This window comes from Enhydrobacter sp., assembly GCF_030246845.1.
Taxonomy (GTDB): Bacteria; Pseudomonadota; Alphaproteobacteria; order Reyranellales; family Reyranellaceae; genus Reyranella.
On the sequence record NZ_CP126889.1, the window covers coordinates 440,355 to 494,891 of the forward strand.

Annotated in this window: 60 protein-coding genes and 4 pseudogenes (2 of these 64 running past the window's edge); 22 read left to right on the forward strand and 42 right to left on the reverse strand. The window is 63.7% G+C overall.

The genetic code is table 11. The features are described 5' to 3' along the window. Positions 1–628, reverse strand: partial view of a DJ-1/PfpI family protein gene (locus tag OJF58_RS02315; RefSeq protein ID WP_300781458.1) — the 5' portion only. It extends 539 nt beyond the left edge of the window; 628 of the gene's 1,167 nt are visible here — the first part of the coding sequence; the start codon lies at positions 626–628; its stop codon lies off the left edge, out of view. A gap of 97 nt (positions 629–725) precedes the next feature. On the opposite strand from OJF58_RS02315, the gene OJF58_RS02320 reads away from it, so the two are divergent. Further along, positions 726–1,658, forward strand: coding sequence for a GlxA family transcriptional regulator (locus OJF58_RS02320; RefSeq protein WP_300781459.1), 933 nt, complete (start codon positions 726–728; stop codon positions 1,656–1,658). Positions 1,659–1,667: 9 nt separating this feature from the next. Here OJF58_RS02320 and OJF58_RS02325 read toward each other — a convergent pair whose 3' ends face one another. From OJF58_RS02325 to OJF58_RS02345, 5 genes are all read right to left on the reverse strand, one after another. After that, entirely contained in the window at positions 1,668–2,492 is an 825-nt protein-coding gene (locus OJF58_RS02325) for an alpha/beta hydrolase (RefSeq protein WP_300781460.1), read from the reverse strand. Positions 2,493–2,557: 65 nt separating this feature from the next. Beyond that, positions 2,558–2,890, reverse strand: coding sequence for a hypothetical protein (locus OJF58_RS02330; protein ID WP_300781461.1), 333 nt, complete (start codon positions 2,888–2,890; stop codon positions 2,558–2,560). Between the two features lie 22 nt (positions 2,891–2,912). Next, positions 2,913–3,461, reverse strand: a complete 549-nt coding sequence (locus OJF58_RS02335) for a hypothetical protein (RefSeq protein WP_300781462.1) — start codon at positions 3,459–3,461, stop codon at positions 2,913–2,915. A 92-nt stretch (positions 3,462–3,553) separates the two neighbouring features. Continuing rightward, complete coding sequence (locus tag OJF58_RS02340; protein ID WP_300781463.1) at positions 3,554–4,582, reverse strand: SWIM zinc finger family protein; 1,029 nt, start codon at positions 4,580–4,582, stop codon at positions 3,554–3,556. Positions 4,583–4,752: 170 nt separating this feature from the next. Then, positions 4,753–5,628, reverse strand: coding sequence for a class I SAM-dependent methyltransferase (locus OJF58_RS02345; RefSeq protein ID WP_300781464.1), 876 nt, complete (start codon positions 5,626–5,628; stop codon positions 4,753–4,755). Between the two features lie 180 nt (positions 5,629–5,808). On the opposite strand from OJF58_RS02345, the gene OJF58_RS02350 reads away from it, so the two are divergent. The 4 genes from OJF58_RS02350 (at position 5,809) to OJF58_RS02365 (ending at position 11,116) form a co-directional block, all read left to right on the forward strand. After that, entirely contained in the window at positions 5,809–7,701 is a 1,893-nt protein-coding gene (locus OJF58_RS02350; RefSeq protein WP_300781465.1) for a serine/threonine-protein kinase, read from the forward strand. 96 nt (positions 7,702–7,797) lie between these two features. Continuing rightward, complete coding sequence (locus OJF58_RS02355) at positions 7,798–9,189, forward strand: amidase (protein WP_300781466.1); 1,392 nt, start codon at positions 7,798–7,800, stop codon at positions 9,187–9,189. A gap of 93 nt (positions 9,190–9,282) precedes the next feature. After that, positions 9,283–10,317 carry a Dyp-type peroxidase gene (locus OJF58_RS02360; protein ID WP_300781467.1) on the forward strand — a complete coding sequence of 345 codons (1,035 nt, stop codon included), beginning with the start codon at positions 9,283–9,285 and terminating at the stop codon, positions 10,315–10,317. Further along, the gene (locus tag OJF58_RS02365; protein WP_300781468.1) at positions 10,310–11,116 is read left to right on the forward strand and encodes a family 1 encapsulin nanocompartment shell protein; all 807 of its coding nucleotides are present in this window, start codon (positions 10,310–10,312) and stop codon (positions 11,114–11,116) included. Before OJF58_RS02360 ends, OJF58_RS02365 begins: the two co-directional genes overlap by 8 nt. 32 nt (positions 11,117–11,148) lie before the next feature. Here OJF58_RS02365 and OJF58_RS02370 read toward each other — a convergent pair whose 3' ends face one another. From OJF58_RS02370 to OJF58_RS02385, 4 genes are all read right to left on the reverse strand, one after another. Further along, positions 11,149–11,361, reverse strand: coding sequence for a DUF2945 domain-containing protein (locus OJF58_RS02370; RefSeq protein WP_300781469.1), 213 nt, complete (start codon positions 11,359–11,361; stop codon positions 11,149–11,151). 23 nt (positions 11,362–11,384) lie between these two features. Next, positions 11,385–14,228: a nitrate reductase gene (locus OJF58_RS02375; protein ID WP_300781470.1), complete on the reverse strand. Its 2,844-nt coding sequence runs from the start codon at positions 14,226–14,228 to the stop codon at positions 11,385–11,387. A gap of 92 nt (positions 14,229–14,320) precedes the next feature. Then, positions 14,321–14,716, reverse strand: a complete 396-nt coding sequence (locus OJF58_RS02380; RefSeq protein ID WP_300781471.1) for a DUF1801 domain-containing protein — start codon at positions 14,714–14,716, stop codon at positions 14,321–14,323. A 14-nt stretch (positions 14,717–14,730) separates the two neighbouring features. Next, positions 14,731–15,354, reverse strand: a complete 624-nt coding sequence (locus OJF58_RS02385; RefSeq protein ID WP_300781472.1) for a TetR/AcrR family transcriptional regulator — start codon at positions 15,352–15,354, stop codon at positions 14,731–14,733. A gap of 28 nt (positions 15,355–15,382) precedes the next feature. Between OJF58_RS02385 and OJF58_RS02390 the strand changes: the two genes are divergently transcribed. From OJF58_RS02390 to OJF58_RS02405, 4 genes are all read left to right on the forward strand, one after another. After that, positions 15,383–16,069 (forward strand): DinB family protein, encoded by a 687-nt coding sequence (locus tag OJF58_RS02390; protein WP_300781473.1) that lies wholly within the window; start codon positions 15,383–15,385, stop codon positions 16,067–16,069. Then, the gene (locus tag OJF58_RS02395; protein WP_300781474.1) at positions 16,066–16,467 is read left to right on the forward strand and encodes a cupin domain-containing protein; all 402 of its coding nucleotides are present in this window, start codon (positions 16,066–16,068) and stop codon (positions 16,465–16,467) included. The genes OJF58_RS02390 and OJF58_RS02395 overlap by 4 nt, the downstream gene beginning before the upstream one ends. A gap of 165 nt (positions 16,468–16,632) precedes the next feature. Then, on the forward strand, positions 16,633–17,703 hold the full coding sequence (locus tag OJF58_RS02400; RefSeq protein ID WP_300781475.1) for a permease: 1,071 nt from the start codon (positions 16,633–16,635) through the stop codon (positions 17,701–17,703). Between the two features lie 16 nt (positions 17,704–17,719). After that, on the forward strand, positions 17,720–18,163 hold the full coding sequence (locus OJF58_RS02405) for an SRPBCC family protein (RefSeq protein WP_300781476.1): 444 nt from the start codon (positions 17,720–17,722) through the stop codon (positions 18,161–18,163). A 7-nt stretch (positions 18,164–18,170) separates the two neighbouring features. Here OJF58_RS02405 and OJF58_RS02410 read toward each other — a convergent pair whose 3' ends face one another. Further along, a complete protein-coding gene (locus OJF58_RS02410) occupies positions 18,171–19,178 on the reverse strand; it encodes a C-terminal binding protein (protein WP_300781477.1) in 1,008 nt (335 codons plus the stop codon). A gap of 73 nt (positions 19,179–19,251) precedes the next feature. After that, complete coding sequence (locus OJF58_RS02415) at positions 19,252–20,199, reverse strand: LysR family transcriptional regulator (protein WP_300781478.1); 948 nt, start codon at positions 20,197–20,199, stop codon at positions 19,252–19,254. A 40-nt stretch (positions 20,200–20,239) separates the two neighbouring features. On the opposite strand from OJF58_RS02415, the gene OJF58_RS02420 reads away from it, so the two are divergent. Next, a complete protein-coding gene (locus OJF58_RS02420; RefSeq protein WP_300781479.1) occupies positions 20,240–20,713 on the forward strand; it encodes a DUF1330 domain-containing protein in 474 nt (157 codons plus the stop codon). A gap of 94 nt (positions 20,714–20,807) precedes the next feature. Here the strand turns inward: OJF58_RS02420 and OJF58_RS27060 are convergent. Continuing rightward, positions 20,808–21,050: pseudogene (locus OJF58_RS27060) on the reverse strand (DoxX family protein); the annotation flags it as partial. 99 nt (positions 21,051–21,149) lie between these two features. Continuing rightward, the gene (locus tag OJF58_RS02425) at positions 21,150–21,605 is read right to left on the reverse strand and encodes an ester cyclase (RefSeq protein WP_300781480.1); all 456 of its coding nucleotides are present in this window, start codon (positions 21,603–21,605) and stop codon (positions 21,150–21,152) included. Between the two features lie 81 nt (positions 21,606–21,686). Here OJF58_RS02425 and OJF58_RS02430 point away from each other — a divergent pair, with 81 nt between their 5' ends. Continuing rightward, positions 21,687–22,298, forward strand: coding sequence for a TetR/AcrR family transcriptional regulator (locus OJF58_RS02430; protein WP_300781481.1), 612 nt, complete (start codon positions 21,687–21,689; stop codon positions 22,296–22,298). Positions 22,299–22,452: 154 nt separating this feature from the next. Here the strand turns inward: OJF58_RS02430 and OJF58_RS02435 are convergent, their stop codons facing one another. Next, positions 22,453–22,869 (reverse strand): hypothetical protein, encoded by a 417-nt coding sequence (locus OJF58_RS02435; protein WP_300781482.1) that lies wholly within the window; start codon positions 22,867–22,869, stop codon positions 22,453–22,455. Continuing rightward, positions 22,826–23,176 (reverse strand): hypothetical protein, encoded by a 351-nt coding sequence (locus OJF58_RS02440; RefSeq protein WP_300781483.1) that lies wholly within the window; start codon positions 23,174–23,176, stop codon positions 22,826–22,828. Before OJF58_RS02440 ends, OJF58_RS02435 begins: the two co-directional genes overlap by 44 nt. 163 nt (positions 23,177–23,339) lie before the next feature. On the opposite strand from OJF58_RS02440, the gene OJF58_RS02445 reads away from it, so the two are divergent. Beyond that, positions 23,340–23,558 carry an addiction module protein gene (locus OJF58_RS02445; RefSeq protein WP_300781484.1) on the forward strand — a complete coding sequence of 73 codons (219 nt, stop codon included), beginning with the start codon at positions 23,340–23,342 and terminating at the stop codon, positions 23,556–23,558. An 87-nt stretch (positions 23,559–23,645) separates the two neighbouring features. Then, positions 23,646–23,849 carry a type II toxin-antitoxin system RelE/ParE family toxin gene (locus tag OJF58_RS02450; protein WP_300781485.1) on the forward strand — a complete coding sequence of 68 codons (204 nt, stop codon included), beginning with the start codon at positions 23,646–23,648 and terminating at the stop codon, positions 23,847–23,849. 33 nt (positions 23,850–23,882) lie between these two features. Here the strand turns inward: OJF58_RS02450 and OJF58_RS02455 are convergent, their stop codons facing one another. The 8 genes from OJF58_RS02455 to OJF58_RS02490 form a co-directional block, all read right to left on the reverse strand. Beyond that, the gene (locus OJF58_RS02455) at positions 23,883–24,269 is read right to left on the reverse strand and encodes a PIN domain-containing protein (protein WP_300781486.1); all 387 of its coding nucleotides are present in this window, start codon (positions 24,267–24,269) and stop codon (positions 23,883–23,885) included. 3 nt (positions 24,270–24,272) lie between these two features. Then, the gene (locus OJF58_RS02460) at positions 24,273–24,512 is read right to left on the reverse strand and encodes an AbrB family transcriptional regulator (protein WP_300781487.1); all 240 of its coding nucleotides are present in this window, start codon (positions 24,510–24,512) and stop codon (positions 24,273–24,275) included. Positions 24,513–24,576: 64 nt separating this feature from the next. Continuing rightward, positions 24,577–24,753, reverse strand: a complete 177-nt coding sequence (locus tag OJF58_RS02465; protein WP_300781488.1) for a hypothetical protein — start codon at positions 24,751–24,753, stop codon at positions 24,577–24,579. A gap of 186 nt (positions 24,754–24,939) precedes the next feature. Next, the gene (locus OJF58_RS02470; RefSeq protein WP_300781489.1) at positions 24,940–25,323 is read right to left on the reverse strand and encodes a VOC family protein; all 384 of its coding nucleotides are present in this window, start codon (positions 25,321–25,323) and stop codon (positions 24,940–24,942) included. Positions 25,324–25,752: 429 nt separating this feature from the next. Next, positions 25,753–26,931: a hypothetical protein gene (locus tag OJF58_RS02475; protein ID WP_300781490.1), complete on the reverse strand. Its 1,179-nt coding sequence runs from the start codon at positions 26,929–26,931 to the stop codon at positions 25,753–25,755. Further along, complete coding sequence (locus OJF58_RS02480) at positions 26,928–28,574, reverse strand: DEAD/DEAH box helicase (protein ID WP_300781491.1); 1,647 nt, start codon at positions 28,572–28,574, stop codon at positions 26,928–26,930. Before OJF58_RS02480 ends, OJF58_RS02475 begins: the two co-directional genes overlap by 4 nt. Then, positions 28,561–29,337 (reverse strand): Hachiman antiphage defense system protein HamA, encoded by a 777-nt coding sequence (locus tag OJF58_RS02485; protein WP_300781492.1) that lies wholly within the window; start codon positions 29,335–29,337, stop codon positions 28,561–28,563. Before OJF58_RS02485 ends, OJF58_RS02480 begins: the two co-directional genes overlap by 14 nt. 95 nt (positions 29,338–29,432) lie before the next feature. Beyond that, positions 29,433–30,203: an HNH endonuclease signature motif containing protein gene (locus tag OJF58_RS02490; RefSeq protein WP_300781493.1), complete on the reverse strand. Its 771-nt coding sequence runs from the start codon at positions 30,201–30,203 to the stop codon at positions 29,433–29,435. A gap of 393 nt (positions 30,204–30,596) precedes the next feature. On the opposite strand from OJF58_RS02490, the pseudogene OJF58_RS02495 reads away from it, so the two are divergent. Next, a pseudogene (locus OJF58_RS02495) lies at positions 30,597–31,235 on the forward strand (TrbI/VirB10 family protein); the annotation flags it as partial. A gap of 6 nt (positions 31,236–31,241) precedes the next feature. Further along, positions 31,242–31,478 (forward strand): DUF2274 domain-containing protein, encoded by a 237-nt coding sequence (locus tag OJF58_RS02500; protein ID WP_300781494.1) that lies wholly within the window; start codon positions 31,242–31,244, stop codon positions 31,476–31,478. A gap of 89 nt (positions 31,479–31,567) precedes the next feature. On the opposite strand, the gene OJF58_RS02505 is transcribed toward OJF58_RS02500, so the two are convergent. The 7 genes and pseudogenes from OJF58_RS02505 to OJF58_RS02530 all read right to left on the reverse strand — a co-directional run bounded on the left by OJF58_RS02505 (position 31,568) and on the right by OJF58_RS02530 (position 37,155). Then, on the reverse strand, positions 31,568–32,557 hold the full coding sequence (locus tag OJF58_RS02505) for a LysR family transcriptional regulator (RefSeq protein WP_300781495.1): 990 nt from the start codon (positions 32,555–32,557) through the stop codon (positions 31,568–31,570). Between the two features lie 222 nt (positions 32,558–32,779). After that, positions 32,780–33,541: an enoyl-CoA hydratase-related protein gene (locus OJF58_RS02510; RefSeq protein WP_300781496.1), complete on the reverse strand. Its 762-nt coding sequence runs from the start codon at positions 33,539–33,541 to the stop codon at positions 32,780–32,782. Between the two features lie 38 nt (positions 33,542–33,579). Beyond that, positions 33,580–34,830 carry an epoxide hydrolase family protein gene (locus OJF58_RS02515; RefSeq protein ID WP_300785145.1) on the reverse strand — a complete coding sequence of 417 codons (1,251 nt, stop codon included), beginning with the start codon at positions 34,828–34,830 and terminating at the stop codon, positions 33,580–33,582. Between the two features lie 294 nt (positions 34,831–35,124). Then, the gene (locus tag OJF58_RS02520) at positions 35,125–35,265 is read right to left on the reverse strand and encodes a transposase domain-containing protein (RefSeq protein ID WP_300785146.1); all 141 of its coding nucleotides are present in this window, start codon (positions 35,263–35,265) and stop codon (positions 35,125–35,127) included. A 33-nt stretch (positions 35,266–35,298) separates the two neighbouring features. Beyond that, a pseudogene (locus tag OJF58_RS02525) lies at positions 35,299–35,688 on the reverse strand (transposase); the annotation flags it as partial. Positions 35,689–35,726: 38 nt separating this feature from the next. Then, positions 35,727–35,912 (reverse strand): annotated as a pseudogene (locus OJF58_RS27065) (transposase); the annotation flags it as partial. Then, positions 35,899–37,155 (reverse strand): MFS transporter, encoded by a 1,257-nt coding sequence (locus tag OJF58_RS02530; RefSeq protein ID WP_300781497.1) that lies wholly within the window; start codon positions 37,153–37,155, stop codon positions 35,899–35,901. The pseudogene OJF58_RS27065 and the gene OJF58_RS02530, both read right to left, overlap by 14 nt. Before the next feature lie 134 nt (positions 37,156–37,289). On the opposite strand from OJF58_RS02530, the gene OJF58_RS02535 reads away from it, so the two are divergent. Beyond that, complete coding sequence (locus OJF58_RS02535) at positions 37,290–37,820, forward strand: helix-turn-helix domain-containing protein (RefSeq protein WP_366526810.1); 531 nt, start codon at positions 37,290–37,292, stop codon at positions 37,818–37,820. 228 nt (positions 37,821–38,048) lie between these two features. Here the strand turns inward: OJF58_RS02535 and OJF58_RS02540 are convergent, their stop codons facing one another. Beyond that, positions 38,049–38,402 carry an antibiotic biosynthesis monooxygenase gene (locus OJF58_RS02540; protein ID WP_300781499.1) on the reverse strand — a complete coding sequence of 118 codons (354 nt, stop codon included), beginning with the start codon at positions 38,400–38,402 and terminating at the stop codon, positions 38,049–38,051. A 155-nt stretch (positions 38,403–38,557) separates the two neighbouring features. Here OJF58_RS02540 and OJF58_RS02545 point away from each other — a divergent pair, with 155 nt between their 5' ends. Then, positions 38,558–39,592, forward strand: coding sequence for a LysR family transcriptional regulator (locus OJF58_RS02545; protein ID WP_300781500.1), 1,035 nt, complete (start codon positions 38,558–38,560; stop codon positions 39,590–39,592). Positions 39,593–40,111: 519 nt separating this feature from the next. On the opposite strand, the gene cysE is transcribed toward OJF58_RS02545, so the two are convergent. The 5 genes from cysE to OJF58_RS02570 form a co-directional block, all read right to left on the reverse strand. Next, complete coding sequence (cysE, locus tag OJF58_RS02550) at positions 40,112–40,918, reverse strand: serine O-acetyltransferase (protein WP_300781501.1); 807 nt, start codon at positions 40,916–40,918, stop codon at positions 40,112–40,114. 72 nt (positions 40,919–40,990) lie between these two features. After that, positions 40,991–41,494 (reverse strand): cupin domain-containing protein, encoded by a 504-nt coding sequence (locus OJF58_RS02555; RefSeq protein ID WP_300781502.1) that lies wholly within the window; start codon positions 41,492–41,494, stop codon positions 40,991–40,993. Next, a complete protein-coding gene (locus OJF58_RS02560; RefSeq protein ID WP_366526811.1) occupies positions 41,439–42,152 on the reverse strand; it encodes a GNAT family N-acetyltransferase in 714 nt (237 codons plus the stop codon). Before OJF58_RS02560 ends, OJF58_RS02555 begins: the two co-directional genes overlap by 56 nt. Then, positions 42,037–42,837 carry an enoyl-CoA hydratase-related protein gene (locus OJF58_RS02565; RefSeq protein ID WP_300781504.1) on the reverse strand — a complete coding sequence of 267 codons (801 nt, stop codon included), beginning with the start codon at positions 42,835–42,837 and terminating at the stop codon, positions 42,037–42,039. The genes OJF58_RS02560 and OJF58_RS02565 overlap by 116 nt, the downstream gene beginning before the upstream one ends. A gap of 307 nt (positions 42,838–43,144) precedes the next feature. Next, positions 43,145–43,723 carry a TetR/AcrR family transcriptional regulator gene (locus OJF58_RS02570; protein WP_300781505.1) on the reverse strand — a complete coding sequence of 193 codons (579 nt, stop codon included), beginning with the start codon at positions 43,721–43,723 and terminating at the stop codon, positions 43,145–43,147. A 445-nt stretch (positions 43,724–44,168) separates the two neighbouring features. On the opposite strand from OJF58_RS02570, the gene OJF58_RS02575 reads away from it, so the two are divergent. Then, positions 44,169–45,113 (forward strand): YbfB/YjiJ family MFS transporter, encoded by a 945-nt coding sequence (locus OJF58_RS02575; protein WP_300781506.1) that lies wholly within the window; start codon positions 44,169–44,171, stop codon positions 45,111–45,113. A gap of 74 nt (positions 45,114–45,187) precedes the next feature. Here the strand turns inward: OJF58_RS02575 and OJF58_RS02580 are convergent, their stop codons facing one another. Beyond that, positions 45,188–46,561, reverse strand: a complete 1,374-nt coding sequence (locus tag OJF58_RS02580; protein WP_300778536.1) for an IS1380 family transposase — start codon at positions 46,559–46,561, stop codon at positions 45,188–45,190. On the opposite strand from OJF58_RS02580, the gene OJF58_RS27070 reads away from it, so the two are divergent. The 3 genes from OJF58_RS27070 to OJF58_RS02590 all read left to right on the forward strand — a co-directional run bounded on the left by OJF58_RS27070 (position 46,522) and on the right by OJF58_RS02590 (position 48,875). After that, positions 46,522–47,073 carry a YbfB/YjiJ family MFS transporter gene (locus tag OJF58_RS27070; protein ID WP_366526812.1) on the forward strand — a complete coding sequence of 184 codons (552 nt, stop codon included), beginning with the start codon at positions 46,522–46,524 and terminating at the stop codon, positions 47,071–47,073. The genes OJF58_RS02580 and OJF58_RS27070 overlap by 40 nt on opposite strands. Positions 47,074–47,432: 359 nt before the next feature. Further along, on the forward strand, positions 47,433–48,185 hold the full coding sequence (locus OJF58_RS02585) for a sulfite exporter TauE/SafE family protein (protein WP_300781507.1): 753 nt from the start codon (positions 47,433–47,435) through the stop codon (positions 48,183–48,185). Between the two features lie 393 nt (positions 48,186–48,578). Then, a complete protein-coding gene (locus tag OJF58_RS02590) occupies positions 48,579–48,875 on the forward strand; it encodes an AlpA family phage regulatory protein (protein ID WP_300781508.1) in 297 nt (98 codons plus the stop codon). Here the strand turns inward: OJF58_RS02590 and OJF58_RS02595 are convergent. The 4 genes from OJF58_RS02595 to OJF58_RS02610 form a co-directional block, all read right to left on the reverse strand. After that, entirely contained in the window at positions 48,829–50,085 is a 1,257-nt protein-coding gene (locus OJF58_RS02595; RefSeq protein ID WP_300781509.1) for a site-specific integrase, read from the reverse strand. The two genes, OJF58_RS02590 and OJF58_RS02595, sit on opposite strands and share 47 nt — an antisense overlap. A gap of 296 nt (positions 50,086–50,381) precedes the next feature. Then, positions 50,382–51,932, reverse strand: coding sequence for a glutamine-hydrolyzing GMP synthase (gene guaA, locus OJF58_RS02600; RefSeq protein WP_300781510.1), 1,551 nt, complete (start codon positions 51,930–51,932; stop codon positions 50,382–50,384). 40 nt (positions 51,933–51,972) lie between these two features. Next, positions 51,973–52,533, reverse strand: a complete 561-nt coding sequence (locus tag OJF58_RS02605; protein WP_300781511.1) for an N-acetyltransferase — start codon at positions 52,531–52,533, stop codon at positions 51,973–51,975. Then, on the reverse strand, positions 52,530–53,870 hold the full coding sequence (locus tag OJF58_RS02610; RefSeq protein WP_300781512.1) for an RsmB/NOP family class I SAM-dependent RNA methyltransferase: 1,341 nt from the start codon (positions 53,868–53,870) through the stop codon (positions 52,530–52,532). The genes OJF58_RS02605 and OJF58_RS02610 overlap by 4 nt, the downstream gene beginning before the upstream one ends. Positions 53,871–53,937: 67 nt before the next feature. On the opposite strand from OJF58_RS02610, the gene OJF58_RS02615 reads away from it, so the two are divergent. Next, positions 53,938–54,537, forward strand: the 5' portion of a protein-coding gene (locus tag OJF58_RS02615) for a GDSL-type esterase/lipase family protein (RefSeq protein ID WP_300781513.1). 486 nt of this gene lie beyond the right edge of the window; the window shows 600 of its 1,086 coding nt (coding positions 1–600); its start codon is at positions 53,938–53,940; the stop codon falls past the right edge of the window.

Consider the following 54,537-nt stretch of genomic DNA (forward strand, 5'->3'; position numbering starts at 1 on the left):
CGACCACGAATCGACGGTCCGCCACGTAGCGGATCGTCGGATGCTCCTCGCGCAGCTCGTCGAGATAGTACCAATGGGTGGTCGCCCGCCGGCCTTCGAGCAGGCCGGCATTGCCGACGATTTTGGCGCCGGCGCAGACGCCGATCACGATCGCGCCCTTGTCCGCCTGGCTCCTGATCCAGGCGAGCGCCGCCGGATCGTCGTCGCGGCTCATCGCGGGCACGATCACGAAATCGGCGCCGTCCGGATGCCGGAGGTCGAATTCCGCGATCGTCGCCTGCGGCTCGACCTCGAGCGCCGGATAGAGCGTCACCGGCCCCGGCTTCGTCGCCAGCGCCACGACATCGGCCACATCGGCGCGGCGCAGGATGCCGTACGGCATCAGGTAGTCGGTGGTCTCCGTGGCGTCGTTGATGCCGACGATTGCGATCAGAGGCCGCCGGCGCCAGCCCGATCCACGCTCGGGTGGCGCCAGTGCCGCGATCGCGGCATCGGTCTCGGACTGGGCGATCGGTCGGGTGGCGACCGCCGCGGCCGCTGGAGGCAGCGAAAGGAGCCAGCCTGCGCCCGCCGCCAGGCAAAGGACGACGGCAGCCAGCCCGCTCCACAAGAGAAGCCTGTTGCGCATTGTCGGTGGGCTCGGTTCCCGATTTCAAGGACGGCTCGAGGCCCACCCTACTGACCGCCAGCTTGTCTCAAATGACGTAAATCAGGCAAAATCTGCCATGGTCCGAACCGTCGCCCTCGTCATTCATCCGGGCTTCCAGCTTCTCGATGCGGCCGGGCCCACGGCGGCATTCGAGCTCGCCGAGCAGTACTGTCCGGACAGCTACGATCTCGCGCTGCTGGCGCCCGGCGGCGGCGCGGTGCAGAGCTCGGCCGGACTGGCGCTTTCCGCCAGGCCGCTCGAGGAAGCCGCCTTCGACTCCGTCATCGTGTCGGGTGGGGAGATCGTGCGCTCGGTGGCGGCGGCGGAGGAGATCGTCGCCTGGCTGCGGCGCACCCGGGCGCGCCGCGTCGCCAGCGTCTGCACGGGCTCGTTCCTGCTGGCGGCGGCCGGGCTGCTCGACGGCCGCCGTGCGACGACCCACTGGGCCCATACCGACCATTTCAGCCGCCGCTATCCCAAGGTGAAGGTCGATCCCGACCGCATCTTCATCCGCGACGGCGACGTCTGGACCTCGGCCGGCATTTCCGCCGGCATCGATCTCGCGCTTGCCCTGATCGAGGACGACCTTGGCCCGGAGATTTCCCGCCGGACGGCGCATCAACTCGTCGTCCATCAGCGTCGGCCCGGCGGCCAGTTGCAGTTCTCGGCGCTGGTCGAGCTGGGCGGCCGCACGGGCCGGTTCGAGCAGCTCATCGAGTGGATGCGCGCGCATCTCTCGGAGTCGCTCACCGTCGAGCGCCTTGCCGACCGCGCCGCCATGAGCCCGCGCCATTTCGCCCGTGCCTTCGTCGCCGAGACGGGAACCACTCCCGCCAAGGCGGTGGAACGTCTGCGCCTGGAGACGGCCCGCACGGCGCTGGAGACCGGCCACGCGCCGCTCGAGCGTATCGCCGAGGCGACCGGCTTCGGCGATGCCGGCCGCATGCGGCGCGCCTTTGTCCGCAGCTTCGGCCTGCCGCCGCAGGCGCTGCGACGGGCAGCCCGATGAGACGGACCGTCAGCTCCTGATGAACGCGAGCAGATCGGCGTTGATGGTGTCGGCCTGGGTCGTGGGCATGCCGTGCGGGAAGCCCTTGTAGGTCTTCAGGGTGCCGTTCCTCAGGAGCTTGGCCGAGAGCGGCGCCGAATCGGCGTAGGGCACGATCTGGTCGTCGTCGCCGTGCATCACCAGCACCGGCACGGTGATCTTCCTCAGGTCCTCGGTGAAGTCGGTCTGGGAAAAGGCAACGATCCCGTCATAGTGCGCCTTGGCGCTGCCCATCATCCCCTGGCGCCACCAGTTCCAGATCACGCCTTGCGAGGCTTTGGCGCCGGGACGGTTGTAGCCGTAGAACGGTCCGGCCGGCACGTCGTAGTAGAACTGCGCGCGATTGGTGGCGACCTGCGCCTGGAAGCCGTCGAAGACCTCCTTCGGCAACCCGGCCGGATTGCCCGCCGTCTTCACCATCAGGGGCGGCACGGCGGCAACGATCGCCGCCTTCGCCACGCGGCTTTCGCCGTGGCGGGCGAGGTAGCGCACGACCTCGCCGCCGCCCGTGGAATGACCGACATGCACGGCGTTCCTGAGGTCGAGATGCTCGGTCACGGCGGCGAGATCGTCGGCGTAGTGATCCATGTCGTGGCCGGTGCCGGGCTGGGCGGAGCGGCCATGGCCGCGCCGGTCATGGGCGACGACGCGAAAGCCGTGATGCAGGAAGAACACCATCTGGGCGTCCCAGTCGTCGGCCGAGAGCGGCCAGCCGTGGCTGAACACGATCGGCTGTCCCGATCCCCAATCCTTGTAGAAAATCTCGGTGCCGTCCTTGCTGACGATCGTGGGCATGCGCTTGATCCTTCCTGTGTCTCATTCGTGCGGCGGCCAGTCCGTTCGACGCGCCGGATCTTTCTTCATTCGCGCATGTACGCGAGATGAGTGCGGACGATCTCCAGCTTGTCCTCCGCCAGCCCGGCGAGCTGCGCTTCCTCCAGATAGCCTTCGGAGATGAGCCGGGCCAGGACCAAAGGAAGCTGCGAGTAGCGATAGTCGAACAGCTCGTCGATCTCGCGGCGCCGCTCGCGCAGGTAGTGCTCCATGGCCCACATCTCGGCAGGAGCCGCCGCCGCCGCGGCCTTCGCTTTGAACTCGGCCAGGATCCCCGCCAAAGCCGACTCGAGCGCGGCTTCGTAAGCGCGGCGTGCAATTTTCTTCTCGGAGGCGGACCATTTGAGTTCGCGCATCATGTTCGTCACCCTTGCGACGCCCTCACAGCAGCTTCATGAAATTGCGCTTGCGCCGGTGCCGGCCCTTGAGTTCCGCGAGGTAGGCGGCCTGCTGCGCGGCCCCGCGCAGTCTGGCCATGCGGTCGATCAGCCGGCGCGCCTCTTCGTACTGGCCGAGCTGGATGTGCCGCTCGACCAACGTGGCGTAAACCACGAGGGCCTTGTCAGGATGGCTCGCGGCGCTGGCATCGGCCAGCGCCTGCTGGAGCTGCGGCATACCGCCATGCTTCTCCAAGGCCGACCAGGCCGCATCGAACATCCTTTCCTGAATCAGCACCCCGATCATGAGATCGGACGCTCCGTGCCAGCGCACGCCCTCACCCGTACCCAGTCCCGCCTCGAGCAGCGTCAGAGCCCGCTCGCGCGCGGCCGTGCCGCCGAGCTTGCGCAGCCGCGTGTACAGCTCGAGGCTGGGCGCCTTTCCAAAGGCTCGCCACAGATGGGTCTCGGCGTCCGCCTTGCGCCCCGCCTTCGACAGGAGCCCGACCGCGAACAGGACCAGCTCTTCGTCCCGCCGGTCATCCTCGAACACCCACAGTCCTTCCTCGGCGTGACGCAACGCCTCGTCTTTGCGGCCGTTCTGCAGGCAGAACTCGGCCAGCCGCAGGTAGCTCTGCGGCGAACTCAGATCCTTGGCGCGCAGCGCAATGCGTTCGTCCAGATTGCCCTCGCGCTCGGCGAAGAAATCGAGGATGCCCTCGAGTCGCCCATAGTAGCCAACGGCCTCGTCGACCTTCGTACGCCGAGGCAGCTTCTGCCAGGCTTCGACGGCAAGACGCCGATACTCGGCCAATCCGCTGTCGCCAGCACGTCGGCGTAGGTCTCGGCGGCGCGCAAGAACGTATCGTATTGGCCTTTCATCTCTCGCGAGAAGAGGTCGCGCGCCAGCGCCACAGGATCGGGCCGTATGGCGCAGCACGCCGCGAGGTGGATGTCGCGCGCCTGCTCGAGCAGCGCGCCACCCTCGCCGTCGGAATCATCGATGCTCTCGATGGCCGCCTCGACACGGTCGATGGCATGCTCCGCGAGCCTCAACGCCAGACCGGCATGTTTTCCGCCGGCGAGCTCCGCCACAGTGTCCAGGGCGTTCCCTACCGCCGCCGCCCAATCCGCCGCGGCATTGTAGTCGACATATCCGCCGGTGCGGGTCGCGCGATCGATCGCGCGGCGCAGGCGCGCCTCGAGGGTCTTTTCGTCGACATCGACGGTCGCGGCGGCCGTGTCGAGCTTGCGGAACAGGACCGGATCGCGGTCGGCGAGATCCACGATCAGGTCGACCAGGGCATCGGTTCCCTTCCCCTTCAGATGGGCCCGGATGCGTGCCAGCGCGCCCCTGCTCTCCGCCGCGTCGTCGCCCACTTCGTTGGCGGCGAGCGCCGTCGCCACCATGTGCTTGCAAAAGCCCCAGTCCTCGAAGGCAGGACACGAGCACTCGCCGCCGATCTTCCGGCCTCGACCGACGAGCACCGTACGATAGTCATCGCTGCCGGCGACCTGCGCCAGCACGCGGTCGGGCTCCAGGGAGAGGATCTCGACCTGCCCATCGGCGTGGTAGTCCTCGCCGCGCCCGAACACCTTGGCGCCGGCGAGCTTGCGCAATGCCGCGACGTCGAACCGCGGCTTTCCCTCGCCACCGGAATCCCTGACCTTCATGCATGGGGCTGCAGAAGCAGCGCGATCCGGACTCTCCTGTACTGGGCCATCGCATATGCCTTCGAGGTTGGCGGCCCGATGATACGGCGCTCGTCGTCCTTGTCCTATCGGGCTCGTCGACCGGATGTGGAAAGCTGATGATTACCCGGCCGGCGTGGCCGGGTGTCGGCTTATGTCGCCGCCACGAGCAGCTCCTCCGAATTGTTCGGCGGGCGAAGGCCATCCGTTCTGCCGGCGAAGTAGCGCCGGCCGAGCGCCGCCGCCGAAACGTGCCGGGCTTCCCTGAAGCCCGCTTCACGGGCCAGGGCCAGCATCTCGGTCGGCGTGAAGAAGCTGATGAACGGCGTCCCGCTCGCGCGCGCGCCCTTCGCCGCGAGCTCGAGCCCGGGGCGCGCCTCCGGCTCCGCGAGCTCCAAAGGCAACAGGAACGTCATGACGAGCAACGAGCCCGGCGCCAACGCGGCGACCTCGCGCAACGTGGCGAGGTTCGTCTCCCGGCTGAGATACATCGAGACGCCCGTGGAGGCGACGGTCGCCGGCTTGCCGGCGTCGAACCCGGCCGTCGCCAGCTTCTCCCGCCAGGACTGGCCCGTCTCGAAGTCGACAGGCACCAGCCGCAACCCTTCCGGAAGGCCGAAGCCGAGCTCGATCAGGCGCTGGCGCTTCCATGCCTGCGGCGCGGGCCGGTCGACCTCGAACACGGTGAGGCGCGAGGCGATCTGCGGCCGCCGCTGGACAAAGGTGTCGAGGCCTGCGCCGAGCAGGACGTACTGATCGACGCCACGGTCCGCCTGTTGGGCGACGAGATCCTCGATGAAGCGCGCGCGGGCCACGATGGAGGCGCGGAACGGGCGGGTGAAGTGCGGATCCATGTCGGGGCGGTGGCGCCAGCCCTCTTCCGGCGCCGCGAGCGCGAGGCCGATCTCGTCCTCGATCACATGCGGCGGCGGATCGACCTCGGTGTGCAGGGCACGCCACAAGGCGACCCGGACCGCCGTGCTGTCCGGCTGCGCGCTTTCCTTGTCCGGCATGGCTCTGTTCGGCATGACTCCCTCGTCCATCCTTCCTGTTGCCCGGTCAGCCCGGCCATCGATCGAGGAGATTGTTTCAGAGCCACTCACCATTCTCTCTCCTGTTTCGCCTCGGTCGTATCGGCTAATATATAGACAACCTCGCCGTCCGATTGTTTCAAGCGCGGCGGGCATTCCAACCGGCCGGGGGACCTGGTGCCGGGCATCGACATCAAGTCGGGGAAGGATCTCACCAAGGAAGTGCGCGGCGTGCTGCCGGCCGGCGCGCGGTTGCACGACTACGAGATAATTTCGGTTCTCGGCCAGGGCGTATTCGGCGTCACCTATCTCGCGCGCGACACGACCCTCGATTGCAAGGTGGCCATCAAAGAATATCTGCCGCTGTCGCTTGCCTTGCATGATGGCGGGATGAACGTCGTGCCGCGCTCGGCCGAGCTGTCCGAGCCTTTCGTCTGGGGACGCGAACGCTTCCTCGGCGAAGCCCGCACGCTCGCCAAGCTCGGCCATGTCCCGGCCATCGTGCGCGTCGACGATCTGTTCGAGGCCAATGGCACCGCCTACATGGTCATGGAGTTGGTCCAGGGCGAGACGCTTCGCCGGCGTTTGCTGCGTGACAATCGTCTGTCGCCCTCGACCATCGACCGGATTCTTTCCTCGCTGCTCGAGGGCCTGGAGGCAATTCATGCGGCGGGCCTCCTGCACCACGACATCAAGCCGGCGAACATCATCGTCGACCCGAGAGGCAATCCGACGCTGATCGACTTCGGCGGCGCGCGCGCGGCGATGGCCGGCCGCATGGCCGCGACGGCCGCTGCCTCCACGCTGGACTACGCCGCGCCCGAGCAGTTCGCCTCCGCCAGGAAGGGACCGTGGACCGACATCTATGGTCTCTCTGCAACCCTCTATCATGCGGTCACCGGTGGCCCGCCGCCCGGCGTCTTCGATCGCATGCTGGGCGATTCCTGCCAGCCGCTGGCCCAGTTGATGCCGGCTGGATTCACTCCCGGCCTGCTGATCGGCCTCGATGCGGGACTGAAGATGGCGCCCGGCGAACGGCCGCAATCGATCGCCGACTGGAGAGCAATCCTGCCGCCGTCGGGACCGCTCGACGAGCAGGCCAGCTTCGTGATGCGCGGCCCGTCGTTCCTCTCGCCCCTGGCGCGAGCGAGACACGGCATGGGGCTCTGGATCGGGGTGCCGGCAGCACTGATGATGGCCGCCGTGGTGGCGGATGGCGCGCTGAGGCTCGCAGCCCCTTCCATCGAGACGGCCGATGCCGCGCATCGCTCCGTTGCCGCCGCGCTGCAACCGCAGCCGTCCCGAGACGCCGTCGCGTCCCGCCAGCCGGTCGCGGCGCATACCGCGATCGAGGCGGCGGCACTGCGGATCGGCGGGACCGAAGCCCCGGCGGCCGACCCGAAGGCTGCCGAGGACAAGCTTGCCGCCGAGGCGGCACGCCGCGAGGCCGAGGCTCGGGAGGCGTACCACAAGCAGCAGGCCGCCGAGATCGAGTCGGCACGCGAGGCAGCCGAAAGGCAAGGTCACACTGCCGTGGAGGAGGCCCTCCGGCGTGAAGCGGCCGTCGACCTCCACCGCGCGGAAGGTCCGGCGGCAGCGGCAGCGACGGAAAGCGGACCGAAGACGGAGGCCGCTCTTGACCTCTCCGAGGGCGACCGCAAGCGGGTGCAGGCGGCTTTGACGGCGCTGGGCCACGACGTTCCGACAACGGGCTACTTCGGGCCGATCAGCCGCAAAATGATCGCGGCCTGGCAGAAGGCGCAGGGATTGCCGGAGACGGGATTCCTGGACGCCTCCCAGCTCACCGCCCTGTACGCCATGGAGCGGACCAAGCTCGAAGCACCGCGGGCCGAGGCCGCCCTGAACCTGTCGGACCAGGATCGCAGGAAGGTGCAGGCGGCCCTGACGGCGCTCGGCCACGACGTTCCCAGGACGGGTCATTTCGGGCCGATCACCCGACGGATGATCACGACCTGGCAGAGGGCCCAGGGTCTGCCGCCGACCGGCTACCTGACGGACACGCAGCTCACGGCCCTTCAGCAGCAGGGCGCAGCAGGGACCACGAGATAGCGCCGGCCATGGCGCGAACCGCGTGAGTGATCGAAGCGCGGAACGCGTGCGGCCCTTCGCCCCCATATGGAGGCTGATCATGCTACCGTATCGGCCATGATCGCTTACGCCGACTACAAGCCCCTCACCTTCCACGATGCCGCCCGCCGCTTCACCGACGGCAACGACAGCCCGCGCGCCTACCTGGAGCGTGGCCTGGAGACCATCGCGCAACGCGAGCCGGTGGTGAAGGCCTTCACCGCCATCAACGAGGCTGGCGCGCGCGCCGCCGCCGATGCGAGCGCCGCTCGCTGGAAGGCCGGCAAGCCGCTCTCGCCGATCGACGGCATGCCGATCGCCATCAAGGATCTGCTCGAGACCAGGGACATGCCCACCGAGATGGGCTGCGCGGCGATGAAGGGGAACTTCCCCAAGCGCGACAATGCGGCGGTCTGGGCGTTGCGCCAGGCTGGTGCGGTGATCCTCGCCAAGACGGTGACGGCCGAGCTCGGCGGCGCGCACCCCGGGCCCACCACCAATCCGTTCGATCCCAGACGAACCCCGGGCGGCTCGTCCTCGGGCTCCGCGGCCGCCGTCGGAGCCAACATGGTGCCCGCGGCGATCGGCACCCAGGTCGGCGGCTCGATCATCCGGCCGGCCGCCTATTGCGGCAACTTTGCGCTCAAGCCCACCCAGGGCGGCATCAATCGCGGCGAGCGACTCGCCACCAGCCAGAGCACGCATGGTCCGCATGCCGGCTGTCTCGAGGACATGTGGCAGGTCGCGATCGAGGCGGCCAAGCGTTGCGGCGGCGATCGCGGGTCGGTCGGCCTGATGGGTCCCGACTCGCTTCCTGCCGCGATCAAGCCCGACCGGCTGATCGTGCTCGAGACCGAAGGCTGGCCCGACCTCGACGAGGCGACCAAGGCAGGATTCGCCCAGGTGCTGCGCCAGCTCGAGGCGGTCGGCATCACCCTGATCCGCCGCCGCGACCATCCGTTCGTCGAGGCGCTGGAGAAGGCGATCGCCAACGGCCGCGCCGTGTGCAACGGCATCACGAGCTGGGAGAACCGCTGGTACCAGCGCGGCCTGCTCGACGCCGCGCCCGACGGCCTCAGCGCCCGTGCCAAGGCGACGATCGCCAAGGCCGAGGCGATGACGCCGGACGACTACCGCATCAACCTGCTCGCCCGCCAGCAGGCGCAACTCGCACACGCCGCGGTCGCACCGCTGGCCGACGCCGCGATCACGCTCTCCTGCCCCGGCCCCGCGCCGATCTGGTCGGGCGACGTGCCGGGACAGCCGCTGGCGCCGCGACCCACCGGCGACTTCGTGTTCAACGCGCCGTCCTCGATGCTGTTCGCGCCGGCCGTGACGATGCCGCTGATGAGCGTCGGCGGCCTGCCGGTCGGCGTGCAGCTCGTGGGCCAGCAGCACGAGGACGCCCGAGTGACCGGTCTCGCACGCTGGGTCAGCGAGCATGTGAAGCGGGTCGTTGCCGAGGCCTGAAGAGGCGACGCCAGATGCCTGCCGACAGGCAAATTTACTCTTCGACGGCTGCCGGGTAGGGTGGCCTCGAGCAGACAGCAAGGAGCGACGCGCGTGCCTTCCGCGATTCCGCAACCGGTCGTCGCGCCGCTCACGCGCGCCGCTATTTTTCTCGTCGTGACGTTGAACGAGGGTCCGGCATGCGATGCGGCCGCGCGGGCCATGTGCGGCGATCTGCCGGCCCTTCTGCGCGCGGTGGGCTTCCGCGACCTCGAGGGGCGGCTGTCGTGTGTCATGGCATTCGGCTCCGACGCCTGGGATCGGCTGTTCGGAGCGCCGAAGCCGAAGGAATTGCATCCCTTCCGCGAAATCCGCGGCCAGCATCATGCCCCGGCGACCCCGGGCGACATCCTCTTTCATATCCGCGCCATACGGATGGATCTCTGCTTCGAACTGGCGACGCAGATCATGTCGCGGCTCGGCGAGGCGGTCTCCGCCGTGGATGAGGTGCACGGCTTCACCTACTTCGACGAACGCGATCTGCTCGGCTTCGTCGACGGCACGGAGAACCCCGTTGATGCCGCCGCGGTCGAGGCCACTGTCATCGGCGACGAGGACGCCACGTTCGCCGGCGGCAGCTACGTAATCGTGCAGAAATATCTCCATGACCTGAAGGGGTGGAATGCACTGCCCGTCGAGCAGCAAGAGAAGATCATGGGCCGAACCAAACTGTCCGACATCGAACTGGACGATGCCGTGAAGCCGACCTCGGCGCACAACGCCCTGACCACGATCACCGAAGACGGGAAGCAGCTCGAGATCGTGCGCGACAACATGCCGTTCGGCGACGTCGGCAAGGGCGAATACGGCACCTACTTCATCGGCTATGCCCGCTCGCCGCACAGGATCGAGCAGATGCTGGTGAACATGTTCGTCGGCCGGCCGCCCGGCAACTACGACCGACTCCTCGATTTCAGCCGCGCCGTCACCGGCACGCTGTTCTTCGTGCCGTCGGCGACCTTCCTGGAGGAGGTCGCCGCCGGAGTGGCGGCTCCGTCGGCCGCCGAGGCCGAGTCCCAATCGCAACCGTCTCCGCCCGACGGTTCACTCGGCATCGGCTCGCTGAAAGAAGAGGCAGAACATGAATAATCTCCATCGGGAACTCGCCCCGATCTCCAAGGCCGCCTGGGATCAGATCGAGGAGGAGGCGTCCCGCACCCTGAAGCGCCACCTGGCGGCGCGGCGCGTCGTGGATGTGCAGGGCCCGAAGGGCTTCGACTTTCCGGCGACGGGCACCGGCCATCTGCGGCAAATCGCGACGCCGGGCGACGGCATCCAGGCGGCGCAGCGCGAGGTGAAGGCGATCGTCGAATTGCGCGTTCCCTTCGAGCTGACGCGCCAGGCGATCGACGACGTGGAACGCGGCGCAATGGATTCGGACTGGGCGCCATTGAAGGATGCCGCACGCAAGATCGCCTTCGCCGAGGATCGCGCCGTCTTCGACGGGTACGCCGCCGCCGGGATCGAGGGAATCCGCCAAGGCGCCAGCAACGCGGCCGTGACGCTCCCGGCCGATGTGGCGAAGTACCCCGAGGCGGTCGCGCGGGCGCTGAGCGCGTTGCGCCTCGCCGGCGTCGATGGCCCCTACACCCTCCTGCTGGGCGCGGAGGCATACACTGCCGTCGCCGGAGGGAGCGACGAAGGGTATCCTGTCCTCGAACATATCCGGCGTCTCGTGGACGGAAAGGTCGTGTGGGCGCCGGCCATCGCGGGAGGCGTGGTGCTCACCACCCGCGGCGGCGATTTCCAGCTCGCTATCGGACAGGATATCTCGATCGGCTACCTGAGCCACACCGATGCGGTCGTCCGGCTGTACCTGCAGGAGACCTTCACCTTCCTCATGCTGACCGCGGAAGCGGCCGTGGCGCTGACGCCTGCGAAGAAATAGACGTCGGTCGCATCCATACGACCGCGCACGCTTCAACCGGCATGCTCGAGGGCACTGCCCTTGTGGGCCGCGACGTGGTCGGTCTTGTCGCTCTTGATCTCGTACTGCGGGTCCTCCTCCGAGGCGTGATGCACGTGGCCCTTGTAGAGAAAATCCCTGGTGTGGACGGCGATGATCGTCCCCGCCACCCGGCCTGCCTCGGAATTCCATCTTACATGGTCGCCGATTCGGAATTTCCTGGCCATCTCGTGAACCTCCGCTCGTTCGCTTAGGACGGCACGGCCAGCGTCTGCGGCGCGGCCTGCTTGATGCGGGTCAGCAACCAGAGACGCTGACGTTCGTTCCGCGCCTCGATGCCTTGAAGATCCTTCTCCAGATCGCGATCGCCGAGCGCACGAGCGCCCTGAAGTAACACGGCGGCCGATATCGTGCTTTCGTTCACCATCAGCCACAGATCCTGCAGGTCGCGCAGCAATCCGAAGGCGGTGGGCGGCCGGCCGATCAGCAAGGCCTGGTCGAGCGCCTCCGGCTCCCCCTCTCGCCGCTCGCCGTATCTCGTCACATGGGTGCGGACGACCTTCGCGTTCTCACGCGACCAGGTCATGAACAGCGTGCTCTGCGGGCCGATGTCGGGCGTGGTCGCATGGACGCGGCACAGCTTCTCCCAACCGCGGACCAGGCGCTCCTCGCTCGCCAGCAGCAGGCCGATATAGTCGGCGAGGTGCGGCCGCCGCTCGCTTGCGCGGCCGTCGTCTGCCCCGGCCTCCTCGTGCTTGGCCTCGTCCGGCTGAGGCAGCGACGCCCCTTCGACCTTCTCCAACCTCACGGCGGCATATTTGAAATGCGGCTGCTTGCTGACCGGATCCCACTCGTACAGGGTGAGCTCGTTGGCGGCGCGTGGCCGGCCGGGATCGTCCCAATAGCCGTAGTGGAACGGCATGAAGAGCGTGCCCGGCTCGATGTTGCCGATCCGCGCCGGCGCTTCGGCAACGCCGCGGCGGGAGGTGACCCGCACCATCTCTCCCTCCGTGATGCCGAGGCGGCGCGCATCGTCCTCGCTCACCTGCACGAAGGCGTCGGGCGCGGCCTCCCGCAGCGCCTTGGACCGTCCGGTCTTGGTGCGGGTGTGGAAGTGGTAGACCACGCGCCCGGTCGTCAGGAAGAAGGGATACTCGTCGTCCGGCTCCTCGGTCGGGGGAACGTATTCGACGGGGCGCAGCAAGGCCCGGCCGTTGGGCGCCTTCGCGCGGTACGCATCCGCCTTTATCTCCGCCCCCGTGAGCAGATCGTGGCCGTAGCTCTCGCAATAGTCGGGGTCGGTGGCGAACCGGAGATCGGCGTAGTAGCGAACCGAACCGTCCGGATGCTTGTCGTTGGCCGGCCACGAAATGCCGGATCCCCCGCCGAGCTTCGCGTAGGAAAGGCCCGAGTAGTCGCAGGGCCGGCCTCGCGTGCATTCGCGCCAGGCATTGAACGCGCCCTCCGGATCGGTCCACTTGATCAGCGGCGCGCCGTCCTTGTCACGGAAGTCCATGCGGCGTGCGAAGTCGAGGAAGATGTCGAGATCGGACCTCGCCTCGCCCGGCGGCTCGACAGCCTTGCGGTTGAGGTGGACGACGCGGCTCACATTGGTCGAGCACCCGGTCTTCTCGCCCCAGATCGCGGCGGGCAGCACCACGTCGGCCATCTCCGCCGTCTCGGTCATGAAGGCGTCCTGCACGATCACGAACACGCCCTGCCGGCGCAGGATCGCGCGCAGCCGGTCGAGGTTCGGGATGGAGACGGCCGGGTTGGTGCCGACGATCCACAGCACCTTGATCGAGCCGGTCTCGGCATAGTGGAAGATCTGCAGCGCGTGGGTCGGCGGGCCCCAGTTCGGCAAGGTGGCCGGATCCACGTTCCACAGCGTTGCGATCTCCTCGATATGGCGCGGATTGTCGAAGTTGCGAAAGCCCGGCAGATCGCCGCCCGCCCCGGTCTCGCGATTGTTCTGGGCGGTGGGCTGGCCGTTCATCTGCAGGATGCCGCAGCCCGGCCGGCCCATGCGGCCCAGCACCAGGTTCACATTGTTGACCTGCACGGCCGCGGCCGTGCCCTGGTTCGACTGGTAGACGCCCTGCAGGCAGCTCGTCAGCAGCATCCTCGACCGGCCGAGCATGTCGGCGGCCTGCCGGAGCTGGTCGGCGGGTATGTGCGCGATCTCGGCGACCCGTTCGGGCGTATAGCCGGCCACGGTGCGGGCCAGCTCGTCGAAGCCGAGGGTGTGCGCGTCGATGAAGGCACGGTCGGCGTGACCCTGCTCGATCAATTGCCGGATCAGACCGTTCATTACGGCGACATTGGTGCCGAGCCGCGGCTTTATGTGGAGATCGGCCTCGGCCGCCGTCGCCGTGCGCCGGGGATCGATCGCGATCATGCGCGACGGCGCGGCCGAGCGCCTGCGGTCGAGCACCCGCGCCCACAGCACGGTGGCGGTCGCCGCCATGTCGTGGCCGACCAGGAGAAAGCAGTCGGTGACGTCGATATCCTCGTAGGCGCCGGGCTGCCCGTCGGCACCGAACGACTCCTTCAGGGCGGCGCCCGCCGTCGCCGTGCACAGCCGGGTGTTGCCGTCGATATGCAGCGTACCGATGCCCGCCTTCCCGATCACGCTCAGCGTGTAGTTCTCTTCGGCGAAGAGCTGCCCCGAGCTGTAGAAGCCGATCGATCCCGCCGTATAGTTCTCCTTCGCATCCTTCATGCGACGGACGATCAGCTCCATCGTCTCGTCCCAGCTCGCGCGCTCGAGCCGGTCGCCGCGCCGGATCAGCGGATAGGTCAGTCGATCGGGGCTGGCATTGGCGACCCAGCCATAGAGCCCCTTGGGGCCGAGACGGCCGCGATTGACCACGTCCGTCCCCCGCCCGCGCACGCCGACGATGCGGCCGCCCGGCCGGTCGTCCTTGACGCCGACATCCATCCCGCAGCCGTTCGAGCACAGGAAGCAGGCAGCCTGGACCCAACGGTCCGGATCCTCGTCCACGTTCTGGTCCACCCGGACCGGCCAGCTCGGGCCCGCATGCGGTGTGCGCGGCCCCCAGATGTCGGCGATGCTGTCACGTGTCGTGGACATGTCGCGCTCCCTGATCTGGCCCGGCGGCGTCAGCATCGCGCGAACAGGGGATAGTGTCCAAACCGATGTCGGGGGTGCGCCGAAAGGCGCATTCATCGCGCTTTGGACCTGTTCAGGGCCACGGCGGCGCGGACGAGGGCCTTCAACGCCCGCGCGTCGATCTTGTCGCCTTCGTGGAAATCGATGGCGCGCCTCGTGTTGCCGTCGAGGCTGGCGTTGAAGAGGCGCGAAGGATCCTCCAGCGAAGCGCCCTTGGCGAAGGTCATCTTCACGGCGTTCTTGTAGGTCTCGCCGGTGCAGATTATGCCGGCGTGCGACCACACCGGCACCCCTCGCCACTTCCACTCCTCGACGACCTCGGGATCGGCTTCCTTCACCAGGGCACGCAGCCGGCCCAGCATCTCGCCGCGCCAGTCGCCCAGCTCCTCGATTCTCGCATCTATCAGCTCGGAAGCAGACTTGCCCTTCTGCGGCGCGCTCTTCTTCATGCCTGTTTCTCCTTCTATCGCAGATAGCGGACCACGAGGCGCGTGGCCTCGTCGACGAGCGTTTCGACCGCCTGGTCCGACAATATTTCGGGACGATGCAGGACCGCCGTGTGCGTCAGCGCCTCGATCGATGTCACGCATACGAATGCCGCAAGCCCCAGGTCGGCGGTGCGCAGCTCGTTCCTGTGATCCTCGAGATAATTCCTGAACAGGGCATAATATTCGCGATTGAAGGTCGCCACCTTCTCGAGTCGTCCCGTGCGCGGGATCTGCTCGGCCAGGACGCGATGCAGCCTGGGGGCGACGCGGTGCGCGTCGATCGCAACGGCGACGAGCTTGCGTACCGCCTTCTCGACCGGCAGCGCGGCAACGTCCGCCAGGGCGGCACGGACGACCTGCATCAGGTCACGGTTGTGACGATCGATGACCGCGGCGACGAGGGCCTCCTTGCCGGGGTAATATTGATAGAGGGAACCGACGCTGACGCCCGCTTCCTGCGCGATCCTGTTGGTGCTCGCCTTGTCGAACCCCTCCCGCACCAGGAGGCGCGCCGTCGCCTCGATCAGCGCGCAGACGGTCGCGCGCGATCGCTCCTGGGAGGCGTGCTTTCTGGGGGTCGTGAGCGGCCTGCGGGCCATGCCGACAACATGAGCTATCGCTCGCATTATGTCCAGAACGCGAGCAGTTGCCTCCGAAGGCCCGGCGTCGCCGCCGGCAGTCGCAGTAGCGACGCAGGTTTTCCGCACGCCGCCAATGCGAGTAGACAATACGAGCGATCACTCGCAAATTCCGGACGATCACCCGACTTCAACGACGAAAGGCACGGCGATGTCCACCCTCCCCTATCGCACCTTGATCCATTACAAGCGCTGGGCGACCAATGGCCTGAATGCGGTCGTCGCGGGCAACCTCGAACGCATGCCCGAAGACGAACGGGTCCTGGTCCGGCGGCTGCTCGACCATATTCAGGTGGTCGACGAGATCTTCCGCCACAATCTCGAAGGGCGTCCCCACGGCTATGGGGCGCCTCGCTCGGTCGAGCTTCCGTCCTTCGACGTGCTGGCGCGGGAGGCCCGTTCGACGGCGGACTGGTACGCCGACTATGTCGATGCGCTCACGCCGGAGGAAGTGAACGAGACGATTGCCTTCTCTTTCGCGAACGGCGAACCTGTGCGCATGACGCGCGGCGAGATGCTGCTGCACGTCGCGATGCATGCCGGCGGCCATCGCGGCCAGGTTGCGTTGCTGCTGCAGAAAAACGGCATCCAGCCCTTCCCCGACCGCATCACGGATTTTCTAGATGCCGAGGATGCCCGCTCGCAACGACAGGTCCCCGCCGAGGTGATGCCATGACGAAGCCAATCTCGCTGGAACGTTTCCCGATCCATCTCGGCCTCGGCGCCAGGGCCGAGCCGCAGCCCGAGTTCACCGGCATGGAATGGTATGCCGCCTATACCGAGCGCAACGCCGCCGACGGCAACGAAGGCCGGCTGGTCTCGCTCTACAGCTTCAGCGAGAGCTGGACGAGCTGGGAGCGGCATCCGCTGGGCGACGAGGCGGTGATCTGCACCGCCGGCGAGATCACGCTGATCCAGGAGCTGCCGGACGGGCCGCAGAAAGTCACGCTGCGCGCAGGCGACTACGCGATCAACCCGCGCGGCGTCTGGCACACCGCGGATGTCGCCGGCCATGCCACGGCGCTGTTCATCACCGCGGGCGTGGGAACGGAGCACCGTCCGCGGACCACGTGAGGCCGAGCCCGGCCAGGCACTGATCTTGACCAATCGGTTGGCAGCCGGCACGGTGCCCGCCGCCACGAGGCAACGCGCGGCGCGGGCCTCTGCGTCGATGTGGAGCTCGATCTCGCGGCGATCCCGTGTTCGAGGGACGCGCCCAACGGTGGAGGCCGGCAGATCATGGAGAGCATTTTCGACGGCCGCTCGAAGCGCCAGTACGCGGCACTTGCCGTCTTCGCCGTGATCCTCGTTGCCGGCCTCTACTATGTGAAGTGGCATCCCTACTATCTGCGCAGCTTTGTCGCCGCATCCAAGCAATCCATCGGTTCCTCGATCCTGTTCACCGGCGGCGCAAACGCCATCCCCTCGCCGGGATGGGACGCCGCGTGGGGTTATGCGATCGCCTACGGCAAGGCGATCTGGCAGGCGATGGTGCTGGGCCTCCTGCTCGGCTCCGGCCTGCAGGCGGCGATCGTGCCGCGGCGCTGGATGGAACGCCTGTTCGGCCGCGTCGGCCTGCGCGGCGTCACCGCCGGCGGCCTGATGGCGGTGCCGGGGATGATGTGCACGTGCTGCAGCGCGCCGGTGGTCGTCGGCCTGCGCCGGGCCAGGAGCAGCATCGGCAGTGCCGTCGCCTTCTGGCTCGCCAATCCGCTGCTCAATCCCGCGACGCTCGTGTTCACGGGGTTCGTGCTCGGTTGGCAATGGGTCGGCCTGCGCTTCGCCTTCGCGCTGCCGGTCGTGTTCGGCGCCGCCTATCTCGCCGAGCGCGTCGCGGGTGACGCCGCGGCCGCGTCGCCTGACGACATCGAACCCGTCGAGCCGGCGGCCACGGCCGAGACCGACGGTTTCCTGGTGCGCTGGGGCCGCGAGCTGTGGCGCCTCAGCATCCGCCTTCTGCCGGAATACCTGATCATCGTGCTGGCCCTCGGCGCGGCACGGGCATGGCTCTTCCCGACGATTCCGTCTGCGGTCGGCAACGACCTTCTGTGGATCGCGGCCGTGGCCATCGCCGGAACGGCGTTCGTCATACCGACGGCCGGCGAGGTGCCGATCGTGCAGAGCCTCCTGGCGCTCGGCCTCGGCGCGGGCCCGGCCGCGGCGCTGCTGGTCACCTTGCCGGCGGTCAGCGTTCCGGCCGCCGTCATGGTCTCGCGCGTCTTCCCGCCGCGGGTGGTGTGGTTCGTCGCGGCCGTCGTGGCGCTGAGCGGCCTCGCCGCCGGCCTCGTCGCGATCGGCCTGGGCTTTTAGCGGGGAGCGAGGAACAATGCCCGGCACGGTCCGCCTTCATCGCGTCATCGCGACCGCTCCCGAGAAAGTCTACCGCGCCTTCCTCGAGGCCGACGCCATGGCGAAATGGCTGCCGCCGAATGGCTTTGCCTGCACCGTCCATCATTTCGAGGCTCGAGTGGGCGGCAGCTTCAGGATGTCCTTCCGGAATTTCACCACCGGCCACAGCCACTCCTTCGGCGGCGAATATCGCGAGCTCGTGCCCAACGAACGCCTGCACTACACGGACAGGTTCGACGATCCCAACCTGCCGGGCGAGATCCATGTCACGGTCACGCTGAAGAAGGTTTCGGTCGGCACCGAGCTGAACGTCGTCCAGGAAGGCATTCCGGACGTCATCCCCGTCGAGGCCTGCTATCTCGGCTGGCAGCAATCGCTCGACAACCTGGCGAAGCTCGTCGAGCCGGAAATCAACCAGTGAGGCGGCGCTAGAACATCTCCGGTGTGATGACGTTCTGCGGTCGCGGTCCGACCAGGGCCGCACGCATGGTTTCCGCCGCCTTGAGCCTGGTGTCGTCCCACGCCTCCGGTGTAAAGAAGGCGGAATGCGGCGTGATGATCAGCCGCCCCTCGCACCACGGCTCGCGCGCACGATAGGCGCGGAGAAGTTCCGGAACGGGCTCGACCGGCGGCTCGACGGGAAGGACGTCGAGCCCGACGCCGGCGAGATGCCCCCGCTTCAACAGGTCGGCGAGTGCGTCGACATCGACGATCGGCCCGCGCGCGGTGTTGACTACCACGGCTCCCTTCGGCAGGCGCTCCAGCATGGCGCGCGAGATCATGCCGCGGGTCTCCGGCGTGAGCGGCGCATGGATCGAAAGGATGTCCGTCTGCTCCATCAGCGCCTCGAGCGAGCGCACGCGTTCGACACCGACGCCGAGCTCGGTGCCGTTCGGCATGTAGGGGTCGTAGGCGACAACGCGGAACTGGAAGGCCTTTGCCCTGAGTGCCGCCGCCGTGCCGATGCGGCCCAGGCCGACGATGCCGAAGGTCTGCACCCCGTTGCGCCGCAGCAGCGGGTCGCGCACGTAGCTCCACGGCGCCGGCTGCGGCCGGCGCTGCGCCTCGAGATGGAGTGCGATGCCCCGGCGAAGCGACAAGGCCAGGGCCAGCGCGTGGTCGGCCACCTCGGTGGTGCCGTAGTCCGGCACGTTGCACACCATGACCTTGCGCGCGGCAGCGGCCTTGCGGTCGATCTTGTCGTAGCCGACGCCCATGCGCACGACGCAGGCGAGCCTGGGGAACCTGGCGAGATGCTCGGCCGTCACCGCGTGCCGCATGATCATCAGGCCGTCGACCTCGGCGCAGTCGCGCTCCTCGAGCTGCGCCAGGTTGGCGACATTGCGCCACACCACGCGCACGTCGGACCCGAACACCTCGCGCTCGACCTTGTCGTTGTCGTACAGCTTCTCCGCATACAGGACCGTCTTGACCATTGCCTGAACATCTCCTCCGTGAGCCGGCGCATCCTAGCAAGCATGCGCCAGGTCGCCAGATGCTCGCCCTCGATCAACGGCGAATCATGTTTGCGCCGGCAGCTCGGCCGGCCCGGGTGATCGGGAAGATCTCGCGCATGTAAGCCGCCAGCATCGTGCAATAGTCTGTCGCGAAGCGGGGCAATGGACGTCTCTTGTCCCAGGAAATGGTCAGGGGCTCACGCAAGAGGCGGCCTCTGTACGTCAGGCCGACGGCTTTCACCCGATAGCGGTGACACTGCAGTTGCGCGGGAACAATCGCCACGCCGTGTCCCGCCTCCGCGAGAGCCAGCAAGGTGTGCGGGTTTCGGCTTTCAAACATGATTGTCGGCTTCAATCCCGCCATGCGGCTGGCCGCGTCGAAAGCACGGCGAAATCCGAATCCGCTATCCAACAGGAGCAACGGAAAGTCAGCGAGACGGGCAACCTCGATCGTGCGGCGGCGAGCGAGCGGCGTCGAGGGACGGCAAACGGCCAACAGCTCCACCGATTCGAGCGGAAGGCTGCCGAAATGGCGCTCGTCGAGCTTGATGGCATGCAGCAAATTCTGGCCGAGGTGAATTTCGCCGCGTTCGAGCATCGTCAATATCTCGCCGCCCGATCCCTCGCTGATCTTTATCTGGACCTTCGGATAGCGCTTCGCGTAACGGTGCAGGAACCCGGACAAGACGCTTTCGATATGTTGCGGCGAGCCGGCAATCCTCAGGACTCCCGTATCGCCATGACGAAGCAGCTCGGCCTGCTCTTTCAGGGCACTGGCGGAATTGAGAAGGACGCGGCAGCCCGCGAGCAACTGATCGCCTTCGCCGGTCAGGAGAAGCCGCCGCCCGACGCGATCGAAGAGTCGCAAGCCGAGCTCATGCTCGAGATCGATGATCTGCCGCGACAAGGCCGGCTGGGCGATCCGCAGGCGCAGGGCCGCCTTGGAGACGGTGCCGAGTTCGGCCACGGTCACGAAGGTACGGGCGTGTCGCAGGTCCATGCCGGCTTATAGCGTATCGGCATAAGAAAGGAGAGTTCTTATGTATTGGACGCGCGGCGACCGCCGGCGCCAAAGTCGCCTCGCTCAGCGGTTGAAGGGAGCGCAAATGAGTCCTCGATGGAAAATCGGCCTCGCCATGCCAGCGTGCGTCGCCCTGGGTGTCCTCGGCAGCGAAGCCCTTCATGGGCAGACCAGGCCGCCGGCATATTTGATCGGCCAGATCGATGTCAGCGACCCGGCCGGCTACGCCAGGGAATACCTCCCGAAAGCCAGGGAGATCATCAAAGCGCACGGCGGCCGTCTGATCGCCGCTGCGGGCGCGGCCGCGACCGGCCCGAAGGTCGTCGCCGTCGACGGGGAGGCCCCCAAGCGCGTGGTCATCTACATGTACCCGAGCCTGGAGGCGCTTCTGGCCTGGCGGAACGACCCGGCCTACGTACAGGTGCGCCACGTCGGTGAACGATACGCCAGGTATCACACCTTCGCCGTCGAAGGCGCCGCGGAGAAGCGGTAAGCGCTGCGGGAGAATTGCAAAACGCGGCGCTCGCCTCGCGTATGGTTCGTCGTGCCATTGCGGCAAGCTGCAACACTCAACCAGTCGCCAGATTCTAAGCGCGGATCGCCACCACTGCCGCCGCAGTCAGAATGACGGCGGCTGGCAGATGGCCCCACTCGCCACAGCGGATCAGCGTAATCACCGCGGCCATCAGGATCACGACACTGCCTATCGCGCCACCCCGCGACGTAGCCGGCACCAGTAGCAGCAATCGCGCTACCCCCTCGAGCCCGCCTGTCACCCGATGAAGACCGGCCGGATAGCCCCAACGCACAAAGGAGTTGCAGACCGATTGAGGCCGACGAAGTTGACCACGCCAGCCCCGATCATCACGACGCCGAGCGCGATCGGACGCCCGATCGCGAAGAGCTTGCCTGCTGGCAAGGGATGGTCCTCATGTTGCCGACTGCCGGGGTCCGCCATGCGCTGGCGGCTGGCCAAGGGGCGCCAAGGCGCCGATCTGCGTGAAGATGTCGAGGGCGTTGAGCTCGTCCCAATGCTCGATGAAGCGTCCGTCCTCCACACGCCAGATATCGATCGAGCGCATGGCGAAAGCGTTGCCTGTCGCGGGATATCCGAGGAAGTTGCCCGTGTGCGTCCCTTCGTAGCGGTAGCGGCCCACCAAGCGCGAGCCATCAGCCGACACGAAGACGTCTTCGGCGGACACCTTCAGGTCGGGTATGCCCGCGAGGATCGCGCCGAAGACCTTCTTGACGCCCTCTGGGCCGGGTTCGGCGAAGGCGTTGTGGTTCAAATAGCCGGGCGCGACGATCTCATCGAAGCGCGACACGTCGTGACCGGACACGATCTCGGCGAAGAGGTAGCCGAGCGTTACAGGATCGGTTGACATTGGGGTCTCCTGCCTTAAACGAGACTAATTGGTCTCGTCATGTCAAATAGCGAGACTGATCAGTCTCGTCAAGGATCACGGATGCCCCCCGCTGCCTCGCCGCGACCCGGACGCATTCTCGACCCCACCAAGCGCGCGGCGATCCTCGAAGGCGCGCGCGCCGTGTTCATGCGCGAGGGGTTCGCGCAAGGTTCGATGGACGCGGTCGCCGCCGAAGCCGGCGTGGGCAAGCAGACCATCTATCGCCACTTCCGATCGAAGGAGGCGCTGGTCGAGGCGCTGGTCGAGGCGATGTGTGCGCCGGAGGTCGTCCGACCGCCAACAAGGTCGCTGCCGGCCGGACAGCGGCTTCGCGAACTGCTGCTGGCATTCGTGACCGGCGCCGCCAGTCCGGACAGCGTCCGGCTTTACCGCGCCATTGTCGCCGAGGCCGACCGGATGCCGGGCCTGGGGCGCCTTTTCTGGGAGGCTGGGCCGCGTCAGGTCCGAGCGGCAATCGCGCAGCTATGGGCCGAAGAGCACGATACCGCGACGGCGCCTATCGTCGCCGAGCAGCTCGTCCAGCTCGCGCTGGGCGACGCGTACCAGGAGCTGGTCCTGGGGACCGGGTCGCCCAAGCCCGAGGTCTTCGAGCGTCAGATCGATGCGGCGCTGACGCTCCTGGAAGTGGCGTCTCGCCGGCGTCGGCGATGAGAAGGTCAGATCGGATCCCCCTTTGTGAGAAGATGCGAACAGGAGGCGCGCCGTTGAGTCTGCAACCGAGGCCGAAGCCGGTTAACAGCAATTGCCACGATCGGTCAGTGCCACGAGGAGGTCCTATCCCTCGCTATCCCAAGCCGCCCTTTTTCTACGACCGCTCACTCCCATTCGATCGTTCCCGGCGGCTTTCTGCGCCGCGACACCATTTCTTGTCAGAAGAAGCAAAGTCGCTCGCGATGTCCGCTCGGATTCGCTCCTTGATCCCGGTCGATATCGGCGCCTGCTCGACCAGGGCCAACAACTTCTGGCGGTCGACAAGGCCACATCTGGCGAGCTCCCGGGTGAAGATCCTGTCCTTGTCACGGGCCGCGACATACTCGTTCAGCAGCTCCGTGACATCCGGCTGCCTCGATGCGAACAAGTCGGCCTCCGCGGACATCACGATCTCGTCGGCCAAGTCGGGGTATTTGCCATGCAGCGCCTCGCTGCCGACAATCACGAACTGCTTCCGCCCGGTGATGTCACCGGCCGCTCGCAGGATGTGATCGAGCTGATGCTTCTTCATGCAGACGCCGGCCCTCCGACTGCGGCAGCAGGCCGACGAACGGCATCGACTCGCACAGCCGCGTGGCCGTGTCGTCGTGGCCCAGCATTGCCGCGAAAAGCTGGCCGTCGTCGCCACGTCGGGCGATCTTGCGCCACTCGTCGTATGCCGACACCCAGGCGCCCTGCTTCCGCCAGCGGTGCGGGTTGGCCAGGATCTGGGCGCGGATTTGTGCCGGCGTAAAATCCCGCACAACGGCGAGCGCAATGGACCGCTTCAGCTCATCCAGCGCCTGCGGGGCCAGACCGCCCTTCCGGCGCGGGCGCACGCCCTTGTCGGTAACCTCGAGCTGGTCGGATGGAAGGTGGCCCGTCCCTTGTTCAAGAGCCGCTGGTGATCCGCCCGATTGGGTTGACGGAGCATAGGGCGCTCGCGCTTGAGCCGCGATTGACGCACAGGTATTTTGGAGTCCTGAAAGGCAAGGAACCAAAATGAGCAACGAGGCCAAGACGCTGATCGAACGGGCACGCGCTCTGCCGCCAGAGGATCGCATTGCGCTGGTCGAGGACGTGCTCGACAGCCTTGACCATGCTGACCCCGCTATCGATCAACTGTGGGCGCGGGAGGCAACCGACCGTGTGGCAGCCTACCGACGCGGTGAGCTTGCCGCCAAGGACCTGAGCGAGGTTATCGCCAAATACAGACCGTGAAGGTCCGGCTTCTCGAGATTGCCGAGGCCGAGCTCGACCAGGCTATCCACTGGTAGCGCACAGACTCCCGGCTTGGGTAATGCGTTCTTGATTGAAGTGCTGTCCACTGTGGATCGCATTGTGCGCTTTCCCGAGGCGTGGCATCCGTTGGGCGAGGGCATTCGCCGGTGCCGCCTCGGCCGGTTTCCGTACGGACTGATCTACACCGTCGACAATAGCGACATTCTGGTTCTGGCGGTCGCCCACTTGCATCGCCGTCCGGACTATTGGCGCGATCGCCTGCCGCGATGACATGTCGGGTGCCTGCTCGACAGGCAGTCATCCCTACCATTTGACGAGCGACAGCTCGGGAATGTCGGCATAGTCATTGGCATTCATCGTCACCAGTGACGCACGGTGAACGATCGCCTGCGCCGCGATCATGCGATCGAGCAGCTTGCGTCTCGAATAGCCGGCTTGCGCCACGATCGCGCCGTAGGCTTCGGCGGCTTCATCGTCGAAGGCGATGGTCGGGATGGCTTCGAGGATCGCATCCAGCCGGGTGCGGCGTAGCCGGGCATGCGCAGGCTCGCGATAGACTCCGCCTTCCAGCTCGACGCGGGTAACGATCGACATCAAAACCGCATCGTTCAGTGCGGCGACCTTGTCCGTGATCGCCGGATCGCCATCGCGCAGATGGATCGCGACATTGGTATCAAGCAGATGCGCCATGGCCTAAAGCCGCGGCCGTTCCGGAAGCTCCTCCACGTCACGGCGCTCGACGTTCGGCGGCGCCGGCAAGGACCGCAGGCGCTTGATCATCGCAGGAATGGACTTGGCGGCCGGATAGATCGTCATCACGTCACCGGACCGCACGATGACCAGCTCGACGTCCTCACCGAACGCGACATCGCGCGGCAAACGCAGCGCTTCACTGTTGCCGCTGCGGAAGGTTCGGGAACGGACGACTGGCACGGCGACACTCCATGAGGATATATGCGTATATACGCCAGCCATCCGGATGTTGCAATGTGCTTTTTCACCATATTGTCGTCATGGCAGTAGTCGCAATCGGCGAAGAGTAGCCGGCGGTCATGACATCGGTCGAGCTGACAGCGCGCAGCACAACGCTGAATTTTCGGTGCAAATTTTTCTGCGCACGATGAAGAACCGTCTCGCCGATCCGCCAGAAATCTGCGCTCTTGATTCCAAACATGAATTCGGACGATCCGCGATTTGCTCGGTTTCAGCGACTATCGACATTGATCGGCGGACGCTTTGCATCCCGCGAATCAAACGAGCATCCATTTGGTAGTGTGAAATACCGTCGGTACCTATGGCACGCTGCACCAAGCTGCTCACACGGTAGGAGCTGCAATCTCGTCAGCAATAGATTCGATTTCTATTTCGTTGCCAGGGGAGTCATCATTGTAATAGGTGCTCCCGTTGGATCAGCAATCAAACACACGCGTCCAACTCCGGGAACGTCGTGTGGCGGCTCAATGATCGTCCCGCCCAATTGGGTCACACGAGCGGCGCACATATCCACATCATCGACCGCAACGTAGGCGTACCAGCTCGGTGACCGGGCGCGCGTGTAATCGATCGTCGGGTTCATCATTCCAGCAACGTCTTCGCCGCTACGCTGGAAGACTGTATATGTCCCGAACGGTCCCACCTCCACAACACGGCGAGTCCAACCGAACACCTCACCGTAGAAGGCGCCGCACTTGTCCTGATCGGTCGTTACGAGATGATACCAGACAAAAGCGCCGTGCTTGGTCATGGGTTTGCCTCTCCGCCGCTCTCTGCGATGACGCAACGGGAGAAGCAGCGAAACATCAATGACTATTGATGAAGTTCGCTGAGCAGTAAATCGTTAACTACGCTGTAGTGTCTTACCCCGCGCCACTATACTCCCCCTCACTCCCACTCATCTGTTTTTTGCTATGTTAATGCGCTGATTTTTCAGCGCAATTTTTTTCGATCGCGCGTCGCGATCCGAACTGCGAACCGACAAAAATTTCTGGTGCTGATTTTCAACAGAAAATCACACGATTCCGATTCAACGAGGTTTCAGCGACTATCAATGACGATCGGTCGATTTTTCGCCTCGTCGATCACGCAGCACGTTGCGCGCCAGCGCGAAAAATACCGTCGTCGCTTTAGCACGACCAGCAATCATTCGCCATCGCTCGCTCGCCAAGTTTCTCGCTTAGTACCATCTCGACGGCGTGAAGGCGTGATCATCGTCGTCGCCGAACAAATGCGCGGCCGCGAACCGCTCCTCGATCGCCTGCGCAGAGAGGCGTGCCTCACGCTTTGCCAAGTGATCCTGTGCCCAAGCGAGGAAGGTCGAAAGGCGCGGCGTCGGTTCGGCCGCGACTTCTGTCGTGAGCATGGCGATGAGCCGGCGCAGCCGATCGAGCTCGTCGAGTTCCGCCAGGATGGCCCCAAGCCCAGCGATGCGACGATCCTCGATATGCTTGGCACGCTCCGCCAGTTCGCGCCGGCGTCGCTCTTCCTCCCTTCTCCGCTCCTCCGCTTCCCGCCTCAGACGTTGCTCTGTCTTTGCCGCGGCGAGCACCGCGAGCCCCACGCCGATCTCGCTCGCCATGGTCTCGAGCCGTTGGATCTTGGCGTCGCGGAAGTTGCGACGAGGCGCCGTGCCTCCTCCAAGCACATAGACCTGCTCGAACTCGAACGAGAGCTGACCCGTCGGGTGGTAGTCCCATTCGGGAAATCGCGGTCTGTCGAGGAGCACCGCATCCCAAGCATTGCGCCGTGCCGCCAGGTCACGCTTGCGTTGCCACGCCTCCTCCTTGGTACGCTCGGCATCGGTCAGCACATGCTTCTCGCGCTTGACCAGCTCGGAGATCGAAAAACCGACGACTTCGGTCTCAGATTTGAAGTGAGCTGAACCCTCACCGCTGACAAGCTGGAATCCCTGCAATGAAGCCGCCCGTACAATTCGCGGCAGGATACCTGCGAGGCGATCGACAGATCGCGGTGCAACCTCGCACTTGACCAGCCCACCTTCGCTGACGGCGATCAGGCCGATATCGGATGGTTTCTGCTTTCTGAGCTTGGCGATGGTGTGGTCGACGATCGGGTGCGGCGGTGCAGCTTCGTTGTCGTCGCCTTCCGACGCCTGTATGCGTGCCCGCTCGCGTGCGGCTGCCAGATTGGCGGATTCACGACCGAACTCACCATCGGCAATCGTGATCCTGTCAGGAGCACCGGGCTTCGCTTCCGGCAGTGGCGTCTGCTTCACCTTCTTTCCGGCCGCCTTCTTCGCCCACCAGCCGAGCGGCGGGTTGGGGATCCCATGCTTTCTGCAGATCTTGTGGAGCGCAACATCGGAGATGGCGAAGTCTTTCGCCAGGTGCGTCATCGGCTTGGACCAAACGAGCTCGTAGAATTGCTCACGCGTGAAGACTCGGGCCACGGTCTGGGAAAGGGCGTGCGGCGAGGACGGATCGGCGGTTGCTGCTCGATAAACTGCTGGATGAAGGGTCCGTCGTCGTCAAGGTCGAACGTCAGCCGGGCGCCTTGGCCGGTCCAGGCAAGTGTTCCAAAACGCTGGCGTGTCGGACGCCATTCCGACTTGACAGGAGCGCCGTCCGCGTTGGATCGCATCCATGCGGTCAAATCGTCAAGCTGCTCTCCATCCGGCAGAATGGCGGAGAGACAGACAATGCGCCGCTTGCCGGCGTCGTCACGCCGCAAGAGTCGCTGCACGAGAACTTCGTACCGGAGTTCGCGTTCGCTGGGGCCGATCAGGTGCCCTTCATCAAGCACGATCAGACCGACATCATCGATGAGGTCCGGATCGTTTCTCAGCGCGAAATCAAGCTTCTCGGGTGTCGCTATCACAATCTGCCGCGTGCGAAGCGCGTCTTCGTCGCCCGGCATCATGCCGCTCGCGCCGTACAATGAGGAAACCGAGAATCCCAACGGGGCGAAAGTCCGGCGGAACGATCGTTCGGTCTGGGCGGAAAGGGCGCGCAGCGGTGTCACGATAAGGATGCGCTTGCCAGCGCTGAGCGACATCAATGCGCAGACTTCAGCAACCCTCGTTTTGCCTGCGCTGGTTGGAAGTGCCACGACCAGATCGTCGTCGAGGTCAGTTGCGCGGCGCGCCGCCTCCAGTTGGGATGGCCAAAGCTCGATCTCCGCTATGTCGCGCGCATAGAGCGATGCGAGAAACAGCTCCCGCAGTTCGCCGTATTCAGTGGCACCCTGCGGCCCCTCGGACGGCAGAATGCGGTGAAGACTGTGCGCCCATAGATCGTCGATCAGGTTGAGCGCAACGCGAATGATCCACCACAGGGAAACCGCACCTGAATCGGCGGCGACACGCAGCGCTCGCCTGAGGAGCGTAAGAGCCTCCTCCTGTAGAGCCGCAGAACCCGTGGCAAGCACGAAGTCAAAGATCGCAAACGCTCGATGTACTGTCGTGGTCAATATGACAGACATGGTGTCGTCAAAGTCGGCGGCACCCTCCACCAGGCTGGCGCGGATAGCGCCGTCCTGATGCAGCGGATCACGGAGCCATGTACGCGCTTCGTTTCTCAGGGTCCGAAGATCCCTGAGAATCAGGCGGGCGAGCGCAAGTTCCCCCGGCGCGAAATTCGGATCCTCCTCACGCTGGCTGACGAGCGAGTAGGCCATCGCCGAATAGCCGGCAAGGTGATAGGAGGCCGCGCCCATCACGCGCCAGAAGCCGCGTTGCAGCGTTTCCGGCGAGCCGTTGCGAACGAGCGCCTCGAATGCGTTTCCCGCCTTCAGGAATCCGGGACGCCACACGCCTGTGTCGGCGCCCTGTTCACGCAAGGCAAGGCAAGCCCGGAGCAAGGAGAATCCATACTCGGACAGATCGGTGTCCAGCGTTTCCGCGAACTGCGGCGCGCCAGCGGGAAGCTCGCCTTCGCGACGGATGATCGCGCGGGCTTCACCACGGTAGAGCAGGCGTCCGCGGACACTGTCCCGCGTCGCTGTGCTGATAAAAGCTTGCAGTTCGTCAATCGTCTCCAAGGTTGCCGGCCTCTTCGTAAATCTCGGCTATGAAAGCCTGATGGCCCTCGACGTGGAACCCGGCGGAGAGGTGGTTGTGCGCCCCGTCGGCCTCTTCCAGATCGGCGTCCAGAACGGCGTCCGCGTTGTTTCCCGAGAGCGCGAACAGCCCGTGCGTGATCCGTTGCGGCGGAACAGCCCTAAGCGCTACCTCATCCCGGATTCGCCGCCCCAGGGCCTTGTCGTTTTCATCATCCGATTCAAGCAAACGATCGGCGACGAACAGCAGGGATATTGTCGTCGGGCGACCATCATTCTCGGAAAGACGCTCGCGGGCATCGGCGACGACGCCCTGCGGGACCGTGCGCCCGCTCTTGGCCTCGCCCTTGAGGAAAAGAAGCCGCTGCTCGTCATCCTCATCAATACCGACGTAATCATCTCCGCGCAGTGCCATTTCGCGACCGTCCTTGTAACGCAAGCGGCGCACGGGGATACGGAATCCAGTGTGGTGCTCAATGAATTCGGTGGCGATGATCTCGCCCAATTCTCCGGAGCGCTCGCGCGCCGTGCGCGGCAACCGTTCCCTGAGTATGGCGGACGCTCCGGGAAACCCTAGACGTTCCACGTCGTCCGCGATCTGCTCGAGCTTGTCGTAGTGGGAGCGGACGCGCTCGATAAGCTCGTCCTTGATGGCCGCCCTTCCACCAGCCTTTTCGGTCAGGCCGCACAGCTTCTTTCTTTCGCCGCGGGCCGTTTCGTCGATATCGCACCAATCATCGAACATGCGGCAAGCCCCCCAGTACTACGCGAGAACTATTTATTATTATGCGAGGACGACATCGCAAACGATGCGCTAGTCTATTCTCGGGCCACGATCGTTCACTCCGGGACCAGATCGGCTCTTCGCGCGCGCTCACGGTGGCGCGCAAGCCGACGCCGATGCTCATCTGTCAGCGGAATGGGGGCGCTCCAGCGCAGTTCGGCGCGCGCTTGCTCGCTGAGACCCGACGAGAACTCGGGCTTGCCCTCATCGTTGAAGGTGACGAGTGCGCGGTCGAATGCAGCATCCCAAAGGGCCGAAAGGAGGAGGCCGTTATGCACGTCGAGCCGCTCCGCATCGGTTTCGCATTCCGCCCATGGGATGATGTGCGAGGCGCGCAGCAGGGCCGCGTCGGAGATTCCCGTCAGGGGGCAGCGTCGCCGCCAGTAATCCATCAGGCGATCGCGAAAGATATCCTGCCCGATCCTCTGGACGACCAGCCGTTCGGCCTCCGTCGTGCGAGGCAGGTTTGCGACCCGATGCTCGAACTCTATGAGCGGTGCGTCGGGCAGGCTGACCCCGAGTTCATAGACACGGTGCAACACCCCATAGAGTGCGCCGAGCGTATCGAAGGCGAAACGAGCACGGCCGGGCCCGGCCACATCGGCCGCGGGCACACCTACTTCCTTGATGACGCCGTGATGGTCTAGGGCGAGATACCATGGCCCTGACGATCCTGTTGCGGCCAGGTAGATCTGACCCTTCGCCGTGGTCGATCCGAACGCCGCCCAGCCAGCCTCTTCCCCCAAGATGCGGCGAAAGCCGTTCTGCGACGCCGCTTTCTGACATTCCTCTCGAACGACAAACGATTGGGGCGTTTCGATCGTCATCGCGGCGGCGCTCAAATGTCCATTGCGAACAGGCGCCGCTCCGCCGGAGTCGAGCTCATTACGAGTCTCACGTAACGATCACCTTGCAGTTCGGACGGCGGAGCGGTCGTGGTCGTGACAATGTATTGGAAGCAAGGCGCTTCCACCTCTTCCTCCCATTGATGCACAAGGCTGAATAGGCGACACGCCGCGACGCAGCATCATCGACGCCATCAGCGCATCCGTCACCGGCCCTCGTTCCTCAGGGAGAGGCACGGTGACGCCAGTCGCCTTTCGGATTTCCTCGGCCTTGCGAAGAATGACCTCGAGCACCGCGCCGTCGATGGCGCTATCCGGCGAGAACATCATAATCGAGCGGACGAGTTCCGCCGGCTGCCGACGGCGCAAGAGCGCGCCCAGGAGCGGCAGCTCGCCTTCCTCAATGCCGCCGCCGATCGTCGCACCATCGCCCCGGATCGGGTGATGCCGCCGGCCTCACCCTACGTCCTGCAAGCCGGCGCGGTGATCCCGGCCGCGCTGATCACCGGCATTCGCTCCGATCTGCCCGGACAGATCACCGCTCAGGTGACCGAAAACATTTACGACAGTCCGACCGGCCGAATTCTCCTCGTACCGCAGGGCACCCGCATCATCGGCCAGTACGACAACGCCGCGCAGTTCGGCCAGCGCCGCGTGCTGCTGGTATGGAATCGGATGATCTTCCCCAACGGCCGCTCGATCGTCCTGGAGCGCCAGCCGGGTGCGGACGCGGCGGGGTATGCCGGTCTCGAGGATGGTGTCGACTATCACTGGTGGGACCTCGCCAAGGCCGCGGGTCTCTCCACGCTCATCAGCGTCGGCGCAGAGCTGGCGATCGATGATGACGATCGCTTGCTGCGCGCCATCCGCAACGGCGGCCAGGACACGATCAACGATGCTGGTCAGGAAATCATCCGCCGGCAGTCGAACCTCGCGCCAACGCTGACCATCCGGCCCGGCTTTCCGGTGCGCGTGATCGTCACCCGCGACCTCGTTCTCGAACCGTATCGGTGACAGTTGATGACGAAACTCAAGCTCGCAGCTCTCGAAGACGACAAGCCGGTCAGAGTGTCATTCGACCTGCCAGCAGACGTGCATCGGGAGCTTATTGCGTATGCGCAGATCTTGGAGAGGGAGACTGGGAAACCTCTTCCGGATCCCGTGAAACTTCTTCCTCACATGATCCGCCGATTCATGGCGACAGATCGTGCGTTTGCAAAAGCCAAGCGTCGCGGGAATTCTGGCGACTCTCCTTAACTGAACAGAGGACGTTATTGCCCAGGTGACATATTGGATAGCCCTACGCAACACCTTCAAACAAGGCTCATCGCCAGAATGGGCCCGCGCTACGCATTCGATGCCCGCCTCCGCTTCAACACTCTCGCTAGACTAACGAAGCGCCGCAAAGCAGGATTGTCGTTACTCGGCGACCACACCCCGACGCAGGGCAGGACAGCGTCCACCCCATTTATCGGTCTGAACGCGACTCCCTGGAATGCACTTGAAACGGCCGACTCGCTTGTCAACGTTAGGCCAAATCCCATCGCTACGAGATGGATGAGGCTCTCTCTGCAGACCGACAACCGCTTTACGTTCGGATGAAAACCCAGCGTCGCTAAGTGCTTCACGAGATAGTCGTGAATCTCAGGACCTGGCTCCTCCTGACTTACAATAAAACTCTCAGCTCGAATGTCTGACCAATCGAGCGCTTCTTTCGATGCAAGCCGGTGGCCGACAGGCAGGACACAGAAGACGCGCTCGTGCCACAAGAGCTCGACATCGCAATCCACCAAGGTTGGACATCCAGTGAAGAATGCAATGTCCATGGTCCGATCACGTATTTCCTGAATGTGACATCCTGTTGCACCATGATCCAGGTCGATCGCGACAGTCTTATGGGCGCGCGCAAATTCGATCAAGAGTTCGCGAAGGAAACCGGTCGCAAGAGAGCAAAAGAACCCGATACGAAGGCTTCCACGATAGCCAATACCGGCGCTTCGTGCAGCCTTAACTGCATAGTCGAGATCCCGCAACGCGCTCCGGGCCTCGCGTACGAAATTCTTGCCGGCCTTTGTCAGCCGAACACCGGCATGGCTCCGCTCGAACAATGAGACACCGAGCTGATCTTCCAAAGCGCGGATTCTCCGGCTAACGACAGATTGGTCGAGGCCAAGCACTACGGCCGCCCTATGAAAGCTAAGCTCTTCTGCGGCCACAATCGAGTGCCAAATCGAGCGAAGCTCGATGTTGGATGTCTGGATCGCAGGAAGACACACACCGGTCGGGGCACGATCCGCCTTGCCGCAGGGTGCTACAATTTGGGCTTCCTCGTCCATCGTAAGTCACTGTCATGCTGTAGGACGCGAAGAGCTGAGATCACTGCGCCGAGCGAACAGGACGTTCGTAAGTTGCTCATGCCCTCCGGTACGTTGACGTCCGCCGCAATATCGCTTCACCAAAATCAATCCTCCGCCGCTGTAAACAATCTGCCCTAATCTGCCGACTCAGCATGGGCAGGCCTCGCTTAGGCCAGCAATGCCCGCCAAGCAGTCGCCCCTTTAAGCCGTCTTACTTTTGCGCACGAAGGACTCCATCAACTTGCGACGCTCCGGCATCGCAAACGTTAGGTGAAAGAGCTTACGCTCAAACGCTAATCCATCTGGCAATGTCATGCTCTCCGCATGAATTACGGACTCTTTAATCAGGCGAGCTACGGCCGCAGGAAAAGCTGCAATCCGCCGCGCAACCGCACCAGCCTCTTCCATCAACTTGTCCTCGCAAACGATGCGAGAAACTAGGCCAAACATCTGGGCTTCGGAGGCTGTAAGCATTCGCCCAGTTAGCAGGACATCCAGCGCCACGTGCCTTCCGACTAGCCTTGGAAGACGTTGCGTTCCGCCTGCACCCGACATCGTGCCGAGCGTGATCTCCGGATGTCCGAAGCGCGCGTTGTCGGCAGCAATCACGATGTCGCACATTTCCACTAGCTCGCATCCTCCGCCCAACGCGTAACCTCCGACGGCTGCGATCACGGGCTTGGGAAAGTCACCGAGCCGAGCGCAACAACCTGAAAAGTCGGTCGCTGCGACGTGCTGCACGCTCATCTCGACCATCTCGCGTATATCTGCACCGGCCGCAAAATCCCGACCCGTTCCGCCTAGAACCAAAACCGCTACGCTGTCATCGGCTTCAAGTCGATCGAGCACCTTGGTCAATTCGAGTACAATATCCGACGACAGCGCGTTGCGCGCTTCCGGCCTGTTCATCAAGACCGTTGCGACTCCCGCGTCGACGGCGACCTGAAGCTTGGTTTCATTCACGGCCTTATTCTCCGCCCCGCACTGATTTTCGCCCGCCATCACCGCTCGCTACTGGATGTACGAAGAGGGCGAAAAAAGCTGACGATTTCTTGAGCTAGGGCGTCCGGATCTTCGAGCGCAGGAAAGTGCCCCCCGCGCTGCATCAAACTCCAGCGTTGTATATTTCCGTAAAGTGTTTCGGCGACAGACTGCGGCGGCGTAAGAATCTCGCGTGGAAACTCCGCGTATCCAGTGGGGACCTGTACCTTTTCGCCCGACGGAACGATCCAGGGGCCATGGATGCGGGCATAGTAAGGCCAAAAGCTTGAGTTTATGGCGCCTGTCACCCAATAGATCATGATGTTGTCGAGCAGCACGTCGCGAGAGAAGTGAGCGTCTACGTCACCACCGCAATCGCTCCAGCTTCTGAACTTCTCGATGATCCACGCAGCAAGACCCACCGGCGAATCGGTCAGACCATACGAGAGAGTCTGCGGCTTGGTACCCATCATCGTGGAATATCCGGTCTCTTCGCGTAGCCAATTGGCAAGTTGCTCGTTAAACCGCAATTCCTGAGGCGTATTCGGTGCCTGAACCGGCTCTCGCGGGACCGCAAGCAACGTGATGTGGATTCCAAGAAGGTGGTCCGCATGAGCGAAGCCGAGCCGCGTTGCCAGAAAGGCGCCCCAGTCATGCCCATGAGCAGCGAAGCGCTTGTAGCCCAGCGTCCCGGTCATCAGGTCGGCCAAGACGTCGGCGATCTCTATGATACCGAGCCGAGCTTGGCCAGTTGAATACGAGAAGCCATGACCGGGGAGTGATGGCACGATAACGGTGAAGGCGTCTTCGGCGCGCCCCCCGAATGCCGAAGGGTGAGTGAGTCTTGGGATAAGCTGCTGGAATTCTACAATTGATCCAGGCCAGCCATGAGACAGGAGAAGCGGGTATGGAGCGTTGCCTTCGCCACATTCATGGATGAAGTGCACGCGCGTGCCGCGAATGCTCGTAGTGAATTGCGGGTAACGATTGAGAGCTCGCTCGCGAGCCCGCCAATCGTACGTGTCACGCCAATATTTGATTAGCCCCCGCAGATAGGTGAGATCCGCACCAAGGTTCCATCCAGCGCCTGGCACTTCATCTGGCCAGCGGACACGCGATAAGCGATCCTGCAAGTCCTGCAGAATGACATCAGGAACGGCAATCGAGAAGGGATCGATTGCCGTTCCTGATAACTCAGCTTTCAAATCCGCGCGCGTCATATCAGTACGCCCCGTTGAATTGTCAGATCTCCATTCGAGGCGCAGCGGCATGCCCACGAAAATTCTCGAGATAGATTCCAGGCAAGCCATCTTGCCGACCATAGAAGGCGGGACCAGAGGGACGCGCAATCCTCCCGGCACCAGAAGGCTAGAGGTACGATCGCTTGCATGTTAACGAATTTAGCCGACCAGGATCCGCCAGCAAAATCGATTGCTCTCACAATGTCTATCGACCGCGCTAATTTTCCGGCTTGAACTGGAAGAACGCATCGCAAGGTCAAGAAAAGGACGAGCCAGATGAACTGAAAGCGGTGCTCCGCGGCCCCTTTTGAGGGCGCTTGACAGTTACACTGCGTTTCCGGCGGTGCTGGCCCACGGCAGGAGCTCGTCGATACGGGACTGAGGCCATCCGTTGACGAGGCGGGCGAGCGTGTCAGCGAGGTAGCGCTGCGGATCGACAGCGTTCAGCTTGCAGGTCTCGACCAGCGACGATACAGCAGCCCAGTTCGCGGCGCCCTCGTCGCTGCCTGCAAATAGCGCGTTCTTCCTGCTGATGGCGATCGGACGCATGCTCCGCTCGACCGGGTTGGTGTCGATCTCGATGCGGCCGTCCTCGAGAAACCGGAATAGCCCCTCCCAATGGTTCAGCGCATAGCCAATGGCATCGGCGGTCGGGCCGCGGGCGAACAGCTTCTGATGCTGCATCGTGAACCAAGTGCGGAGATCAGCAACGATCGGGGCACTGCGGGCCTAGCGATGGACAAGCCGTTCGGCGACGCTGAGGCTGCGGATCTCCGCCTCGATGAACAATGCAGAGATCCGTGCCAGCGCCTCGGTCGCGATCGGCGCCGTCTTACCCTTGGCCAGGTCGTAAAAGCCGCGTCGGACATGCGCCCAGCAAAACGCCAGCGCGCTCGGTCCTGCTTTCCCGAAGGGTCCACCAGCTTTTTGTAGACGGCGTAGCCGTCGACCTGCAGGATCCCGCGATAGCCGCCGAGCACGGTGTGGCCTTGCTCGTGTCCGCGTCCGGGTGCGTAGGTGTAGACCCCGTCCGGCGGAAATAGCGGCAGGTCGCGCCACAAGAACTCACCGAGAGCGGCCAAGCCACGTAATCCGAAGTTACCGAGTACCACGCAAGGTGCCGACCCAAAACAGGACAGCCATCACGCTGACAACTGCACCCAAAGTGCACACACCCAGCCAGCCGAACGCCGCATAGGTAGCTGTAGATGCAATTGCGCCAGAGCCGCATCCGACGGAATAGAAAAGCATGTAAACACCAACGAGTCTGCTTCTGGCTTCCGGTCGCCGAGCGAAAATCAAGCTCTGATTTGTGACGTGAACCGCCTGCACAGCGAAATCGAGCATCACAATCCCTACCACCAAGATCCACAGCGATACGCCCATGAGGGCGATGAGGCTCCAAGAAGCCAGCATCAGGCCTAGCGCAAATCCTGTCGTGCGCTCATGGAAGCCGCGATCTGCGAGCCGTCCCGCGCGACTTGCGCCCAGTGCTCCGGCTAGACCTACCAACCCGAACAGGCCTATCTGAGTGTGTGACAAGGAGAAGGGCGGTACACTCAGCGGAAGTACAAGGGGCGCCCAGAATATGTTGATTGCTGCAAAGACTAGCATTCCAAGACCTGCGCGCACCCGCAGTATCGGTTCCTCCCGGAACAGCATTACCAGGGAGCGTAGAAGTTGGGGATATGATCCCGCGGCACTCTCTTGAGGGCTACGCGGAAGAATTCTAAACAGCAATGCGGCCATTACGGCGGTGATCCCCGCCGACGTGAAATAGACCAGCCGCCAACCGCCGACGTCGGCCAACGCACCTGCAGCGAAGCGGGCCAACAAGATGCCCACCACGACACCGCTCTGCACCACTCCAACGACTTCGCCACGCTCAGACGGATGCGCCAAATTCGCGGCGAAAGCCACCAGCACCTGTACCGCCACCGCTAGCACCCCAACACCAACCATACCGATCAGCAACGTTGTCGAATTCGGCGCGACGCCAACCACAACCAGTGCCGCGCTCGAAAGGAGAGCTTGACCAACTATAAGTCGGCGGCGGTCTATCAGATCGCCCAGAGGGACAAGAAAGATCAGGCCAGCGCCGTATCCGACTTGCGTCAGCGTTACGACAATGCCGATTGTCGCCGGAGTGATCGCAAGATCGCGAGCCATCTCATCGAGCAAGGGATGTGCGAAATAAATGTTCGCCACGCTCAAGGCGCACGCAGCCGCAAACAGCAGCACAATCGTACGTGGCAGAATGGACGAACCTCCGAGCGGAGCACTGGCCGATGATGTCTCGGCACTACGAGGCGAGCCGATTGTCTGCGTGAGTCCGGTTCTCATGTTCGCGTCCATGTCATCTCATATATTGGTTCGATAATAGAACCACTTGAGTCGATTTCTGTCTAGTACTATCTTAGAACACGTTTTAGGGACGCCCTCGAGGCCAACTGGCCGGTAGCAATTGGATGCCGATAGGAGAACAGGCTTTGGTCCGACGCACGAGTTTCGAGTCAGCGAGTTGTCCCATTGCGCGGACGTTAGACACCGTTGGTGATTGGTGGTCGCTGCTTATTGTTCGCGACGCCTTTGACGGGGCCAGCCGGTTCAGTCAGTTCCAGAAGAGTCTCGCCGTCTCCAAAGGAATTCTCACAGTTCGCCTGCGCGAATTGATCGCTCGGGGCGTACTCAGAACGACGCCGGCATCGGATGGAAGCGCCTACGAGGAATACGTATTGACCGAGCGCGGACGAGCCCTCTTCCCTGTATTGGTCGCTCTGCGCCAGTGGGGAGAAGATCATTGCTTCGGACCCAACGAACCGCATTCAGTGCTGATCGACAATAGCACTGGACAGCCGATTGCTCCGCTGCAGGTCCGCTCGGCGACCGGGCGTGAGGTAAGCTTCGCCGATACCACCGTCAAAAAGGTCATCAAGACAGCGGTGGCCAAGAAGCCATCCCACACTCGACGCCGAACTCGGCGGTTGCAGGCTCCAAATTCCAGAACGCAATCTCATTAACGAACCGCGGTCGTGACCCGGCCAGCAGGCTTCCGACAGTGTCACCTATTCCGAGGAGCACTCCCGCTCTCCTCACCGTCGCTTTTGTCAGGACCTCGTCGCATCGGCCAGCGAAGGAGCGGCGAGATGGCCGCGAAACAAGCAAGCTCGGAGAAGACCGATGTCCAGTTGCGAGGCTAGCTACTTCGACCGCACAGGGTGTCCAGTACGCAGGGCTTCCGACCACGACTAGTCATGAAAGCCCACGACATGCGGGTGAAGCTCCGAAGTGAAGCGATTAAGTTCTTCAGCGAGAGCTCGACTTGGCTGCCCAAAGATCCAGAACGAGCGTCGATTTACCATTTGCTCGTAACGTGGACCGAATGCCTCCCGGAAACTTCCGAGGTGATGAAGCGCGGCCTCCGAACTCTCATACCGCTCAAGTATACGACATTTCCGTCGGTCGCCGGTAAAAAAGCGCTCGTAGGATAGACAGCCGGGCTCACTATGCGCAGCATTGATCATTTCGAGCGTCAGCGCATAAAATGCATCGACTTGGTCCGGCAAGATGTCGAGATCGACAATCCACCCGACCTCGTTCATTTTCAGCCCCGCAATTCATCGATGCCAGGGTGGCGCTCCGCCGACGCGGTCCTCATGCACGATCGAGAATCACGCCGGTCCATGAAGAGCACCCGCTTGCAGATACCGCCAAGGTACACCATAAAGGACTGTGCATAAAATCGATTGCAGTCACTATGCCCATCGACCACGCTAATCTCTCCAGGCTCGACCTAAACCTGCTCGTGGCGTTTGACGCCCTCATAGCGGAACGGCACGTCACGCGCGCAGCACAGCGAGTCGGCCTTGGCCAATCCGCGATGAGCCACAACTTGCGTCGCTTACGTGACCTCTTCGGTGACGAGTTGCTGACTCGATCGGGGAGCGAAATGATACCCACGCCTCGCGCTGCTCAGTTGGCCGATCGAGTTCGAGCCTTGCTAGCCCAGTTGCAGTCATCCGTACTTTCCGCAACGATTTTCGATCCGCGCCTGTCTGATCGGCACTTTGCGATCGGTATGTCACCGAGCCTTGAGATCTCGATCGGGCCAACGCTCCTCGCCAGCATCAATCGGGAAGCGCCGAACGTCAGCCTATCGCTCCACAGCGAAGCGCCAGAGGTTATGCTGCGAGCTCTCGATGAGGGGCAACTGGACCTCGCAATAGGTGCTTTCACAGAGGGCGAGGTCCATCATAAGCGTCGGCTCCTTCGGGAGGCGGAGGGTTACCTGTGCCTGTTCGATGCTGAGCGCGTCGGCTTGCGGGCGCCGCTCTCACCCGAAGACTTTTGCCGGCTTCCCCAGGTTACTGTGCTCTCGACCGACAGCGTCTCGCAATTGCTCGATCAGAGCTTACAGGCTTTGGGCATCAGCCGCCGCGTGATTTACCGTACGCCGCACGTGATGGCCCTTCCGTTTTTACTACGCGAGACCGGCGCAATCGCTATCCTTTGCTACCGAACGGCGATGATCTGTGCGAGGACATTTGGCTTGGCGACGAGCCCCATTCCGTTTCCTTTGCCACCACAACACGTCGCGGCTGTCTGGCACACCTCGAACGACCAAGAGCCTGGGCACAAATGGCTACGGCAAAAGTTGCTGACTACAGCGGTGGTGCTGAAGAGCCAGGAGGAAGACGGCGGGACTGCACCGCATCGCTCAGCCCAGCCGGTGGGACGAACGCCGCCGCCAGTAGTGCCTCTTCGGGTAGAGTCGTTGAAGGGCTCGCATTGAGCCAGCCCCGCCTAGCTCACGCCGGTGCCGTGTCACGCTCCGCGGCCAACGAAGCCAGCTCTCGAGCAAACCGCGGCGGGCACTCTCTTGGCGAAAGGCCCGTCTACGCTTGAATGATTGCCGAAACGTGCTGGTATCGCCGTAGCCAACGCGCTAACTCACCGTCTCAAGATTGTATTGTAGCGGCCGGACTCCAGCAAGCGCATGGCATCGTCGTGGCCTGGCGATTCAGACGCCACGGCGCCCGCGTTATACGACAACCAAGTAATAGAGCGTGTAGCCGTCGACCAGTCTGCCTGGGAATCCCCCCGCGAGCCCAATCGAACAGGGTTTCTGATATCGACCACCGACAGGCATCAAATCGAGCGTCATGACACCTACCAGGGATTCAAACGATACTCCTTACCTATGTAAGCGCTAGAAGATTACTGCCGCCCATCCGGCGGTTAGTGACAGGAGGGAGCAGTTCATCTTCGGGCAAAGGTCTCTCCACCTCATCCGTTGCAGACACCGGCAACGTCAAATACTTTGGTCCATCGATATAGCAGGCGCCGCTGCCGCGTTATGGATGCGCACAATCTGCGCAGGCACGCCAGCGACGGTGCAGTGCGGCGGGACAGATTTCAAGACCACGCTCCCGGCAGCAACTTTGGAAAATTCTCCGATCTCGATGTTGCCAATGACCTTTGCACCGGCGCCAATCATTACGCCCTGCCGGACCTTGGGGTGACGATCGCCACCAGTCTTTCCGGTTCCGCCCAAGGTGACATTTTGCAGAATTGAGACGTCGCTTTCGACAACTGCCGTCTCGCCGATAACTATCCCCGATCCGTGATCAAGCATAATACCAAGACCTATTCGCGCTGCCGGATGAATATCCGGTCCCAAGACAAGTGACGCCCGGTTTGATATCCACGAGGCGAGCTCCGTTCGCTCGTCTAGCCAGAGTCGATGGGCGATGCGATGGGCTTGTAATGCCTGAAAGCCTTTGAAGTTTATGAGGGCATGAAGGTATGTTTCACACGCTGGATCGCGGGTCCGAACCGCCTCAAGGTCACGCGCGGCACATATCGCTATTGTCGGGTTTCCCGACACGATCTCCGCAAACAGGTCCGCCAAATCCGCGGCCCTGACGCCCGGAGCCTGCAGCAGATCGGCCAACCTGATGGCCAGCGCCTGTTGCAGCGTACCGCCTTTGCAAACGAGCCGTGAAACCAGATTTCGAAGCAAGGGCTCCTTTTCAATGAGCTCAGCGGCCTCAACCTGAATAGTGTCCCAGGGCGAAACCTCGGGAGGCTCAACGCATATTCTTTCTTGGCTTTCCAACGCTAGAGTCCTTCGAAAAAAGCCATCAAGCAAATTGGTGAATCCTCTTGCGCTCTCTGCGCAGCACTTTTCTCACCAGGGGCTGCCGTTCTTGCGGACAAACCGGTACTTTCCGTCTGGAGCCATTTCCGCACGCAAATCATCGTCTGGATATGTCACCTCGTCACCAGGTGTTCGATCCCCCACCTCGATGTAAAGTACGTCACAGCCCGTCTCATTACGGAGATAATGAGCGGTACCTCCGGCCGCAAAGCCCGCGCACATGCCTGGGCGTAGCTTCGCCTCCCCCTCGTCCGTTACGAGCGTAGGCTCACCCTCCAACACATAAATGAACTCGTCCTGGCGGCTGTGGCGGTGGCGCAGCGCAGATGAAGCTCCTGGCGATAGTCGTGTAAGATTCACGCCAAAATTGGTAAGACCAAACAGATCACCGAGCGGCCGCTTTTCGCGCCCAGCCATGCGCAAGGCAAACTGTTCAGGATAGTTGGATGGTCTTGTTCGCGGCGCGGCCAGCGCCGCCTCAACCGCAACGGCGGCGGCTTGGCCCGCCCCCTGCACCGTCTGGGTTTTCTCCATTGCGTATCTCATTCGCTAAGGTCTTTTCGAAGTGAAATCTGCGGAGGCCGCCGCCCACTGTCTTGTGCGTTGCTTCGCCCGCACTTTCTTCCCTTATCAAACGATAGCCAGCCCGACGGTAAAGAGAGACCGCTGCAGGCTGTAATTCCGATGTACTAAGAACGAGCCGATGCAAGCCTGCGAGGACGCAAAGTCGTTCAGCCTCCGCAAGTAGTGTCCGACCGACACCGCGACGCCTACACTCAGGAGCCACATACATCCGGCGCAGCTCGGAGCTATCGTCACCAGCGGGCTCGAGTCCAAAAAAGCCGATCAGCGCACCGGAAGGATCCTCTGCGACCCAGAACCCGCGGCCTGGGCTCGACCCGTAATAATCAGGAATTCGATTGATCTCATCCCGTAGTGCGATGGTGATGTATTGTTCGAAGCGCTCGCGAAGCCCAGGCGGAGCGAGTTCACGATTCACTCTCTCGAACAGCGTCCGCACAGCTGATGCGTCGTCACCTCTAAACGCACGGATGAGCAAATCGGCTTCCATTGTTTTAGACGCCGCGGAAGGTCGGTTGGCGCTTTTCGACGAAAGCAGCAACACCCTCTCGTGCATCGACCGTAGGCACGATACGGGCAAAGGCGGCTTCCTCAATGGCGAGACCATCATCAATCGAGCTATCCATACCGCGATGAACCGCTGCCAGTGCAGCAGCGACCGTCAGGGGCGGCTTGGCAGCCAAATCCTCCGCCAGCGCCATTGTTTTTGAGATCAGTTCGGCATCCGTTACCACTCTGTTTACGAGCCCGAGCCGAGCCGCCTCGTTCGCGTCGAAGACACGACCGGTCAAGATCAGTTCGATCGCGGCTTTGCGTCCGACGTTGCGTGGCAAACGTTGCGTACCGCCAAAAGTGGGAATGATTCCGATGTTAATCTCCGCCTTTGAAAAGGTCGCCGTCTCCGCGGCGAGCGCAACGTGAGTTGCCTCGATCAGTTCGCAACCTCCGCCAAACGCAATGCCATTTACGGCGCCAATAATGGGCTTCGGGAAGCTCTCTACGCGGCGCGTCATCTGATGACCGGGTCTCATAAAATGAACCACGGCTTCCGGAGCCCCGGCTTCGATGTGCCGCTGAAACGCCGCAATGTCAGCGCCCGCGCTGAAGGCACGTCCGGCGCCCGTAATTACGACCGCCCGAAGACGCCGATCGAGCTCAATTTCATCCAGAGCGGCCATCAAGGCCGCAATCATCTCGTTACTTAGCGCGTTCAGTTTTCGCGGGCGATTTAAGGTCAGCATCGCCACAGGACCGCGATCTTCGCGTAGCACTTGCGGCGCGGTGCCGCTGTCCATTTCTCTAGTATCCACCATTTCCTCCATGTCAGGACAAAGCCGGGCCTGCGGCTTAGAAACCAGAGCTGTCGCCCCCGGGGCCGACCTAGCAGGCTCGGGCAGCCCGTTGTCTCAGACGCCCTTGGCACTCCGGCTCAGGGTCACCTTAATTGAGGCCAAGCTGCCAATGAAATCGACGCTATTCACGTCCCGCATTGATGCTAGTAATTTCCATCCTCACTGCCACAGTTTAAGTCGATTTGCCGGAACCGTAACGCAGTCATTCCTGACTAAGTAATTAGAGCGCCACGTAATGCATTGACTCAACTCATTCGCCGCCAAGAAGCGTATCAATGAATGTTGCTGCCGTTTCCTTCAGGTGTTTGCGGCTGTATCCAGCGCGTTCCATCACCGCTATACCTCTTGTGAATGTTACAACTACCCGCGCAATTCGATCCGCATCAATCACCGACGATTTATGGGGGTCCGAACCGATTGCCTTGGCGATAAGCCGTTCAAGTCGGTTAAGCAAACTTTGCACGCGCCGGCGCACAGCTCTGCTCGAAATAGAAGCGTCGAGGGCGGTCCGCGTCGTAAGGCATCCTCGCGCAGGAGAACCGGCCGTCATATTCGCGATAATTAAGTCGAAAAACGATCGCAACGCTACTGCAGCGTCGCCGCGGGCCAAGGCGTTGTCGACGGCTTGCAGGAATTGCTCGGCGTATTGGTCGAACGCGCGCAGGAAAATCGCTTCTTTGTCACCGTACGCGTTGTAGAGGCTGCCACGCTGGACACCTGTCGCCGTGGCAAGGTCCTGCATTGTCGCGTCGTGGAGACCTTTCCGCCAGAACACATCAAGCGCGATCGCGATTACCTGACTTTCGTCAAACTGGCGCGTGCCCGCCATCCTATCCGCCCCGTTGATCCATCCTTGACATTCTCGTCAACTTTGACATTCTTGTCAAGAATGGCTTTAGGCGATACGTCAGCTATGCCCCGTCACTTGGCTGGTTCCAAACGCGTATTGAAAGGGATGACGCCAGCCGGCGCCTGCGTTCGTCTCGGCGTTATCGTGACTCGGTTATTCAACTCCACAGAGGCAGGACTTGATGGGCGATACCGAGGAATAGGCCCATTGATCACGCAACTCCGCGCTCGAGCGACGTCTCGGATCCGGCGATGGCGCGAAGCTCAGCAGAGCTGGGAAGCGCTCCGCCACCTGGATGATCGTCAATTAAAGGAATTTGGAATTCATTCCCGGCCGCCGGACTTATTCAAAAATAAATTTCCCTGAGCGATCAGTCCAGCAGTGATGAACTTGCGACCGATAAATTCTTACTAAACACCCACCGATGACCCAGTGCCATTTCGATACAGCCTGGTTCTGTGGCGCTTACAATGACAGTAGGATTTATATCAAGGTGAACGGCAGAAGAAGTGAGCTTTGGAAGGAAGTTATCATCGCGCTTGAACTATCTGCCGGTGCAGCAGTCGCGCTGGGATTCTCTCGGTTTGCTTACGCCTTGCTACTGCCACCGATGCGGGAGGATCTAGGATGGTCTTACGTTGAAGCTGGCGCTCTGAACACGGCGAACGGAGCTGGCTACATCGTAGGCGCGCTCGTCACGGCATGGATTGCCAGAAAGTGGGGTACAGCACGCGTCTTTCTCGCGGGCTTCTCCGTCAGTGTCTTGATTCTCTTGTTGACGGCGACGGCGACTCGTTTCTCTACCCTCTTCGTTTTGCGAATTGTCGGTGGCGCCTCCACTGCGCTCACATTCATTTTGGGTGCGGGATTGGCTGCTGCAATCTGTCCCATGCAGAGTCCGCGTCGGCGTGGCACCCTCGTCGGTCTCTATGTTGCTGGAGCAAGCATTGGCATCCTGTTAGCTGGCGCGGCGATCCCGATTATCTTGCAAGGTGGCGTGCAGCGTTGGCCAGAGGGCTGGGTCGCCCTAGGCCTCATTGGTGCCGCGGCACTGCCGGCTGCTTGGGGGGCTGCGCGCAATGTCCCCGAACCAGTCGGTCGTAGCATTGCCGTGTTGGACATTTCCGAATTTCGACAACTAGCGCCAACATTTGTCGGCTACAGCCTCTTCGGCGCCGGTTACGTCGGCTACATGACGTTCATCATCGCTTTGTTACAAAAGCAAGGCAGTAGCAACGGACAGGTAACTTTGTTCTGGTTCGTGCTGGGGCTAGCCCGGATTTCTCAAACCATCATCTCTGACGTCATGATCGGCGGGCAGTCGAAGATGGTGGCCCGCGTGGATGCGGCGAAGAGGGAGCGGGCGTGAACGCGGGCGAGCGGCAACACGCCGCGGGCTGCGACGCTATCTGGGCGAATGTGGCCTATGCGCTGTCTGGGTCGTCAGCGGGCGGCGGCAGCGAGTGAGATCCAGGCCTGCTTGAAGGAGCGCTGGTTGGGCCAGGCCGAGGCCATGGCGAGCCTGATGCGTCGCACGCTGATGGTGATCAGCGCCCCGATCTTGAGCAGCGCCAGGCGGATCGAGCCGCAGCTCGCCTGGGCGAAGCGGGTGTGCCTGAGCCCGATGCGGCGCAAGGCGCAGAGCAGCACATAAGCCATCGAGGCAAACCACAGGCGCAGCTGGTTGGCGCACATGGTGGCGGCCGAGGTACGGTCGGCGAACAGCTCGCCCTGGCACTCCTTGAGGCGGTTCTCCATGTCGCCGCGCGCGCAGTACAGCTTCTCGTAGATCGCCCGGGCCTTGCCGCCCTTCAGCGAGGTCACCACGAAGCGCGGGTTGGCCTCGCCGTGCGTCCATTCCGCCTTGGCGATGACCCGTCGCCTGCTGCTCCAGCTGTCGCGCGTCGACCACAGGAAGTCCTTGAAGCGGCGGGCCGGCCGACCGGTCCGCCGGCTTTCGGCCTGGGCGGCCGCCAACTCGGCCTCGATCTCGCCCGCCAGCCGAACGTTGCGCGCCAGGCCGAAGAGGTAGTCCACCCCGTTGGCCTCGCACCAGGCCATCAGCGACTCGCGAGCGAAGCCCGAATCGGCCCGCAGCAGGATTTGCACCCGTGGCCAGTGTCGGCGGAGCTGCGCCACGATCCGCGCCACCTCCTCCGCCGCCCCCGCCGAGGCATCGATGTTGGAGCGTCGCAGCTTGGCCGCCAGCAGATGACGGCCGCAGAAGATGTAGAGCGGCAGGTAGCAATAGCCGTCGTAGTAGCCGTGGAAAAACCGCCCCTCCTGCTCACCGTGCAGCGGATCGTCGGTGGCGTCCAGGTCGAGCACGATCTGCGACGGCGCCCGCTTGTGCGCCTCCACAAACACCGCCACGAACAGCCGCTCGATCGCCGCCGGGTCGTGGTCGATCTTGTGGTACAGCGAGCGCCCAGGCCCGCTCAGTTCCAGCCGGTTCAGCGTGCTCTTGCCGGCCACCGGCGCGCAGTCCCGGCGGCGCGCCGTGAGCTTGCCCGCCAGCACCGCAAACAGCCGATCGTGGCGCAGATGGTCGTGGTCGTTGAGGTCCTCGTAGCCCAGCGCCAGCCCGTACACCCGCTGCCCCACCAGCGTCCGCACCGCGTGCTCGACCAGCGACGGGTCTCGAAAGTCCCTAAAGCAGCCGGCTAACCGATCGATCAGTCCGAGCGCCCGATCCGTCGCTCCCAGCAACAGCCCGCCGGCGTCCGGTGTGATCGACCCGCCGTCGAACGACGCAACCACCGCCCGCCTTTCAACAGGTGCAAATCCAAACAAATCCGCAATACACTCTGTCGGCATCGGAGCGGCTTCCTTTCTCGGATAAAGTCGTTGTCGCAAAACAACTTTCTCAGAGTCAGCCCTCCGATGCACCTCTCTCCTTTGAGATATCCGGGCTAGTTTCCACCGTATCGACGCTGCTATGGGGAAGGGCTCTGGGTGCCTGTCAAGCTGGTCGGGGGCCGGCCTTGGTGTTCGCAGCTACGATGCTCGGCGCTCTACCTGTTCTGCTTCACCCTGGCCCGACTGCAATGTTCTTGTCTGCACTCCTTTTCGGAGGCAGCTTCTTAGCAGGCCCAACGTCGATCACGATCGTTGCACAGCGCCAATTGCCGGCTTCGTCCTGGACCGCGGCGATTTCCCTTCTCACAGTCGGCTTTGCCTTGGGGCAGGCTGCGGGTCCGGCTCTAGCAGGAGCGATTTCCGACGCTTTGGGAAGTGTCGCCGCAGGCTTTTGGGTCTCACCAGCTCTCCTTGGCATCGCGGCCTGCGTGAACTTGCTGCAACGTCCCGCTCGGGCAAGCAGTATGTGACAACCAACCGCCGCTGGGCTTCGTTCAGGCCCCTACTCCGCGGACAGACCAAGCTTACCTTCGCCATCACAGCGAGCAGCAACTAGTCAGATATCGATAGACCATTATGTTAAACGGTCAGCGAAGTGTGCCAAGCAATAGGCGAGCCCCAAGGTCGCTCAGCGGAAGCTCGGACTTTGCCGCTGAGGGGTCGTGCAGCCTACCGCGCTCTGCTGCACATACGGCGCCTGTGCTGCAATCAAAGTGCGCACCTTCTTTCGCGTGCGAGGCGCAGCCGTGACCGAGTTCCTTTGGATGTGCCGAAATCTGACATCGGGACATCCGCATTGCACCTTCGTTCCGGGCAGGCCAGATGGGCTATGTTCGAGATGCCGATCCCTGTGCTTGCCGCTGTAACGGCGACGTTTTTTATTGCCGGGCTCATTAAGGGAGTCACCGGAATGGGGCTTCCGACGGTGGCGATGGGCGTGCTCGGCTCTCTCATCTCACCCGGTGCTGCGGCCGCACTGCTTATAGTCCCCTCGTTCGCCACCAACGTCTGGCAGCTTCTGGCTGGACCGAGCTTTGGCCGCATTGTCGAACGCTTGTGGCCGATGATGCTTGCAATCACCGTCGGCACAATTACCGGCACCTCACTGCTAGCCAGCGGCAACACACAGGTGACGACGTGCGCCCTCGGGGCGGCTTTAGTCCTTTACGCGACCTACACTCTGTTTGTTCGCCAAGTCCTGATGCCGCCAAAGCACGAGGTTTGGCTTTCGCCACTAACTGGCATCGCGACCGGCCTCGTCACCGGCGGGACGGGCGTCTTCGTCATGCCTGCGGTGCCGTATCTTCAAGCCATCGGTTTGGAAAAAGACGACCTCGTCCAAGCGCTCGGGCTGTCGTTCACGGTCTCTACTATTGCCCTTGCGGTAGGACTTATCCTTCATGGAGCCTTCCACCTCAACAGCTTTGCTATGTCTACGCTGGCAATCGCGCCCTCACTTGGCGGAATGTGGGCGGGTCAGGTCGTTCGCAATAGGGTCAGCCAGCCGACCTTTCGCCGCTGGTTCCTTGTCGGGCTTCTCCTACTCGGTGCTGAGATGCTCGTTAAACCACTTTTTCATTGATGTACGCACGATGCGGTATGCATGTCTCCCGAGAAAGTAGAACCCCTCAATATGAAGACATCAATCTGCCATGGAGGCTACGCGACGGTTCAGCACGTGCTCGTATGCAAGACCAATCTCCTCGAGCATCCACGATGAACGGCTGGCACGCGACCTAGCCTAGCCATTAAGCTTGAGCATTGAGACAGCCTCCTCGTAACTATGCCCGGCCCCTTCCCGCACCCGACGCGGTTCGAACTCGTAATCTTTGCCTTCTTGGGCTCGAAAAAAATTACGCCATGATTTCTATTTGTGCGCTACTGTATCCGACTATCTGGCTTCCGAACTTTTGCCCTTCCCTTTCGAGATCTATCGCGCTCATTTCTCAAGGAACAAGAGCCGAGGAGATGGCGAATGACTCGCGAAAACGGCGCCCCAATCAAACGGACCATCCGCCGGCACCAGTTGCGCGAAATGGTGCCGCTTGCCAAAAGCACGATCTACGAGATGGAACAGCGTGGCGAGTTCCCTCGCCGTTTTGCCCTATCGCCCAGATGCGTGGTCTGGGACCTCGCCGAAGTCGAGGCCTGGCTGGCCGCGCGGCGAGCGTCACCGGTGGGACGCGCCCAGCATCCCGATGTCCGCCAGCGACGTGCCCGCCCAGTCAGAGAGCGGGATCAGGCGCGAGGAGAGGCATCGAAGGCGGGATGAGAACGGGAACGTATTTCTCGCCTGCCATCCATGCATCGACGATGTTCGACCACTCTTGCAGCATGTGCCGGCGTTGCACCTCGTACTCGGCCTTGTTGTAGACGCCGCGCGAGGAGCGGCCGTCCTCGTGAGCGAGGCACTTCTCGATCCAGTCGCTGTTGAAGCCGAGTTCGTTGAGCAGCGTGGATCCCGTCCGGCGCAGGTCATGGACGGTGAACGAATCGAGCGGCAGTCCCTCTTTCTTCGCCTGCTCCACGACGAGATAGGTGACGCGGTTGAAAGTGGCCCGCGACATGGGCGCATCGGCATCGTAGCGCGATGGCAGAACGTACCGTGAATTGCCGGCGCAAGTCTTGAGGGCGATGAAGATGTCAAGCGCCTGGCGCGAAAGATAGACGTTGTGCGCCTTGGAGCGCTTCATCCGCTCCTTCGGGATCGTCCAGACGGCGTTCTCAAAATCGATCTCGTCCCACACCGCGTCCTGCAGCTCACTCTTCCGCACCATCGTCAGCAGGATCAGCTTCAGGCCGAGACGGATCGTCGGCAGCGTTGCGACATTCTCGAGCTGCTTGAGCATGATCCTGATTTCGGTCGGCGACAGCGAGCGATCCCTCGGGGTGAAATGCGCGATCGCCGAAGGGCCGACCTCATCGGCCGGATTGGCGACCTTCTCGCCGTGGAGGATGGCAAACCCGTAGATCTGCTTGACGATGTCGCGGACGTGGAGCGCCGTCGCCGGCGCGCCGCGGTCGACGATGGCGCCGCAATGTGCCCGCAGGTCATCCGGCGTGATCTCCGTGAGAAGCCGCTTGCGCCACGCCGGCAGAAGCTCGCGCTCGAAGATCGCCCGGCGCATGGACCGCGTGCTGTCAGCCATCGGGGCCATGGTCAGCCATTTCTCACCGAACTCGCCGAAGCTCTTCGCCTCGAGAAGGCGCCGCTTGGCGCGCTGCTTTTCAAAGGCGGGCGAGCGCCCCTCCCGGATCATGCGCTTGGCGTCGATGCACAGCTCCCGCGCTCGCGCGAGCGAGATGCCGGCTTTGTCGTACCGGCCCAGCACGACGGTCTCGCGCCGTCCGTTCAGACGGTAGTCCAGGCGGAACGACACCGTTCCCGTCGTGCTCACCAGCACATACATACCGTCACGGTCGGTGACCTTGTACGGTTTCTCCTTTGGTTTCAAGTTCTTAAGCCCTACGTCCGTCAGCATCTCCGCACGCCTCTCGACCCGCAATACCGTCAGCCATGTTTGGGCCACCTGTCCGGTGATAACACGATATATTTCAACGACTTAGCTCGAAAAAAATACCGTCATCGGCCATCTGGATGGTGACGGTAACGGCAAGAGTCGGACTTGGCAACGGTATCGTGAACCGTCAGGCGGTCCGTCGGCGCCGATCTTTGCGGGCCGATAGACGCCGAACGTCAATCGACATTTAGCTTTTTATATCAAGATTTTACGTGGAAATTGCGGGATACTGCAGGATACCCTAGGCGGGCTCTGAATCATTCCCACTCGATCGTGCCCGGCGGCTTGCTGGTGATGTCGTACGTCACCCGGTTGATCCCCCGCACCTCGTTGATGATGCGGTTCGCCACTCGCCCCAGGAAGGCGTGGTCGAACGGGTAGTAGTCGGCGGTCATGCCGTCGGTCGAGGTGACGGCCCTGAGCGCGCAGGCCTGGTCGTAGGTGCGGCCGTCGCCCATCACGCCCACGGTCCGGACCGGCAGCAGCACGGCGAAGGCCTGCCAGATCTCGTCGTAGAGGCCGGCCTTGCGGATCTCGTCGAGATAGACGGCGTCGACCTTGCGCAGGAGATCGAGCTTCTCCTTCGTGACGTCGCCCGGGATGCGGATGGCGAGGCCGGGGCCGGGAAAGGGATGGCGGTTCACGAGATCGGCCGGCAGGCCGAGCTCGCGGCCGAGCGCGCGCACCTCGTCCTTGAACAGCTCGCGCAGCGGCTCGACCAGCTTCATGTGCATGCGCTCGGGCAGGCCGCCGACATTGTGATGGCTCTTGATCGTGACCGACGGGCCGCCGGTGAAGGAGACCGATTCGATCACGTCGGGATAGAGCGTGCCCTGCGCCAGGAACCCGGCGCCGCCGATCTTCTTCGCCTCGCGCTCGAACACGTCGATGAAGAGCGCGCCGATCGTCTTGCGTTTCTTTTCCGGATCGGTGACGCCTTCCAGCGCCGCGAGGAACTGCTCCGTGGCGTCGGCATGGATCAGCGGGATGTTGTAGTGGTCGCGGAACAGCGACACGACCTGCTCCGCCTCGCCCAGCCGCAAGAGGCCGTGGTCGACGAACACGCACTGGAGCTGATCGCCGATCGCCTCGTGCAGCAGCACGGCGACGACCGAGGAATCGACGCCGCCGCTCAGGCCGCAGATCACCTTCCCCCTGCCGACCTGGCGGCGGACCTCGGTAATGGCGCGCTCGCGGAAGGCGGCCATCGTCCAGTCGCCGGCGCAGCCCGCGATGTTGAGCGCGAAGTTGCGCAGCAGCTTCGCGCCGTCGGGCGTGTGCATCACCTCGGGATGGAACTGCACGCCGTAGTAGCGCCGCTTCTCGTCAGCGATGGCGGCGAACGGCGCGTTCTCGCTGGTGGCGATGACGGAGAAGCCAGTGGGCAGCCGCGTCACGCGATCGCCGTGGCTCATCCAGACCTGCTTGCGGTCGCCCGGCTGCCAGACGCCGTCGAACAGCGCCGACTTCGCCTTGACCTCGACCTCGGCGCGGCCGAACTCGCGGTGATGGCCGCCCTCGACCCCGCCGCCGAGCTGGTGTGCCATGGTCTGCTCGCCGTAGCAGATGCCCAGCACCGGCACTTTCGCGGCGAAAATGGCAGGATCGGCCTGCGGCGCCTCGCCCTCGATCACCGAGGCCGGACCACCGGAGAGGATGATGCCCCTGGGGTCGAAGGCCTCGATGCGGCCGGCATCGACCGACTGGAAGGGATGGATCTCGCAATAGACCCCGGCCTCGCGCACGCGCCGCGCGATGAGCTGGGTGACCTGGGAACCGAAATCGACGATCAGCAGGCGGTCGGTCATGGCGCGATATAGGCGAGCGGGCGGGTGGCTGCAATGTGGATCAGGGCGCCAGGCGCCGGCGCACCAGCGGCGCGGCGAGATCGCGCCAGGCGTAGGCCACCTCGTCGACATCGACGCCGGCGAAGGTGTCGGTGCGCTGGCCGACCAGCGCGCCGCCCAGCCCCTCGTAGAAGAAGCGGGTCGGGTTCTCGGCCAGCATCCACAGCACGGCGGTGTCGAAGCCGTCGGAACGGAGCTGGCGGAACATGGCGTCGAGCAACCGGCGGCCCAGCCCCTGGTTCTGGAAGTCGGGCTCGACATAGAGGAGATAGACCTCGCCCACGCGCCGGGCCTTGTCGTCCAGCCCCTCCGGCGGATCGCGCACCGGCCCGCAGCTTCCGAAGCCGACCACACCCATCGCCTCGTCGTCGGCCACGAAGATGCCGCGCGCCTCCCCCGGATCCTCGAGTGCGCGCGCCCACATGGCCGAGTGCCGCACGTCCGACATGTGCGCCAGCATCGCGTCCGGCAGCAGGCCGGCATAGGCCGATTGCCAGGTCTCGACATGGACGCGGCCGATCGCCGTGGCGTCGCTGCGCGTGGCGCGGCGGATGCGGATCACGCCGCCTTCTCCTCGGCCTGCGCCGCGCGGCGGACGAGCACTGCCGCGAAGAAGCCGTCGGTGCCGTGCCGAAGCGGCGACAGCCTGAGCCACGCGCTCTGGCCCATCCCGGCGGGCGGTTCGGTGCCGATGGCCTGGGGCCAGAGATCGGCGACAGGCACGGCGGCAAAGTCCGGATGGCGCTCGACGAAGCCCTCAACCTGCCGCTCGTTCTCGGCCGGCAGGACCGAGCAGGTGGCGTAGATCAGCATCCCGCCCGGCTTCACGAGGCGCGCCGCCGCGTCCAGGATCGCCGCCTGCTTGGGCAGCAGCTCCTCGAGATCCCTGGGCGAGAGCGTCCAGCGGCCGTCGGGATTGCGCCGCCAGGTGCCGGTGCCGGTGCAGGGCGCGTCGACCAGCACGCGATCGAAGCTCTGCTTGTGCCGCTTCAGCCACTTCGCGTTCTCGCCGAGCGCGCGCCGCTCGACATTGTGCACGCCGGCACGGCGCAGACGCTGGCCCGAACGGGCGAGCCGCGTCTCCAGGACATCCATCGCCACGACACGGCCCTTGTTGTTCATGCCGGCGGCGACCGCCAGCGTCTTGCCGCCGGCGCCGGCGCAATAGTCGACCACCTGCATGCCCGGCCTGGCGTCGACCAGCGCCGCCACGAGCTGCGAGCCCTCGTCCTGGATCTCGACTAGGCCGTTGCGGAACGCTTCGCCCGTCACCACCGAAAGCCGCCGCCGCAGGCGCAGGCCGTGCGGCGCGTAGCGCGTCGGCTCGGTCTCGACGCCCTCCTCGTGCAGGGCACGGCGCGCCTCCTCGACCGTGGCCTTCAGGCGATTGACGCGCAGGTCGACCGGCGGCGGCGTCTCGAGGGCGGCGATCTCGCGGCCGCACGCCTCGCCGTAGGCCTCGCGCAGATGCGGCATCACCCACTCCTGCACGTTCAGCCGGACCCAGTCGGGCTGCGCCGGATGGCTGAGCGAATGGTCCTCCATCTGGCGCAGCGCGCGCATCTCCGCCGCGTCGAGCGGCGCCGGGCGATAGCGGCCGCCGTCGAACAGCGGCTCCAGGTCGCGCAGGGCAAGCCCTTCGACCAGCACCAGATCGGCCGCGACATAGGCGCGCGCGGAACGATCGGGATGGCGCGCATGGTCGAGCCACCACGAAAGCTGGCCATAACGCCGCAGGATCGCCCAGACGCGATCCGCGACGGCCCGGCGGTCGCCGCCGCCGATGAAGCGGCGGGCGCGGAAGAAGGCGTTGGCGACCAGGTCGGCCGGCCGGTCGGACCGGCTGACGATCTCGTCCAGAAGCTCTATGGTTGCGGCCACCCGCGCGCCCGGTGTCACGTCCTTCTCCTTCCAGGCCTGCCGCTACGATGAATAAGCCTGCCGCGCAACGGCTTCCGACGTAACCGTGCGCCCTCCTGCCTTCTCCGACAAAGCGCGCCCGCGTCTCGAGCTGCTGTTCCGCTTCGGGCTGGTGGCGGTCTCGATCGTCGTGTCGCTGGGGCTTCTGGAGCTGGGGTTGCGAGCCTGGGCCGGCTATCTCACCGACTGGCCGAACTTCGTGCTCGACGCGCGCACCGTGCTCGCCCAGCGCGAGCAGAGCCGCTTCGTCGACGATCCGATGCTGGGCTACGCACCGCGGCCGAACTATGCGGCGAAGGGCGTCAGCTTCGATGCCGACGGCTTTCGCCGCACGGGCGATCCGCCGGCGGCCGCGACCGGCGGGCCGATCCTGGCGGTCGGCGATTCCTACACCTACGGCGACGAGGTGACCGACCTCGAGACCTGGCCTGCGCACCTGCAGGCCTTGACGGGAAGGCGCGTGCTCAATGGCGGCGTGAGCGGCTACGGCTTCGACCAGACCGTGCTCAGGGCGGAGATGGCCGTCGTGCACCGCCCCTCCGCGATCGTGGTGAGCTTCATCGCCGACGACATCCGGCGCACCGAGATGCGGCGCCAGTGGGGCGCCGAGAAGCCCTACTTCGACCTGCAGGGAAGCGGGCTGGTG

Coding starts and splice junctions, on each gene's coding strand:
- OJF58_RS02515 (WP_300785145.1), bottom strand. CDS start 34,830: ATGCCGCTGCGCCTCGAATGGAGATCTGACAATTCAACGGGGCGTACT.
- OJF58_RS02455 (WP_300781486.1), bottom strand. CDS start 24,269: ATGGCGCATCTGCTTGATACCAATGTCGCGATCCATCTGCGCGATGGC.
- OJF58_RS02575 (WP_300781506.1), top strand. CDS start 44,169: ATGACCCAGTGCCATTTCGATACAGCCTGGTTCTGTGGCGCTTACAAT.
- OJF58_RS02415 (WP_300781478.1), bottom strand. CDS start 20,199: ATGGACCTGCGACACGCCCGTACCTTCGTGACCGTGGCCGAACTCGGC.
- OJF58_RS02530 (WP_300781497.1), bottom strand. CDS start 37,155: ATGGACGCGAACATGAGAACCGGACTCACGCAGACAATCGGCTCGCCT.
- OJF58_RS02345 (WP_300781464.1), bottom strand. CDS start 5,628: ATGCCGAACAGAGCCATGCCGGACAAGGAAAGCGCGCAGCCGGACAGC.
- OJF58_RS02580 (WP_300778536.1), bottom strand. CDS start 46,561: ATGCCGACAGAGTGTATTGCGGATTTGTTTGGATTTGCACCTGTTGAA.
- OJF58_RS02410 (WP_300781477.1), bottom strand. CDS start 19,178: ATGGTCAAGACGGTCCTGTATGCGGAGAAGCTGTACGACAACGACAAG.
- OJF58_RS02365 (WP_300781468.1), top strand. CDS start 10,310: ATGAATAATCTCCATCGGGAACTCGCCCCGATCTCCAAGGCCGCCTGG.
- OJF58_RS02380 (WP_300781471.1), bottom strand. CDS start 14,716: ATGAAGAAGAGCGCGCCGCAGAAGGGCAAGTCTGCTTCCGAGCTGATA.
- guaA (WP_300781510.1), bottom strand. CDS start 51,932: ATGACCGACCGCCTGCTGATCGTCGATTTCGGTTCCCAGGTCACCCAG.
- OJF58_RS02555 (WP_300781502.1), bottom strand. CDS start 41,494: ATGGAGAAAACCCAGACGGTGCAGGGGGCGGGCCAAGCCGCCGCCGTT.
- OJF58_RS02500 (WP_300781494.1), top strand. CDS start 31,242: ATGACGAAACTCAAGCTCGCAGCTCTCGAAGACGACAAGCCGGTCAGA.
- OJF58_RS02355 (WP_300781466.1), top strand. CDS start 7,798: ATGATCGCTTACGCCGACTACAAGCCCCTCACCTTCCACGATGCCGCC.
- OJF58_RS02425 (WP_300781480.1), bottom strand. CDS start 21,605: ATGTCAACCGATCCTGTAACGCTCGGCTACCTCTTCGCCGAGATCGTG.
- OJF58_RS02490 (WP_300781493.1), bottom strand. CDS start 30,203: ATGACGATCGAAACGCCCCAATCGTTTGTCGTTCGAGAGGAATGTCAG.
- OJF58_RS02470 (WP_300781489.1), bottom strand. CDS start 25,323: ATGACCAAGCACGGCGCTTTTGTCTGGTATCATCTCGTAACGACCGAT.
- OJF58_RS02560 (WP_366526811.1), bottom strand. CDS start 42,152: ATGATGGTCTCGCCATTGAGGAAGCCGCCTTTGCCCGTATCGTGCCTA.
- OJF58_RS02485 (WP_300781492.1), bottom strand. CDS start 29,337: ATGTTCGATGATTGGTGCGATATCGACGAAACGGCCCGCGGCGAAAGA.
- OJF58_RS02475 (WP_300781490.1), bottom strand. CDS start 26,931: ATGACGCACCTGGCGAAAGACTTCGCCATCTCCGATGTTGCGCTCCAC.
- OJF58_RS02340 (WP_300781463.1), bottom strand. CDS start 4,582: ATGAAGGTCAGGGATTCCGGTGGCGAGGGAAAGCCGCGGTTCGACGTC.
- OJF58_RS02585 (WP_300781507.1), top strand. CDS start 47,433: ATGTTCGAGATGCCGATCCCTGTGCTTGCCGCTGTAACGGCGACGTTT.
- OJF58_RS02590 (WP_300781508.1), top strand. CDS start 48,579: ATGACTCGCGAAAACGGCGCCCCAATCAAACGGACCATCCGCCGGCAC.
- OJF58_RS02505 (WP_300781495.1), bottom strand. CDS start 32,557: ATGGACGAGGAAGCCCAAATTGTAGCACCCTGCGGCAAGGCGGATCGT.
- OJF58_RS02405 (WP_300781476.1), top strand. CDS start 17,720: ATGCCCGGCACGGTCCGCCTTCATCGCGTCATCGCGACCGCTCCCGAG.
- OJF58_RS02390 (WP_300781473.1), top strand. CDS start 15,383: ATGTCCAGAACGCGAGCAGTTGCCTCCGAAGGCCCGGCGTCGCCGCCG.
- OJF58_RS02320 (WP_300781459.1), top strand. CDS start 726: ATGGTCCGAACCGTCGCCCTCGTCATTCATCCGGGCTTCCAGCTTCTC.
- OJF58_RS02325 (WP_300781460.1), bottom strand. CDS start 2,492: ATGCCCACGATCGTCAGCAAGGACGGCACCGAGATTTTCTACAAGGAT.
- OJF58_RS02445 (WP_300781484.1), top strand. CDS start 23,340: ATGAGCAACGAGGCCAAGACGCTGATCGAACGGGCACGCGCTCTGCCG.
- OJF58_RS02400 (WP_300781475.1), top strand. CDS start 16,633: ATGGAGAGCATTTTCGACGGCCGCTCGAAGCGCCAGTACGCGGCACTT.
- OJF58_RS02595 (WP_300781509.1), bottom strand. CDS start 50,085: ATGCTGACGGACGTAGGGCTTAAGAACTTGAAACCAAAGGAGAAACCG.
- OJF58_RS02375 (WP_300781470.1), bottom strand. CDS start 14,228: ATGTCCACGACACGTGACAGCATCGCCGACATCTGGGGGCCGCGCACA.
- OJF58_RS02430 (WP_300781481.1), top strand. CDS start 21,687: ATGCCCCCCGCTGCCTCGCCGCGACCCGGACGCATTCTCGACCCCACC.
- OJF58_RS02565 (WP_300781504.1), bottom strand. CDS start 42,837: ATGGACAGCGGCACCGCGCCGCAAGTGCTACGCGAAGATCGCGGTCCT.
- OJF58_RS02540 (WP_300781499.1), bottom strand. CDS start 38,402: ATGAACGAGGTCGGGTGGATTGTCGATCTCGACATCTTGCCGGACCAA.
- OJF58_RS02395 (WP_300781474.1), top strand. CDS start 16,066: ATGACGAAGCCAATCTCGCTGGAACGTTTCCCGATCCATCTCGGCCTC.
- OJF58_RS02370 (WP_300781469.1), bottom strand. CDS start 11,361: ATGGCCAGGAAATTCCGAATCGGCGACCATGTAAGATGGAATTCCGAG.
- OJF58_RS02465 (WP_300781488.1), bottom strand. CDS start 24,753: ATGTTTGGAATCAAGAGCGCAGATTTCTGGCGGATCGGCGAGACGGTT.
- OJF58_RS02435 (WP_300781482.1), bottom strand. CDS start 22,869: ATGAAGAAGCATCAGCTCGATCACATCCTGCGAGCGGCCGGTGACATC.
- OJF58_RS02330 (WP_300781461.1), bottom strand. CDS start 2,890: ATGATGCGCGAACTCAAATGGTCCGCCTCCGAGAAGAAAATTGCACGC.
- OJF58_RS02570 (WP_300781505.1), bottom strand. CDS start 43,723: ATGGCGGGCACGCGCCAGTTTGACGAAAGTCAGGTAATCGCGATCGCG.
- OJF58_RS02545 (WP_300781500.1), top strand. CDS start 38,558: ATGCCCATCGACCACGCTAATCTCTCCAGGCTCGACCTAAACCTGCTC.
- OJF58_RS02420 (WP_300781479.1), top strand. CDS start 20,240: ATGTATTGGACGCGCGGCGACCGCCGGCGCCAAAGTCGCCTCGCTCAG.
- OJF58_RS02385 (WP_300781472.1), bottom strand. CDS start 15,354: ATGGCCCGCAGGCCGCTCACGACCCCCAGAAAGCACGCCTCCCAGGAG.